Genomic DNA, 57,671 nt, shown 5'->3' on the forward strand with positions numbered 1-57,671 from the left:
TTAACATCGGCTCTACAATTTGAATATTTTAATGTCCTTGGACTTCATTGTCATATTGGCTCGCAAATTTTTGAAACCACGGGTTTCTTGCTGGCAGCTAAAAAAATTGTTGAAAGAATGGCCGATTGGAACAACAAGTTTTCCTTTAATGCAGAGGTTTTAAATTTAGGCGGAGGCTTTGGCATTCGATATACAAAAGAGGATGAACCAATTCCGCCATCGCAATATGTTAGTGAAATCATAAAAGAAGTAAAAAATTTGACTGCACAATACTCGCTAAAAATGCCGGAAATATGGATTGAGCCAGGACGCTCGCTAGTCGGAGATGCTGGTATAACTCTTTATAAAATTGGCTCTTCAAAAGAAGTTCCTGGGGTTAGAAAGTATTTAGCGGTGGATGGCGGAATGAGTGATAATATCCGACCAGCCCTTTATCATGCAAAATATGAGGCTGTTCTTGCAAATAAGCCCTTAGCACAGCCGAATGAAACAGTTTCGATAGCAGGAAAATGCTGCGAATCCGGAGATATGTTGATTTGGGATTTGCCTTTACCTGAAACGGACAATGAGGATATTCTTGCTGTATTTTGCACAGGTGCCTACGGCTATTCCATGTCAAACAACTATAACCGCATACCGCGGCCGGCTGTCGTTTTTGTTGAAAACGGGAAGGCCACTCTTGTAGTAAAAAGAGAGTCTTATGAGGATTTAATTAGACACGATCTACCACTAAAATAGAAAAAAGCTGCCGTATCTTCGGCAGCTTTTTCAACTTTATTATGAAAAAAGTGATTTAATGGCATCAATAAGCGAAATGAAAAATTGTTTTAATTTTTCTAAAAATCCTTGCCCTTCCTCCGATTGAAGGAATTTTGAAATGCGGTCTTTTGCTTTGTTTAGCTGATCTCCTACCTGATTCCAGTCAATGTCCAAACCTTTTAGCTTATTAAAGAGGTCAATCAAGCGTTTCATTTGTTCTTCAGTTAGAGTAATGTTTAATTCCTTGGCTGCCTGTTCAATAATGCTTCGCAATTCTGCATCATTTTTTGGTTTCTTCTTGGCGATTTCCTCTTTTACTTTTGCAATTAATGCTGCAGCATTTTTTTCACCGATGGAATCACCAAGCTTGGCTGTTTCGACCATTTCCTGGTTAGCAGCTTGTTTGACTTCCTCAGGAATTGTCTTATCAGCCGAGATTTCATATGCTTTAATAATTCCTGTTAAAGCTGCGGTTCCAGAAACAGAAATTGGAGCTGTAATGTAGATGTTAGCATCCTTGACCCCTGCTGTAATAAGGGCGTTAACAAACATTTCATCAGTAACCCAATTAATATTCTTTGTTTTAACCGTTATGCCGGCACCTTTAGGAGCTATGGTGATGGATGAGGAGGAAATCGCCTTAGTTCCAATGAGTGATTTAGCTACATATTTCCCTAAATATTGATGCTCCTCCTGATTCGATACGGTCACGATTTGAACATCCTTCGGAGCATTCATTTCTGCGAGTAGAGTATCCTTTTGTTCTGCCGATAAATTTTCTCCCAATGTTACAATCATGTCACCCTCTGCTAAATCCGCATAGCTTTGGATAGGGAAGGTGAACATAATTGCTGCCATTAGGAGAATTAGAAATTTTTTCATATTATCCTCCTTGAAAATTACCTTACCTTAATAATATATCCGATTTCATAAAATATAACGAAAAAAACCATTTAGAAGTTTCATAGAATTATTATTAATTTAGTAGATGAAATGGATTATTTTTGTCATATAGTGTAGAATGAAGGGCGAGCAAGAACTCTTTTGGAGGAACCTTATTCATGAAAAAAAGCAACTGGATATTGTTTGGTATTCTTATTGGTCTTTCTGTTATCTGGGGAATCATCTATTGGATGTTTATTGGACCCAAGCAATAGTAATTTTTGTCATTGATGATTGTACTAGAATTATGTATGATGGTTGTTAGTGAAACATTATTATTTTAACTACATATAATGAATAAATGTTTATTATTGATTTATTAGGAAAAAATATACTATTGTTAAACCAAAATTCTCATCGGTTTATTTAATATAATGAGGGATCTAAATGTTAATTCGATATAAGAAAGCATTCGAAAAAATTGCAATGGGTTTATTGTCTTTTATGCCAAATGAAAAGGACTTAAAGAAACTTCAGCAAACGATGAAGGAATATGAAACAGAAGAGAATTGGCAGCTGTTTTTATGGAAGGAAGAAGATATAATTGGGCTTCTTGGCGTTCTATATCATCGTGAGACAAATTCTCTTGAAATACAGCATATTTCCGTAAATCCCTCCCATCGCTTTCAAGGGGTTGGAAAAAGGATGGTTCAAGCACTAAGAGAAATGTATACAGATAGAGAAATTGTTGCAAATGAAGATACAGCTTCATTTATTGAAAAATGTAATTTTTGCTAGTTTCACAAAATAGAGCAGCGAATACCTTATTCGCTGCTCTTTCGCATCGTTAAAGAACGATATCTTTCCTCAATTACCTCTGTTCTGTCCCTTAATTTATGGCGGTCGACCAGGTCCACGTTGGTGATATCACTTACTTTTCCCCATATGAAGCCCTGCTCTTCACAAAATAATTCGCACCTCTCAATTAGGAATGGATCACTTAGCGGCAAATTGGTGCTTATATAATCTTCTTTCCCTTTGATGACTGATAGTTGCTTCATTAATAATTCATGGAGCAGCTGTTGATTAAGGCCAAGACTAGTTACTGAGACTGTATTTGATTCTAATATTTTTATTGCTTTTTCTAATGTTCTTGTCGCCCCATTATAATTTCCGCGGCGGTGATGGTAGCAAGATACTGCTAATTGTATAAGACCAACCCAAATGGACTCTTTGTTACCTGGGTCAGTTTTTTTCCAATATTCTTCAAGGATCTCATGACACTCAAAATAATCTCTGTCACCATGAAAGTGGGTTAAAAATTGAATATATTCTATTGGGTACAAAGTATCCCCCCTAAAAAAGAATTTATGTATAGTTTATCATAAACTATCTAAAAAGCCCGTCAACCATGACGGGCCTCTAGTTCTAATCAATCTTTCAAGGTTTGCGCCTTAGTAAATCCAGGAAGCACCTACGATAATTAATAAAATGAATAGAACTACAATTAAAGCAAATCCGCCACCATATCCGCCATCAGACATATAAAATACCTCCTAAAAATTTTTGTTCTTTTCCTTGACATCATATGTAGGGTATTTGTCCATTGATTGGGCAAACATCATGATTACGTAATAAAGCTGTTATGTTTTGATTTTTCTATTGGATAACCTAGATTGAATCCTCTATACTATTAATAGTCTAAGTAAAAAGAATTTTGGTGAGATACGATGCCATATCAGGTGAAAATTGATGCATTTGAAGGGCCGTTGGACTTGCTCCTTCATTTAATTAATCGGCTCGAAATTGATATTTATGATATTCCAGTTGCCCAAATTACGGAGCAATACTTGCTATATATTAAAACCATGAACGAATTAAAACTTGATGTAGCCAGTGAGTATTTAGTAATTGCGGCAACTTTACTGGAAATAAAGAGTAAAATGCTGCTGCCAAAGCATGAAGAAGAATTTAATGAGAATGACGATGAGTTTTCCTATGAGGAAGACCCAAGGGATGAACTTGTAGAACGTTTGATTGAGTACCGGAAATATAAAGAGGCTGCCCATGATTTAAAATCAATGGAAGAAGAACGGGGTCTTATGTACACAAAGCCGCCGAGTGATTTGTCTGATTATGTAAAAGATGTCCGACCAGAAAAGACAGAGTTAAATGTATCTTTATATGACATGTTAGCGGCTTTTCAAAAATTATTACGAAGGAAAAAGCTGCAGCGTCCGATGGCAACAAAAATTGCGCGGCAAGAGATATCAATTGAGAAAAGAATGACAGAAATACTAGATGAACTAAAACAGCTAAAAGGAAGGAAGAATTTTAACGAATTATTTCCTTACCCGGCAAAAGACCATATTGTCGTCACTTTTTTAGCCATATTAGAGCTGATTAAAAGAAAAGAAGTTGACGTCGAACAGCAAGAAAATTTCGGTGAAATTTTTATAGAAGCTGTAAAGAAAGGAGCAAATGTGGTTGGAAATTATTAATTGGAGCAGTATTCTTGAAAGCCTCTTATTTGCAGCCGGCGATGAAGGCCTTTCACTTAAACAATTAGCAGAAGTCTTAGAAATAGATGAAATAAAGGCAAATGAAATTATTGAGATTTTAAAGCGGGAATATGATGAGGATGAAAATAGAGGAATAATTATTGTTCAACTTGCTGGAACCTATCAGCTGGCAACGAAGAAGGAAAATGCCCCTTATTTAAAAAAGCTGGTGGATTCCCCTAATAATTCGACTCTTTCTCAAGCTGCACTAGAGACTCTGGCTATTATCGCATACAAACAGCCAATCACACGTGCTGAAATTGAAGAAATTCGCGGTGTGAAAACAGAAAGACCGCTGCATACACTTGTATCAAAAGCATTAATTAAAGAAGTAGGCCGCGCTGAAGGAACAGGAAGAGCTTATTTATATGGTACAACGAAAGAGTTTCTTGATTATTTTGGATTAAAAAGTGTTGATGAGCTACCCAAGCTTCCAGAAAAAGTGGAAGATGATTTTATTCAAGAAGAAGCAGATTTATTTTTTGAGAAATTCCAAGAAACAATTAACTCTTAAATACAATCAAATCAACAGAATTTATGCTAAAATAAATATAAGTTTTCTAAATTTTTTTAAATGGTTGTGCATTTCGATAAGGAGCGGGTTTAAGTTGCTAATTAAAGAGTGTAAAGGGTTCGAATTAGAAAAAGAAAAATCCAATACCTCAGAGGATTTTTTTAACAGAAGTGAAGTGACATTCATTGAAAATGGGGAAGAAAGGACGCTCCACGTTTTATATGTAAGATATTTTGATGAGTGTCTTCAAGAATTTTCACCGTACACAACGGACCCTATTATAACAGAACAAGGCTTTGAAGTGACTTTTAAAGATATCGTTGCCCTTGTATGTTTATTGAAAAATCCTGGCTTACGCGGGCGCAAACGTCTTTATCTTAGTTCAAAGTATGAATTTGCATCATATTTTCAAGATATTGATTTTAAAAAATTACCTGAAGTTTTTCAGTCCCTTAAGCAGAAAAATAGTTTTGAGATTCGTTCTCCGCTAGAGTTTATATTACAGCCAAAATAAATTCAAATTGAAAAATTCCAGGGGGTAAATAATGGGAAATTCATTAGTAAAATCTCAGCTTAATGATGTGAAAGGTTTTTTAACTAAGACCATTTTATCATTAGAGGATTTCTTAAATGAAACAACGATTAAAGGGTTCAATCTAGAAAATGAAGAAGATCAATCTTATATTAAATTAATTTTTTCAAATCTAAGAAAACTAGTTGTTTATAGCGAAGAGGGTTTGGAAGCTTGTTCTGTCATTTTGCAAAGTGAACCTTTTCAAAAAGCAGCAGCCGAAAAAACATTATATAAGATTTACCACAATTGTATCGAGGAGTTTTTTGCTCCTAAAAATGATGCGTGGTTCGAAAATAGCCGATCTGCATATACTGGCAGAAACGCCATTAAATACTATCGGAATGTGCCAGAAGCAGTAAGTCTGCTGATCAAAAGTCTTGAGGGTGAATTCCAGCGGATTAGAGAAGAACTTGAATATTATGAAACAGATTACCGGACAAAAATGATTCAATCTAAATAGAAAAATGAGAGCTGCCAATGGTTACGGTAATACCAATGGCAGCTTTTTTAGGTTCTTAATAGCCTAAAATTTTCATACTATTTATGTAGATTTACAGCATAAATAGGAGTGGATAACATGGAACGGTTTACCCGCTATGTGAATGAATTATTTGAATGGAATGAGCAGATGAAACAGTTTCTTCGTTCAGAATCAGTCGGTGATAACTCTGAATTATGGGAACAGCTTGATGCATTTACGGAATTAATAGAAGGGACGAATCGAGAGCTGTCCAATGAGGAGCTCCTTTCTCTACAAACGAAGGCAGAGAACATCCATGAACAAATGGAAACCTATTTTAAACGGAAGCAGGAAATCGGGCAGCTTTGGGTAGTAGAAAAGACAGTTCCGCCTGGGGGCCATACATTACCGGAGCTTTCTTATCCATATAACGCATTGGAGCCTTATATTTCAGAGGAAATAATGAGGCTTCATCACGATAAGCACCACCGTTCCTATGTCGAGGGGTTAAATAAGGCTGAGCTTAATCTTAAAAAGGCTAGAGAGACGAATGACTTTTCTCTTATTAAGCATTGGTCAAGGGAACTTGCCTTTCACGGGTCGGGCCATTACCTTCATACGATTTTTTGGAAAAATATGAGTCAAAATGGCGGCGGGAACCCCCATGGACCGCTAAAAGGGGAAATAGAAAATTATTTTGGCAGCTTCACAGCTTTTAAAAAACAGTTTTCTGAAGCAGCAAAGCAAGTTGAAGGGGTCGGCTGGGCGCTTTTGGTTTGGTCACCAAGAGCAAGGCATCTAGAGGTATTGCAATCCGAACGGCATATGCTTCTAACCCAGTGGGATACCATACCTCTCCTTGTATTAGATGTATGGGAGCATGCCTATTATCTACAATATAAAAACAAACGGGCAGACTATGTAGATAATTGGTGGAATGTTGTGAATTGGAACGATGTTGAAATGAGATTTGAAAAAGCAGCAGATATTAAATGGCCGGCTTTTTAAATATTTGGAAAGGCAATCTGTCTTTTGGCGGATTGCCTTTTTCTCTATTAATTGTCATATCAAGCCTTGTCCTGCATAAACTTTTATTAAATAAAAGAAGGGGACGAGGTAAATCTAATGAGAATGATTTCAAAGCTAGTCATTTTTTTCCTCTTGGTCTCAATACTCGTTGCTAACATTCCTCAAAAGGTGGATGCTTCCCTTGGAGTTAGTGCTGCAAGTGCTGTACTCATAGAGCAGAAGACTGGACGAGTCCTATATGAAAAAGATGCGCATACAAAAAGGAGAATTGCCAGTATTACGAAAATCATGACAGCGGTTTTGGCGATTGAATCGGGAAAAATGAATCAATATGTTAAAGTCAGTGAGAAGGCAACCCATGCCGAAGGGTCATCGGTTTATTTAAAACCGGGAGAAAAAATTAAGCTGAGTGACTTGGTTTATGGGTTGATGCTAAGGTCCGGAAATGATACTGCGGTAGCCATCGCCGAATATGTAGGTGGGAGTGTTGATGGCTTTGCCTATTTAATGAATCAAAAGGCCAGGGAAATCGGAATGTTTGATACTCATTTTTCCAACCCGCATGGACTTGATGATCATGAAAATCACTATTCCTCTGCCTATGATATGGCTATTTTAATGCGTTATGCGATGCATGATAAAACGTTCGCAAAAATCTCGGGTACAAAGGTACACCGTGCCCCTAACCCAACAGAAGCATGGGACCGTGTTTGGAAGAACAAAAACCGGCTGCTAACAAAATATAAATATGCCACTGGAGGAAAAACCGGCTATACAAAGCGGGCAAAAAGAACCCTTGTAACAACCGCAACAAAAGGAGATATGAGTTTAATAGCGGTTACCTTGAATGATTCCAATGATTGGGATGACCACATCTCCATGTATGAAGATGGCTTCAGAAACTATGATATGGCTGAAGTTGTAGAAAAGGGGATAATTAATATAAAGACCAATAAGGTATATAAAAATCATTTGTTTGTAAAAAAATCAATTGTGTACCCTGCTACGAGCGAGGAAATGGATTTATTTTCAGTGAAATATAAATTGAACAAGCCAGAGAAAAAATGGAGCAATGGAAAGAAAACCGAGCAAATAGTTGGTAAGGCTGCCGTTTATTTGGATGGCAGAGTTGTTACTGAAACTCCTATATACTATCAAAATGAAAAAGAAGAGAAGCAAGGGCTGCTTGATTATGTTAAAGAAATTTTCTTTTCCATTATAGGTGTGAACGCAAATGGTTAATTATATATGGGTTTTCATGACTATCGTTGGTATCGTTTTCGCGGCTTTTAACGGAACAATGGAGGCAGTAAACAAGGCGGTGTTTGACGGAGCAAAAGAGGCTGTGACCCTATGTATCGGGTTAATCAGTGTCCTTGTCTTTTGGCTTGGGATGATGCGGATTGCTGAGGAATCAGGTCTCCTTGAACGGCTGTCGAAGCTATTCCGTCCGCTGGTAAAGATACTTTTTCCGGAGGTACCGGCCAACCACCCTGCGATGGGATATATATTATCCAACATGATTTCTAATATGTTCGGTTTGGGAAATGCAGCTACACCACTTGGTATCAAAGCAATGGAAGAATTGAAAAAGATAAATGGAGGAAAAAATACAGCAAGCAGATCCATGGTCACCTTTTTAGCCATAAATACAGCAAGCATAACAATAATTCCAACCACTGTTATTGCTATCAGGATGAATTATAAATCCATTTCCCCAACAGAAATTGTTGTTCCTACCATAATCGCTACTATACTTTCAGCAATAGGTGCCATTCTCATAGATCGTTATTTTTATTATCGCAGAAGCCGAAAAGGGTGAAAAATATGGGGCTGATTTCAGGGCTATCGCTTACATTTATCCCATTGTTAATCGGATTTATTCTAATATATGGAACTTTTAAACAAGTTCCAACCTATGAAAGTTTTGTTGAAGGCGGCAAAGAGGGAATAAAAATTGCCGTAACCATCATTCCTTTCTTAGTTGGCATGCTCGTAGCCATCTCCATATTTCGGGCCTCCGGTGCATTAGATGCCTTAATGCATTGGATCCGTCCTTTTATGAAGACGATTGGAGTGCCCGCTGAAATCGTGCCATTATTGTTCATTAGACCCATATCCGGTACAGCTGCACTTGGAATGACAAGTGATTTAATTGCTGTTTACGGACCCGATTCCTTTATTGGCAGACTTGCTTCTGTGCTACAAGGAAGCACGGATACTACCTTTTACGTTTTAACCGTTTATTTTGGAGCAGTTGGGATTAAAAAAATGGGAGATGCACTTAAAGTAGGGCTGCTCGCGGATGTTGTCGGAATTATTGTTTCAATAGTTGTCGTAGGTCTAATATTTGGAACAAAATAGGTCAGAGTTTACAAAAAAGTAGGTTCACTATATTGAATCTACTTTTTTCATGTCCATTGATAAAACCCGCTACTTTGAAAAGTGAAGGATTTATGTCATAATTCATTAGGATAGAATGGATTAATTTTGAGGTGAAAAATTTGGAAAGATTGCAAAAAGTAATAGCTCGAGCTGGTGTTGCATCAAGAAGAAAAGCAGAGGAATTAATTAAAGAAGGCAGAGTTAAAGTAAATGGCAAGGTTGTTAAGGAACTCGGTGTCAAGGTAACTTCTTCCGATAGAGTAGAAGTGAATGAAATTCAAATCGAGAAAGAAGAACCTGTTTATTTTCTTTTATATAAACCAAGAGGAGTCATTTCAAGTGTCAGTGACGACAAAGGAAGAAAGGTTGTAACCGATTTCTTTTCTGAATTTAAAGAAAGAATATTTCCAGTTGGCCGACTTGATTATGATACATCTGGATTATTGTTACTAACAAACGATGGAGAATTTGCTAACATACTTATGCATCCAAGAAATGAAATTGAAAAACTGTATGTTGCCAAAATCAAAGGAATTCCGTTAAGAGAAAACATTAGAAAATTGGAAAAGGGAATTAAGCTTGAGGACGGTAAAACAGCACCTGCCAAAGTAAAGGTTCTTTCGGTAGATAAGAAAAAACAAACAGCCATTGTTGAGATCAGTATTCATGAGGGCCGCAACCGCCAAGTTAGAAGAATGTTTGAAGCTATAGGTCACGAAGTTATGAAATTAAAGCGGGAGCGATATGCTTTTTTAACCTTACATGGCCTGAAGGCCGGAGAGGCAAGAGAACTAACTCCGCACGAGGTAAAACAATTAAGAGCCCTTGCAAATGATGTTTCTAAGAAAAATTCATAGAACCGTCACAATTAACAGCGAGGGTTTACACTATGATAGGATTGAAAAATGATATAATTTAGACTACTTGTGTCAGGAGATTTAATGGAGGGTTGGGAATGAAAAAACGGCGATTAGTAATTCGAACAGTAATATTACTTGTTCTAGGAGCAGCCGTTATCTATACGCTGTATGCTAATTTTACAAAAGACAATAAATTAAAAGTGGCGGTAGGTGAAACGGCACCAGATTTTGTTTTAACCGATATGCAAGGCAACAAGCATCGCCTTTCAGACTACCGGGGACAAGGGGTATTTTTGAATTTTTGGGGAACATGGTGCCCGCCTTGTAAGAAGGAAATGCCTTATATCAATAATCAATATCAGCAATTTAAGGACAAAGGGGTTCAGGTTTTATCAGTCGATATCCAAGAATCTGAACTTGCTGTTAATCAATTTGCTGAACACTATAAACTTGATTTTCCGATTATGATTGATACTGACAAGGAAGTTATGACAGCCTATGGAATCGATCCATTGCCAGCTACATTCTTGATTGATAAAAACGGCAAGGTGGTTAAATACAGTACTGGAGAAATGTCTGAAAATACGGTCAGGGAATTTATGGAGCAAATAAAACCTTAGGTAACAGGGAGTTTTTTAAATGAAAGATGTTAAATGTGAATGCGGGCACGTTAATCCACATGGAACTGTGTTATGCGAAGCATGCGGAAAAGTCCTGGATGAAAATGAGAAAAAGAATCCATTGATTGATATGCGCTACGAAGGCAGTGCACGCCGCTCACAAACCTATAACAAAACAATTATAGATAAAATTTGGAACTTCTTTTCTTCAGTAAAGGTCGGAGTTTGGCTTATTATTATTACCCTAATTGCTTCTTCGCTTGGCACAATCCTGCCACAGGAAATGTATATTGACCAGCCTCCGGAAGTGTACTATGAAGAGGAATACGGCTGGTTTGGTAAATTATATTATCAATTAGGTTTTAATGATTTGTATGGTTCATGGTGGTATTTATTATTAATTGCCATGATAGGTATTTCTCTTGTTATTTGCAGCCTTGACAGGGTCGTCCCTTTATATAAGGCATTAAAAGCCCAACGAGTAACAAGACATGAAGGCTTCTTAAAGCGCCAGCGCGTGTTTGGAGTCAATTCACATATGGATAATGACGACTTTACGGTCATTAAGAAGCATCTAAAGGAAAAACGATACCAGGTTCGTGAGGAAAATGGAGATTTATTAGCTGAAAAGGGCCGTTTTTCAAGATGGGGCCCTTATGTTAACCATGTTGGGTTAATTATCTTCCTATTTGGCGGAATGCTTCGTTTTGTGCCTGGAGTGTACGTTAATGAGAACCTTTGGGTCAGAGAAGGCGAAACAGCCCTTGTGCCCGAGACTGGGGAAAAGCTTTATCTGAAAAATAATCAATTCATCCTGCAGCATTATGATAAAAACAAAGATAAAACTTTTAAAAAGGCGATTGAAGAAGCAGGTGAAGTAGTTAAGAATTACCAATCTAACGTTATTCTTTACAATCGTGTCGGTGAAAATATTCCCGGAGAAAAACCAAAGCTTGAAAAGATAAACGATTATAAGGTTCAAGTAAATCATCCTTTAACCTATGAAGGGTATTCTATTTTCCAGGCGTCGTTTAGAAGTGACCTTGAAGCTATGACATTTGCCTTGACCAATAAAAAGACAAGTCAATCCTTTGGTGAAATGAAAATCAACCTTAGGAATCCAAAGTCAGTTTATGAACTAGGTAATGGCTACTCAGTAAAAGTTCTTAGTTATTTTCCTGATTTTGAATTTGGAAAAAATGGAGAACCATCTACAAAGTCAAGAGTTCCAAATAACCCTGCCTTTGTTTTTCGGATGATATCACCTGAAAATCCAAAAGGAGAAACGAGTTTCGTTGCAATCAGACAAACAATTGAACCGTCAGGTAATAATACTTATAAAATGGCCTTTAAAGGCATTGAGACTAAAAATGTTTCCGGATTTATCGTCCGCAAGGATTCATCATTATGGGTCATCATATTAGGCGGTATTATCTTTATGATTGGTGTCATTCAAGGAGCTTATTGGAACCACCGCAGGATCTGGGTGCAAAACAAAAACGGTGAGGTTTGGATTGCGGCACACACGAATAAAAATTGGTATGGACTTAAGAGAGAAATAGAAACGGTTTTAATCGATACGAAGCTGAATATGCCGGATGATCAACTTCAAATGGAAAAACAGGATAAGGAGGTAGTTTAGTTGGTAACAATAAGTAGTAATTTATTGTTTATTGCTTTTATTCTTTATTTAGCTGCAACGCTTTTTTACGGCGGTTCCATTACCTCTAAAAAGGGGGAGACGGATAAGAAAGGAACTAATCGCTGGGGGAAAATTGCTGTCTTTTTAACAATTATTGGTTTTATATCACAGTTGGGCTATTTTATAACAAGATGGATTGCAGCCGGGCACGCACCGGTTAGTAATATGTTTGAGTTTACAACTTTCTTTGGAATGGCTTTAGTTGGTGCATTTATAGTTATATATTTTATTTATCGAACAACTTTACTCGGTTTGTTTACAATGCCTGTTGCGATTCTGGTTATTGCCTATGCAAGCATGTTTCCTAGAGAAATAACCCCATTAATACCGGCATTACAAAGCTACTGGCTTCATATCCATGTAACCACTGCAGCCATGGGCGAAGCAATTTTAGCCATTAGTTTTGCTGCTGGATTAATTTATCTGGTTAAGGCCATTGATCAATCGAGGTCATCTAAACGAACCTTTTGGCTTGAAGTGGTCATGTTTTCGCTTGTAACGGTACTGGGCTTTGTCGCTGTTTCCTCGGCATTTTCAGGGGCAGGTTATCATGAGAAATTTACCTGGATTGATAAACATGGAAATGAAGCAAATCTTGAATATACGATGCCCGCTATTACTGGCCCGCATGAAGGAAAACTGTTGACAAAAGAAGGGTTTAAACCACTGGTAGAAATGCCGGCTTTCATTAATGCAAAAAAATTAAATACGGTTATATGGTCATTGATGGCAGGACTTATCCTTTATGGATTAATTCGCGTTATTTTAAGAAAGCGGATTGCAGCTGCACTTAAGCCGCTAGTAAAAAATATTAAGCTCGATTTCGTTGATGAAATTAGCTATCGATCAGTACTAATTGGATTCCCCGTGTTTACACTTGGGGCACTAATCTTTGCGATGATTTGGGCACAAATGGCATGGTCGAGGTTCTGGGGATGGGATCCAAAAGAAGTATGGGCTTTAGTTACTTGGCTTTTTTATGCGGCATTTATGCATCTTCGCTTATCGAAGGGATGGCATGGAGAAAAATCAGCCTGGCTTGCCGTAATAGGCTTTGTCATTATTATGTTTAATTTAGTCGCTGTAAACCTAGTCATTGCCGGTCTGCATTCCTACGCAGGCAGTTAATTTAAAAAAACCTTCACTTTAAGTGAAGGTTTTTTTAAAAAGCTGTGTTAAAGGGAAATATTGATTTTTTAACACTGTTCATTGGAGCGGAAGGCACTAAGACTCCTGCGGGAGGACGGGGCAGGGGAGACCCCGCAGGCGCTTCAGCGCTGAGGAGGCTTCCCGGACCGCCCTAAGGTGCGCGAAGTGCCTGGAGTGGAAATGAACAGACTAAATTAATAAGTGTTAAAAAAAGCAATAGTAATTTTCAAAAAAATACCTTTGTCATAATATTGACACTTTTAATAGGAGTAATTCCCTGAAAATATAGCAAAAACCATTACCATTTTGTAAAATAAACCTCATGGGGGGATTAATAATGGAAAAAGACGTGAAAATCTTAGTAGTAGACGATGAAGAAAGAATTCGCCGCTTATTAAAAATGTATTTAGAGCGTGAAGACTATACAATTGATGAAGCTGAAGACGGTAATGAGGCGTTAATCAAAGCAATAGATAATGACTATGATGTCATACTCCTCGATTTAATGATGCCCGGCAAAGATGGTATTGAAGTTTGCCGTGAGCTTAGGGAGAAAAAGGCAACTCCCGTTATCATGTTAACGGCAAAAGGGGAAGAGGTTAATCGCGTTCAGGGATTTGAGGTAGGAACAGACGACTATATTGTGAAACCTTTCAGCCCAAGGGAAGTTGTCCTGCGTGTAAAAGCTCTTTTAAGAAGATCTTCACAAACTAGCTATCTGCAAACCGAAACAACTACTAAGGATGTAATTGTGTTTCCACATTTAACTATAGATAATGATGCCCATAGAGTAGCTGCTGAAGGCAAAGATGTAAGCTTGACACCTAAAGAGTATGAATTGCTATATTTTCTTGCCAAGGCACCAGATAAAGTATTTGATCGCGAGCAGCTATTAAAAGAAGTTTGGCATTATGAATTTTTTGGTGACTTGCGAACCGTTGATACGCATGTAAAGCGTCTCCGCGAAAAGTTAAACAAAGTGTCTGAACAGGCAGCAAGAATGATCGTTACAGTTTGGGGTGTAGGGTATAAATTTGAGGTAATTAATGAATGACCTTTTTAAGAAGTGTTGTAGGTAAACTTTGGTTTACCATCCTTTTATTAGTATCTTTTGTATTATTTATCCTAACAGTCATGCTTTTGGAATACACCCAAAACAATAACATCAAGGTAACAAAAAGTGATTTGACACACACAGCTGAAAAAATTTCCCGTGTTCTCGAAAACCATCCTAATGATAAATTTCCATTAGGATTAGAAATATCTTGGGAGATTCTTGATAATGATACCAAAGTGCTAATTGTTAAAAACAAACAAGATATCTATTACTCTCCGAATACGGAAAAGGGAAAGAAATTATCCATTTCAGATATAAAAATTGATCCAGAATTATCTAAAGTATTTAATAAAAACATTACTGTCGAAAAAATCTCAAACCTCTCATCAGAAAAGATAAGGAATAATGACGATGCCAATTATTCCATTATTGGTGTACCTCTTCACTTGACTGGTGAAGAAAATGGTGCTGTGTTTATTTATCAATCTTTGGAAGACATGCAGGAAACATCCCGCTCTACAACAAGATTTATTTTACTTGTCGCTGGTGTTGCGATTATTCTGACAACTATATTTGCCTTCTTTTTATCAACCAGAATAACGGCGCCATTACGGAAAATGAGAGAGGCAGCGTTTGAAGTGGCGAGAGGAAAGTTTGATACTAAGGTACCGATTCTAACACATGATGAAATCGGGGAACTGGCAACTGCCTTTAATCAAATGGGACGACAATTGAAATTCAATATGAATGCCCTTAGTCAGGAAAAGGAACAGCTCTCTAGCATATTAAGCAGTATGGCAGATGGAGTAATCACCTTTAATCGGGATGGAACAATATTGATCACCAATCCGCCTGCAGACCGCTTTCTTCAATACTGGTACTATGAAAACGGTGAATTTGGACCTAGTTCGGAGGCCATTCCATCGCAAGTCATGGAGCTTTTTCAGGAGGCAGTAGATACAGAGAAAGAACAGGTCGGGGAAATTTCTCTTCAGGGCCGCCATTGGGTAATCCTTGTCAGTCCTTTATACAGCAATCGCTTTATTCGTGGAGCCGTTGCGGTCTTAAGGGATATGACGAAGGAAAGGCAATTGGAAAAAATGAGAAAAGACTTTATTGCCAATGTTTCACATGAACTTAGAACTCCCATTTCGATGTTACAGGGATACAGTGAAGCAATTGTGGATGATATTGCTGAATCCCAAGAAGAGAAAAAAGAAATGGCAAAGGTTATCTATGATGAATCCCTTCGTATGGGAAGGCTGGTGAATGAACTTCTTGACTTAGCTCGAATGGAAGCGGGACATATCCAATTGACAATCGATGAAATAAATATTTCTTCATTTATAAATAGGATTATCCATAAGTTTCAAGGCCTTGCTAAAGATAATGAGATTCAATTACACGCTGATATAGATGACCAAATTTCCGTTGTTTTCTTTGACCCTGATCGGATTGAACAAGTTTTAACAAACTTAATTGACAATGCCATAAGACACACACCAAAAGGCGGTTCAGTCCGGTTAAATGTAACTTCAGAAGACAAGGGGATTAGAATAGAAGTTCAGGATTCAGGCTTAGGGATTCCTGAAGAAGATTTACCATTTGTTTTTGAACGCTTTTATAAGGCCGATAAAGCAAGGACCAGAGGAAGGGCAGGAACTGGACTGGGACTTGCTATAGCCAAAAATATTATTGATGCCCATCGGGGGCATATTTCTGTTCAAAGCAAGCAAGGACAAGGGACGACATTTTCCTTCCTGCTTCCTCGAAAATAGTAAAAAGAACAGGTATTTTGCCGATTGTTCTTGATTCACGAGGAACATTTTTAAAGCCTATCCAATTCGGATGGGCATTTTTTTGGGTTTCCGACTTCCAATAAATACCTTCCTTTTTACCTAAAAAAAGTCTATATTTATATGTGAAACCTTTTATACATAATTATCGACTAATATTTATGAACGGGGAGGGGAATTGATGGACTCCGTTTTCGATGAACTTTATCAAAAATATCATCATGACGTGTTTCAATTTCTATTTTATATGGTTAGAAACAAAGAACATGCCGAGGATCTTGTCCAGGAAGTTTATATAAGAGTTTTTAAGTCCTATAATCGTTTTGAGGGGAAAAGCAGTGAAAAGACCTGGCTTTTTTCTATTGCCCGAAATGTGGCTATTGACTTTTTTCGGAAGCAAAAGGGATGGAAGGAAAGAATTTTCGAAAAATTTGATTGGTCATCCAATCAAGTTAAGGATGACTATCCTATTCCAGAAGAGATAACTATCCAAAAGGAAGAGATTAAATGGATTTACAAATGCTTAGAATATTGCACGATGGATCAACGAGCGGTAATCATTTTAAGGTATTTACAAGATTTATCCATTGCTGAAACAGCAAAAACCTTAGGATGGACAGAAAGTAAAGTAAAAACAACACAGCATCGATCCTTAAAAGTCTTAAAGAAGCACATGGAAATGTTTTATGAAAAGGAGGGATTAAATAGTGAGAAAGTCAGAGTGGAGCGATAAGCACCTCGAGGAATTATTAAGGCAAATGCCCAAAATACAAGATCATCGCGATCCTCGTGACATTTACCAGAATCTTTCTATAAAAAAGCGCAAATTGCTACCATGGTTATTGCCAGGTATCGCAACTGCAGCGGCCATGCTTCTTTTTCTTATTTTAGTTCCTAACTTAATGGATCGAACAAATAATTCATTTGATCAAGCTCAAGAAAAAAGGTCCTTGGAGCAATCCGCAGCAAATAAAGATGCCGGAATTGCTATGAATAAGGGGGAATCAACCTCAAAGGAGGGGGTAAACTCCGGAACCAAAGAGGCAAAGCTTTTAAGTACTGAAGTCATGAAATCTGCGATTTATGATGATGAAGTGGGTAATGGTAAGGTGTTAACCTATTGGATACCTGACCAACAAGCCCAGATTCTTATTCCTGTTTCTACTATTGTTTCCGACGCAGGCAATAAATCCTGGCTGACTGTTTTTGCAGAAAATATGGCTTCTCTAAAAGAAGAAGAATGGGGATTAAGTGAATTCTACCCGATAAATGCGACTTTGGAGCTAGATAAAAATAATAATACTGTAAATGTTGACGTACCTTCAAACCACCTATACGGACAAGGTGCGACCAATGAAACAAATTTTATTAATGTATTACAAAAAGATATAGCATCAAATAGTAACCTTAGAAAGATAAAGTTCTCAACAAATGGAGAACCAGGTATAGAATTAGGTAATTACGGAAGCAAGCAAGAACAGAATATTGTAAGCGACAAAAAACATGCTTTTTTGTTTTATTATCCTGTGGGCAGTAAATTACCCTACTTAACTCCAACCAAAACTACCTATAAAGATTTTGTAACTGCCTTAGAGGCAATGAGGACGGACCAACCTGAAAATGGTTTGAAAAGGTCGCTTGAGCCATCATTTCAGATTTATGATGTGACCATTACGGACAAAACTTTATCTTTTTCTATTAAGGAGGATTCTACGTTAAAAGATAATCAACTGACATTATATTCATTTGAGGCTCTGATGTTAACCGCTAAGGATTTTGAGGTTGAGAAAATTGTTGTTAAGAATTCCCCGTTAACACATATAGGCCCCTTTGATTTATCAAAGGAAAATAAAGTGCCAATTGCTCCAAATTTGCGCAATATCCAATAAATGTAAATCAACCTATAATGGGTTGATTTTTTTAATTTATGCATAAAATAGTTGATGTCTCCAAATTATAACAAGTATGCTCAGGGTCCATCACCTATTTAGTTTAAGTTCTAAACTAGAAACTGGAAACATATGGTGGATGTGAGTAGAAGATTTAAGGAGGAAAAGGATTAGAATGCGTGACTACATAAAGAGGTTTTTGATTGCCATTATTATGGCACTTTGTGTCAGTTTATTGTTTTTAGGAGGGAAACATTCACAAGCTGCAAGTTTGGAAAAAATGAAGGAATTACAGGAACATTGGATTTGGCCCGCAGATGGAGTCATTTCTGATACATATGGAACAAGGCAGGGAAAACATAAAGGGATAGATATTGCTGGGAAAATCGATACGCCGGTTCTGGCGGTTGATGACGGAATTGTCATCAAATCGTATTTTTCCAATACATACGGAAATGTCGTGTTTATTAAACACCCAAGTAAGGTTGTTACTGTTTATGCACATTTAACTCGACGTAACGTTTATGTTGGCCAAAGCATAAAACAAGGTGACGTCGTTGGAAAAATGGGGAGAACTGGACAAGCCACAGGAACCCATCTTCATTTTGAAACACATGAATTAGAATGGAGATATGATAAGAAATATGCAATCGACCCTCAAAGGCTTTTAGGAAAAGCGGATGTAGGTGAGTTTGTACAAGGCGGAGTTGCTTCTAGCGGATATGTTGTCCTTGAAGCTAGCACACATATTAAAAGCTCAACTAAAGGCCGTACAATTCACACAAAAGCTAATAAATATGTCGTTCAACAAGGTGATACCCTATACTCGATTTCTAAAAAAAGTAATATTTCCGTCGAGAGATTAAAGGATATTAATCATTTGTATACTGATGTGATTAAACCGCAACAAATATTATTTGTCGAATAAAGGAGTACGTGACCCGTGAATGATATTGTTTACGGGTTTAATTATTTTTACTTAACAAAATACCATTTCTCAAGTATAATAATTTTATAATTTCATATCGATCTATCTTCGGGGCAGGGTGAAATTCCCGATCGGCGGTATTAGAGTATACTCTTAAGCCCGCGAGCCTTTTAGGCAGGATTTGGTGCGATTCCAAAGCCGACAGTATAGTCTGGATGGGAGAAGATGGAGGTTCTGCAAGCGTTCAAAAAATAATGATTTTGAGAACGTTTATTAAGCGTGCCTTTGTACTCCCTCAAGTATTTTTTACTTGGGGGTTTATTATTTACAGGGCATCAGTATGCTGAACCTCTCTTCCTAAGGTGATGGATCAAAAAAGGAGAGAGGAAGATGAAAGAAATGAAGAAAACAAATGTAAAGGCCATGGTTTCAATTGCAATGCTCAGCAGTATTGCCTATCTACTAATGCTATTAAACTTTCCGCTGCCGTTTTTTCAAAATTTCTTATTAGTTGATTTCAGTGACATCCCAGCGTTAATTGCAGCATTAATTTTTGGGCCAATTGCAGGAATTGTAGTCGAATTTATCAAAGTTGTACTCAATTATTTAGCGACCGGTAGTCCAACTGGAATACCTGTTGGCCATATTGCTAATTTTCTCGCGGGAATCTCATTTATTTTGCCAACCTATTATTTATATACTAAAATGAAAACACGTAAGGGAATGACCATTGCATTGGTTCTTGGGACAATTACGATGGCCGTGATCATGAGTATTGCCAATTACTTTGTCATTCTTCCAGCATATACAGCCCTTTTGAAATATCCTGACATGCGTAACATAGTTGTGCCTGCAATCCTTCCGTTTAATATTATTAAAGGTGTGATTATGTCATCTATCTTTATGTTATTATTCATTCGACTGCAAACGTGGATAAATAAATTATCCGTAATAAAAAGTGTATAATAAGAAAAAGGCAGCCAAATAATGTGGTTGCCTTTTTCTTATTGCAAAATGAAAAACCCTCTTCAAATTCAGAAGAGGGTTAGCAGCTTAACAATATTTTTTTGACAAAATATTATTCGAATTTAGTTGCATTGCCATCGAATGGCTCGTCAGCAACCTTAATGGAATCTGTTGGGCAGCCTTCAAATGCATCCATCATGTCATCAACTAAAACATCAGGAATTTCAACGATTCCTTCATTATCGTCAAGAGTTACGAATGCAATGCCTTCATCATCGTAATCGTAGATATCTGGTGCTGCTGCTCCGCATGCGCCACATGCGATGCAAGTTTCCTTGTCAACAATTGTGTACTTTGCCATGAAAAAAACCTCCCAGTAATATAACAAAATTCATCCATATTATATGGAAATGCATTACTCATATCTATTGTAAAACTGTACGAGTAACTTTTCAATAGAAAGTTGCTTTTATATAACCCGGTTTGTTGATTTGTTTATGTTACTTTAGCATAATTTTGAGCAACAAGAACTGTCATTTCATGTTAAAATAAGAGAGAAAAAATGGGTAATTTGTCGATACCATCAGAAAAGTGTGGGGCGCTTGATGAAACAAATTGAATCGATTCTTCTAAATTGTTTAAAGAAATTAAATAGGGAAAGGACGATTTATTCCATCTATCACCTTTTAAATGGGAAAAAATCATCACAAACGATTCAAGATGCACATTTATTTTCACTGAAACATTTATTTGGGATATATGATACTCTAACTCGAGAATCCTTCGAAGATATCATTCGCAATATGGTTAAAAAAAAGTGGATCCACAATTGTGGGGAGCAGCGATACATCCTTACTCCAGATGGAGAGGTAAATTTAAATGACAATAAGATGCCCAGCTTTCTGAATGGTTGGGATTATCACCCATTTACAATGAATTTTTGGGAAAGATTATCTTTGTTAGTCCAAGTAGCTTCAAATTTTGTGTATCATGAGACCCAATATATCCCTATACAAAAAAATAAAGATGTTCATTTTTGGTTGAAAACAATAATAAAAGAAGTCCAAGTACCCAGGCAGAAAATGGGAAGCATGCTTTATTCAGAGCTGGTAGATAGTTTTAAAGAAGCCAACAATACTGATCCTTCTGTTTTAATCTTCCGATTGACAGGGTATCAACAAATTGGGTTAACTTCTGAGCAGACAGCTAAGAGGCTGAATATGGATATTCACGATTATAATATTGAATTTATCAATATTATCCATTACTTGCTGCAAAAGATTAATCGAGAACCAAAGTACTTTCCATTATTATCGTTGCTTATGAGGGATTTAAAACAAAATAATGAATTAACAATTTCATCCAGAAAAACATGGAGTCTATTAAATCAAGGATATTCCCTTGAGATGATTGCAGACAAAAGGCATTTAAAGTTAAGTACAATTGAGGACCACTTTGTAGAATTTGCCTTACATAAAAATGATTTTTCAATTGATGACTATGTAGAAAAAAATCTGCAGGACACAATTCTGGAAATTTCACGGCAAACTAAATCACGGCAGCTTAAGTTAATCAGGGACAAAGTGAAAACGGCCAGCTACTTTCAAATAAGATTAGTATTGGCGAAGTATGGTGAGCGATAATGGAGTTAGAGATTCTATTAAAAAAACATTTTGGCTATGACTCATTCAAGATAGGACAAAAGGAAGTAATCACTTCTATTTTAGAAGGAACGCATACTTTCGCCATGCTTCCAACTGGGACAGGAAAGTCCTTATGTTACCAGCTTCCTGGGCTTATTCTAAAGGGCCACATATTAATTATTTCTCCTCTCCTTTCCCTAATGCAGGATCAAGTAGAGCAATTTAAGCGCTTTGGTGAAAAAAGAGTGGTTGCATTGAATTCATTTCTTACACAAGAGGAAAAAAATAGTGTCCTGCGCCAGTTAAACAAATATAAATTTATCTTTATTTCACCGGAAATGTTAAGTGTTCCTTTTATTTTACGAAAGCTTGGTGAGCTGTCCCTTTCCTTGTTTGTCGTAGATGAAGCCCATTGTATTTCACAATGGGGATATGATTTTCGACCTGATTATTCGAAACTGGGCGATATTCGCCAACATTTGGGAAATCCTTTGACACTTGCTCTCACTGCAACAGCAACAAAGAAAGTTCGGAAGGATATAATTCAATCACTTTGTATTGAAAATTGTAAAAAAATGGAATCAACCATAGATCGTCCCAATATTGCTTTTAAAGTGGAGAAAATAGCGGATTACAATGATAAACAAGATCGGGTAGTTGAGTTGGTTTCTAAACTGCAGAAACCCGGAATTATTTATTTTTCCAGTAAAAAATCAGCTGAGCAAATGGCTTCTTTATTAGCAGAAAAGGGAATTTGCCGAACCATGGCCTATCACGGGGGACAGGATCCTGATACTAGGGTATTAATCCAACAGCAATTTATTCACGGGCAGTTGGATGTCATCTGTGCTACTAGTGCATTTGGAATGGGTGTAAATAAAGAAAATATCCGATTTATCATCCACTATCATATGCCTATGCAATTAGAATCCTATCTTCAGGAAATTGGGAGAGCAGGCCGTGATGGAAAACTTAGCATCTCCATTTTATTGTACTCTCCGGGGGACGAGTACCTTCCGATTCAATTGGCAGAGGGGGAACTTCCATCAGAGCAGCAAATTGATTGGCTGTTTTCTAAATTAGAGCAGGAAGAAGAGTATATGGATGGGAAGCTCCAATTGAATAATCATTTAAGAGAGCTAGGCGGTTTTAATGAAATTCAATGGCGTATCCTTGAGGATTTGATTAATGATGCACCACAAGACAGCCAAAAAGAACTTCAGAAAACCATTCAATTATTTTTGAAGAAAAGGTTAACCGCGAAAATGAACAATATATATCAAATGAAAACATGGGTGGAATCAAATGTATGTAGAAGGGAATTTATTTTGGATTACTTTGATGATGCATTCACCAATAAGGTGATTCCATGCTGCGATCAATGCGGGCTTCAGCTGAAAGATTATCATTCTTCTATCGACCAGACGAAAATGACAACAAATGAACTATCATGGATGGAGTATCTTGGAAAAATATTAAAGAAGAATGAGTTGAGCGAATGAAAAAGAAGTATAATGAATTGATAAAAAACTTAACTGACAAAGAGTTACTTCTTCACCTCTATATGACGCAAATCATCCTTTTAGTCATTTCATTCATATTAGGGTTTATTTTCTTTGATCATTTCGCTTATATGAATAATTTGCACTTTAAGGACTTTAATATAGTTCTAATAGGGATCCCATCAGGAGTAGCTGTTGTGATGATCGATATAATCTTAATGAACTGTCTTCCATCCTCCTATTATGATGATGGTGGTTTAAATGAAAGAATTTTTAAACATAGAAATGTTCTTCATATCTTCATCATTGCGGCAATTGTCGCTTTTAGTGAGGAATTGTTATTTCGTGGGATCATCCAAACAAAAGTAGGTCTCATACTGGCCAGTATTATTTTTGCCATTATCCATTATCGCTATCTTTTTAATTGGTTTTTATTTTTAAATATAGTCGTCCTTAGTTTTTTTATCGGTCTGATATATGAGTGGACAGATAATTTAGCCGTTACGATTGTCATGCATTTTATCATCGATTTCCTATTAGGTGTATATATAAAATTTAGACGTTCACCAGGTAATGACGACGAGAAAGGAGTTTCTACGTGAATAAAGAGGAGCCGTATCGAGATCAAGCTGAAAGGTTAAAACAGCGGATACAAAAAATTAATGAAAAAATTGATGAATCAGGTGATTTGCCGCCAAGAGAGCAGCTGCACCGGCAAAAAAAGAAGAAAACAAAATGGAAGTTTAAATACCCGGTTATTCGTCTGTTGGTTCTATTCTTTATCCTTTTACCTGTCATTATTTTCAGCGTGATATCGTATCTAGATGGTAAGAAAATAAACAGTACCGTTAAGACCTCTGGGGATTCTGTAGGCTATGAAACTATTAATCTAGAAAAAACAGAAATTGAAGAGAAAAATAAACAGGTCGATGAGCAGCAAATAGAAAGTAACGAAGTAAAAACTGAAGCAACTGAAGCAGCTAATACTGAAGAGAATAGTACAAAAGAAATTTCCACAGCTCCGAGTCCAGTCAACATCGATGCAAATAAGTCAGGAGACAAAAATAGTCAGCCGATACAAGAAACAAAGAAGAGCCAACCACCTGTACCCAAAAAGAAAAGTAAAATTGTTTACCACACGGTTCAGCCAAAAGAAACCTTATATCATATCGCGATGGAGTACTATAAGTCTCAATCAGGCATGGACATTATCAGAAAGGCCAACCATATTCAAGGTAATAATATCGATGCAGGCCAAGTACTTAAAATACCATTGAATAACTAACCGATCTATCTTTAGATCGGTTTTTTTATATATAAATCATAATAAAGCGGACAAGTTCATATTTATATACGGAGAAATGGAGGCTGATAAAATGGATTCTCCAATCCAATTACTTGAAAATACGGATCAAGCCACAAAGCAGGCACTTGAAAATGTTAGAAAAAGAAAAGAAAAGTTTGACAAATTTAAAAACTGGCATAAATTATCAATCTGGGGAACAATCATATTGGCTGCATTATTCTTCCTTTATTTATATATTACCGTTGCCAGTGTTTATTCTTATTCGTTTGCTGCAATGTTTTCTGCTTTTGTCAATGATTCTAAAAACTTTACCTTCTTAGTTTTTTCTGTTGGGATGTATGGAGCCATGAATTTACTGAAAGAGAAGAAGGATAAAGCAGAAAAGGAATATCATGAACTAAGATGTGAAATTGTTGACCGCAGTAAGGACTACTGGAAAAAAGAAGAGGAATGGAAAAACCGTCATTTAGTATTTGAGATTATGAAAAAAAATTATGATATAAACCTTTATCATGAAAAGAAATAGAAGCAGAGCCATCTGCTTCTTTTATCAATTAGAAAATCTTCTGTTTTCCACGTTCCTCTTTTAAAATTTCCACTGCTTCACGGAAGCGCTGTGAATGGATAATCTCACGTTCACGTAAAAAGCGAAGACTATCATTAATATCTGGGTCATCACTAATGTTAATCAACCATTGGTACGTTGCCCTGGCTTTTTCTTCTGCTGCTATATCTTCATATAAATCAGCAATAGGGTCACCTTTCGCAGTAATATAGGTAGCAGTAAAAGGTGAGCCTGCAGCATTATGGTAATATAGTGCACTGTCATGGTCAGCATAATGAGCCCCTAATCCTGCTGCCTTCAATTGCTCAGGGGTAGCATCTTTTGTTAATTTATACACCATTGTGGCAATCATTTCGAGATGGGCAAACTCTTCGGTACCGATATCTGTCAAAAGTCCAATTACTTTATCAGGTATGGTGTACCTCTGATTTAAATATCGTAATGCTGCGGCAAGCTCTCCATCAGCACCTCCATATTGCTCAATTAAGTATTTTGCTAAAGTCGGATTACAGGTACTTACTCGAACGGGATATTGGAGCTTCTTTTCGTAAATCCACATTTAATGTAATCCCTCCCTCTAAATTAAACCTGCCATGGCCATGGACTATCGTCCCAGTTCCAAGGAAATCCGGAGTAACTGTTGCCAAACTGCTGCAAAGGGCCAAAATGACTTTCAAATGCTTTTTTGAGCCTTTTTCTTTCCCTCACATAATGATTAAATTGGTTAATTGCTTCAAAATCATCGTTATGAGTATCTAAGTATAGGGTAAGTTCAACCAAGACGAAGTCAACAGCTTGAAGCTGTTCCATCATTTGATAATATTCGGCAGGAACTTGTTTCACGTCGTCAGTCCCCCTCCCGCTTTCTCAAAAGCATTGTAATACGGGTCATAAAAATCCTTCCAAAGTGTGCCTGCTCTCAAAGCCTCAAGCGGGGAAAATTGCGGAAGATTTGGCGGCTGAAATCCAATATATAAATGAGGTGGAGTGGAAAAGGTTTTTTCAAGTATCGGCTTGCAGGGATCAAATGGACTCGCATACGGATGATAGACCTTTTGATGAGTGTGCATTGTGGCCCTCCCTATTTTTCAATATCATTTAAATATATGAAAGTTTTATCCCAACATGACATAAAACTTTAATATATGAAAGGGTTTTTCATTGTCTTGTAGAAGTATAATAAAGATGCAGGATTATAACTTTGAGGTGATGGAAATTGTTCGTGAAAAATATTATGATACCAAAGCATGAATGCTTTACTGTACAAGCAGATGTAACCCTTAAACAGGCTTTGGAAAGTCTTGAAAAACATCAAATAGATGGGTTACCGGTATTACAAGGTGAGCAATATGCAGGTGTAGTCACAAGATACAGCATCTATGAAAATTATTTCCTATCGAATAAACCAAAGGATGAATATTTAAATTTAACGGTAGTAAAAGATATAGCCACTCACCAAGAAAAGTTTTTAGAGGGCTCTGAATTATTTGAAAAGACACTCCTTGATTTAAAGGATTTTCCATTATTAGCAGTTGTTGATTCAAATCATCAATTTCTCGGGGTTGTTACACGGTCCGATGTATTAAGTTCATTCGAAAGCGCATTTGGTGTAAACCGCCCGGGTGTTAGAATTGCTTTTACATCGGTTGAAACTGAGGGACGGATTGCCCGCCTCTCTGAAATTGCTCACCAATTTCACGAGCATATCATATCACTTGTTACGTTTGATGAAACAGATAGACTTGTTCGTAGAATTGTGATGAAGGTTGAAAAGAAAAACAATATTGACCGCTTTACAAAGAAACTAGAAGAGCATGGCTTCCGAATTCTAAGTATTCAAGAGGATGATTAATAACGAATAGGAAAAAAATAGCCTTCTTCTCATATATTTTTATGGGAGGGGGTTTTTATGTTTATGAGGTTAGTTCACTTTGCTTTTGTTTTTTTATGTGGATATTTAGTGATTAAATGGATTTCAATACCGCATCCTTATGTACTTACTGACTTTTTTGTCGGAATTGTCATAAATCCATTACAATTCTTCGCTGCTGCAATTGCTTTATTCATTGGCATTTTAATCAATGGAGGGGTAATAAAAGGGATTATCAATAAGACGATAAAAGCATGGAGGAAGCAAATGTCATGGAGTAACCTAATGTTATTGGAATATTGTGGTTTTGGAATCGTGTTATTGCTTCTTTTTTATATTGGCTGGGAAGAAACACTCATTTTTTTTAGTTTGAGTCTTCTTTATGGTATGATTTCCATAGAAAATTAAGCCTTGATAAGGGGAACAAAGAGAATGATTATTATATTAGTTATATTGATTATTATAGGCGGCATACTTTTGCTTTTATATATGCTAAATCAAGCTTTTCAAAATAAAGTGAATGAACAGGATATTTATTTTCCGGACTTTCCGGCCACATTTGGAGAGGTAAAGATCTTTTTTATTTCAGATATACATAGAAGAACAATCTCGGAAACCATCATTAATATTGTTAAAGGGAAGGCTGATATTGTCATCATAGGGGGAGATTTAACAGAAAAGGGGGTCCCCATTGAGAGAGTGAAAACCAATTTAAACACATTAAAACGAATTGGACCCGTTTACTTTGTTTGGGGAAACAATGACTATGAGATTGACTATCGTGAATTAGATGCTATCTTTATGGACCATGGTATTAAAGTGTTAGACAATACTTCCGTTACCTTTGAATCAAATCAGGGAGAAAAATTATGTTTGCTTGGAGTGGATGACTTAAACCAAAATCGTGACCGCCTTGAGTTAGCGCTGTTAGATTCAGAGGAAAACAGTTTTAAAATTTTGGCAAGCCATTATCCTAATATAACAAACAAAATCCTTCCGGAGCATGAAATACGTTTAGTATTAAGCGGACATACCCATGGAGGGCAGATTCATATTTTCGGTTATAGTCCCTATAAAAGAGGAAGGCTGACTAAACTTCAAAATACAACCCTTTTAATTAGTAATGGATATGGAACAACCACGCTGCCCTTAAGGTTAGGTGCCCCTGCAGAATGCCATCTCATTACCCTTAGAAATGGCCCTGCACCTGATAAGGTGATGTAGACAATTCACCAACAAAACCCTGAGGCATACACTACAAACAAGAGTGATGTCACAGCAGGGGGCAAAATCATGCGCTTAGAACGCTTAACAGCCAATAAAATTAAAATTTTTTTAACCTCTGATGATTTAATTGATAGGGGACTTTCCAAGGAAGATATTTGGAAGGATTCAAGCAAATGGAATCAGCTTTTTCATGATATGCTTGAGGAAGCGAGTGAGGAATTTGATGTAGATATACAGGGGTCTGTGGCAGTGGAAATATTCTCCCTTCAGGCACAGGGGATGATTATGATCATTACTGTAAACGAAGCAGAGGAAGATGAAGAGATATTATTCGATGGATTTATTGAAATGCAAGTCAGGGTCGGAGGATTTGATGACCTAATATATGAGTTTGAGGAATTTGAAGACATAATTAGTCTTACCCAGAGATTATCTAACATGAATATATTTGGCGGCAGCCTATATTTTATGAACAACCACTATTACTTTTTAATGGAAAAATTAGAACCTACAAAAAACGAACAAGTGGCTTGTATTTTTTCTGAATTTGGCAATGCTTCAATCATTAGTCCATTTGTACTTATGGAATATGGAAAAAGGATTATCGAAAATAAAGCGGTGGAGACTATTCTTCATTTTTTTAAAATATAAAAAATGGATGAAGTAAACCTATTGGACAAATGCTATCCATAAATCATTATATTAATCATGGATGGCAGCGTTTACATAATATCGAATTAATCATGAAAACTATGTTTTTTTTCTTGCATAAATCATTTAAAGGTGTATACTTGTGTCTGAAAGCGGACAACATTCGTAAAAGCAATTTCTAGGAGGATTACAAATGGTAGCCGAAAATGCAAATGAAAAGACTAATCAAGAGGAAAAACATGATGTGTTAAAATCAACACAGACTGTGATTCATAAGGCCCTTGAAAAGTTAGGTTATCCTGAAGAGGTATACGAGCTCTTGAAAGAGCCGTTACGTATGATGACAGTAAAAATTCCAATTAGAATGGATGACGGTTCAATAAAAATATTTACTGGCTACCGTGCACAGCATAATGATGCAGTTGGGCCAACTAAGGGAGGAATACGCTTCCACCCAGGAGTAACAGAGACAGAAGTGAAAGCCCTTTCAATTTGGATGAGTTTAAAATGTGGAATTGTCGACCTTCCATACGGAGGGGGAAAAGGTGGTATCATCTGCGATCCTCGTGATATGTCTTTTAGAGAGCTTGAAAGACTTAGCCGTGGATACGTACGAGCTATCAGTCAAATTGTAGGACCTACAAAGGATATTCCTGCTCCGGACGTATTTACCAATTCGCAAATTATGGCTTGGATGATGGATGAATACAGCCGAATCGATGAATTTAACTCTCCAGGCTTTATCACTGGTAAGCCACTTGTTCTCGGCGGATCACATGGACGTGAATCTGCAACTGCAAAGGGTGTAACCATCTGTATTCGTGAAGCAGCCCAAAAGAAAGGAATTCAAATCGAGGGTGCAAGAGTAGTCGTCCAAGGTTTTGGAAATGCCGGAAGCTATTTATCAAAATTCATGCATGACGCAGGGGCGAAGGTTGTAGGGATTTCGGATGCTTACGGTGCATTATACGATCCAAATGGTCTAGATATTGATTATCTTTTAGATAGAAGAGACAGCTTTGGGACAGTAACAAAATTATTTAATAACACAATTACCAATAAAGAATTACTAGAACTTGAGTGCGACATTCTTGTCCCTGCAGCGATTGAAAATCAAATTACTGCTGAGAACGCTCATAATATTCGTGCAAGTATCGTTGTAGAGGCGGCAAACGGCCCAACTACTTTAGAGGCTACAGAAATTTTAACAGAACGTGGTGTTCTTCTTGTTCCGGACGTGTTAGCATCTGCTGGCGGGGTTACGGTATCTTATTTCGAATGGGTACAAAATAACCAAGGCTACTACTGGTCAGAAGAAGAAGTGGAAGAAAAGCTTGAAAAAGTAATGGTTAAATCCTTTAAAAATATTTATGATACTGCCCAAACCCGACGTGTAGACATGCGCCTGGCTGCTTATATGGTTGGGGTTAGAAAGATGGCTGAAGCAAGCCGTTTCAGAGGCTGGATTTAAAGGCTAAACATTGAAATTAAATGAAAAAACTCCTATCATTAAACGGTAGGAGTTTTTTTAGTTTCGGTTATGTTAAAGGATATAACTGATTTTGAAACCAAGTTTAACACAGTTTATGTATTTATTAAGGAGTGTACCTAAAGTGCAAATAGAAGACATAATCATTGTTGGCGGCGGACCTTGCGGGCTGGCAGCAGCTATTTCTCTTCAAGAGATCGGAAAAAAGCCATTAATTATAGAAAAAGGGAATGTAGTTAATTCCATTTATCATTATCCGACCCATCAAACCTTTTTTAGTACTAGTGAAAAATTAGAAATTGGTGATGTACCTTTTTTTACAGATACATACAAACCTAAACGAAATCAGGCACTTGTCTATTATCGGGAAGTCGCAAGACGGAAGGAGCTCCGGATAAATTCATTCGAGAAGGTAAATAAAGTATCAAAGCAAGATGATTTATTTCATGTCAATACGGATAAAAATAATTACTGTGCCCAATATGTAATTATTGCAACAGGCTATTATGATCATCCCAATTATATGAATGTCCCTGGAGAAGATTTATCCAAAGTTAAACATTATTTTAAAGAAGCACATCCGTATTTTGACAAAGATGTATGTGTAATCGGCGGGAAAAATTCAAGCGTGGATGCTGCACTGGAATTGGTGAAGGCAGGGGCGAGGGTAACCGTACTCTATCGAGGAAAAGAATATTCTCCCAGCATTAAGCCATGGATTCTCCCGGAATTTGAAGCATTGGTTCGTACAGGGACTATATTAATGGAATTTAATGCAAATGTTAAAGCTATAGCCGAAGAGCAAGTTATATATAATAAAGACGGAGTTGAAAAAACAATTAGTAACGATTTTGTTTTTGCGATGACCGGTTATCATCCCGATCATCAATTTTTAAAAACGATGGGTGTGAAAATTGATCCAGAATCAGGCAGACCGCTATTTAATCCTGAAACCATGGAGACTAATGTGGAGGGGATCTATATAGCGGGGGTAATTGCTGCCGGAAATAATGCGAATGAAATATTTATCGAGAATGGCAGGTTCCATGGCGGACAAATTGCACACTCCATTATAGAAAAAGAAGCTGAAGGGTGATTGAGATGATGAAAAAGGTTGTTTTATTAACAACTGGAGGAACAATCGCTAGTAAACCAAATAAGGATTCTGGAAAACTTGCTTCAGGTGCCCTTACCGGGGAAGAACTTGCTGCGATGTGTAATTTACCAAAAGACATTGAAGTCATAGTAGAATCTGTTTTTCAAAAAGCGAGCATTCATATTACATTTGAAGATCTAACTACATTAAAAAACAAAATAGTGGACTATTTTAAAGATGAGACAGTTGCCGGTGTTGTAGTGACACACGGAACAGATACGATGGAAGAGACCGCTTATTTCCTTGATTTAACGATAAAAGACCATCGTCCTGTGGTGGTTACAGGCTCTCAACGTTCTCCTGAAGATTTAGGGAGCGATGTGTATATTAATTTACGACATGCCATTTACTCTGCCTGTTCAACTGACCTTCATGAAGCTGGGGCAGTTGTTGTCTTTAATGAAAGGATATTCGCTGCCCGCTATGTAAAAAAAGAACACGCTTCTAATATTCAAGGATTTAATGCCTTTGGTTTTGGGTATCTTGGCATTATTGACAATGATCAAGTCCATGTCTTTCAAAAACCGATTAAAAGAGAATATTATGAGATTCAGACTGCAATCCCTCAAGTTGAATTGATTAAATGCTATATTGGTGCAGACGGGAAATTTATTAAAGCCGCACGTGATGCAGGGGTAAAAGGAATTGTGCTTGAAGGTGTCGGCCGAGGCCAGGTGTCTCCTCAAATGATGGATGAAATTGAAAAGGCAATTAAGCAGGGAATTAAATTGGTGATTACAACCAGTGCAGAAGAGGGTTCTGTTTACACAACCTATGATTACGAAGGCAGTGCCTATGATCTCTCTAAAAAAGGGGTAATTTTAGGAAGTGACAATGATTCTAAAAAGGCAAGAATCAAATTGGCTGTTGCCCTTGCAAGCGGCCTAGAAAATATAAACTTTTAAATGATTTAGACCATCTTTCTACATGAAGTGGAAGGAAACTATCATTTTCTTTATTTTGTTTCCGTGATACCATTAAGAAAACGGATGGAAAAGAGAGGTTCAACATGCTGGGGATATTATCTGCCGGGATTGCCCCCGGACTGGCCTTACTTAGTTATTTTTATTTAAAAGATGAATATGAGCCAGAGCCAATTTCCTTTGTACTTCGGACATTTTTGTACGGAGCTTTATTGGTGTTTCCGATTATGTTTATTCAGCATGTTCTTGAAACTGAAAACCTGCTTCAATCCCATCTATTCGATGCATTTCTAAACACCGGCCTGCTGGAGGAATTTTTTAAGTGGTTTATCCTTTTTTATGCTATCTACCAGCATGTTGAGTTTGATGAGCCATTCGATGGAATCGTATATGCCGTTTCCGTTTCTCTTGGTTTTGCGACAGTGGAAAATATTTTTTATCTAATCGCGAATGGGATTGAACATGCGATGACCAGAGCATTATTGCCAGTATCAAGTCATGCATTATTCGGGGTTATTATGGGCTTTTATCTTGGTAAGGCGAAGTTTACGGATGGGAACAAAGCAAAGTGGATTTTCCTTTCGCTTCTACTGCCTTTCATTCTCCATGGATTCTATGATTTTATTTTAATTTCACAAGAACATTGGTTGTTGATTATTTTTCCGTTTATGATTTTTCTTTGGTGGTTCGGCTTAAGAAAAGTGAAAAAAGCTAAGATATTGAGTGCCAAACATTTGAAAAAGCAGTATCCAGTTCAAAAAACTCTTCATTCCTGATGAAGGGTTTTTTTATTTTTGGAATAAAAACACCAATTAGACAAAAAATAGGGTTACTGCAAAATGATTTACAACGGGGGTTATTATTCCATGCATATGAAAAACATCCTAATAAAGTCTTTTATTTTAATTTCTGTTTTCATTATGCCGCTGTCATTGATCAAAACTGATGAGGCAAATGCATTTACTAGGCAAGTAATCCAACAAGGAGCTGTTGGAGAAGATGTTATTGAACTTCAGGCAAGGCTCCAGTATTTAGGGTTTTATAATGGTCAAATTGACGGAGTTTTTGGATGGAGTACCTATTGGGCCTTACGAAATTTCCAATATGAATTCGGTTTGCCAATTGATGGTTTGGCAGGGACAACAACTAAGAATAAACTGGCAAAAGCATCCAAGTATAATGAGTATTTTGTTAAAACCAATTTAAAGAAGGGAAAAAAATTTACTCATTATGGCGGAGTAGACCAAAGCAAACAAGTTGCCCCAAGTAAAATGAAACCAGCAAATAAAGCCCCGGCAAACAAGCAACCAGCAGGAAAGGCACCGGCAAATAAGGCTCCAACAAACAATACAGCTGTAAAAAAGGCAGCTCCAAAGGCAACGAAACCAAAAGCTGCGCCAGTTAAAAAAGCACCCAAAAAACCAACTGCAGCAAATACACCTAATGGATTTTCGCAAAATGATATTAGATTAATGGCAAATGCTGTTCATGGTGAGTCGCGAGGAGAGCCATATATTGGTCAAGTAGCCGTTGCTTCGGTTATTTTAAACAGGGTTAATAGTCCGAATTTCCCAAACACGGTTTCAGGTGTTATTTTTGAACCTGGTGCTTTTACAGCGGTGGCTGACGGCCAAATTTGGCTTACTCCAAACGAAAGTTCCAAGAAAGCGGTAATTGATGCGATAAATGGCTGGGATCCAACAGGAGAAGCATTATATTATTTTAACCCTGCCACAGCCACAAGCGGCTGGATTTGGGGAAGACCACAAATAAAAAGAATCGGGAAACATATATTTTGCCATTAAAGAGGTGAATAGAATTGATCAGAGGTATATTAATAGGGGTACTCGCAATAGGTGTTGCCGGAACAGCCTATTGGGGCTATCAAGAACACCAAGAGAAAAATGCAATTCTGTTGAATGCAGAAAACAATTACCAACGAGCTTTTCACGATCTTTCTTATCAAATGGATTTATTGCATGATAAAATTGGAACCACTCTTGCGATGAACTCAAGATATTCATTGTCTCCATCTTTAACAGAAGTGTGGAGAATCACTTCAGAGGCGCATACAGATGTAGGTCAGCTTCCTTTGACATTACTTCCATTTAATAAGACTGAAGACTTTCTAGCCAAAATAGGAAATTTTAGCTATAAAACTGCCGTGAGAGATTTAGACAAAGAACCTTTATCAAAAGATGAATACGAATCATTAAAAGTCCTGTATAAACAGTCTAGTGATATACAGAATGAGCTTAGAACAGTCCAGCATATGGTCCTAAAAAACAATTTGCGCTGGATGGATGTGGAACTCGCCTTGGCGTCTGGCAAAGAACAAACCGATAATACCATCATTGATGGAATAAAAAAGGTTGAAAAGACTGTTTCTGGATTTGATGAAACGGACCTTGGGGTTACATTTACTAATGGTCAAAAAAAGGATGAAAATTTTAAAAAAATCAAAGGAAAAACAATCACCAAAAAAGATGCTATCCAAATAGCAAAAAAGTATATGAATTTTGATGGAAATGCCGAAGTTAAAGTAACCGAAAATGGTAAAGGGTCAGACTACGGTTTTTACAGTGTTTCAATAAAAAACAAGAAAACTGGTCAGGAAGCAAGTATGGATATTACGAAAAAGGCTGGACATCCAATTTGGTTTATCAATCAACGTGATGTCAAAAAACAGGTCATAAGTTTAAATGATGCAAATAATAAAGCAGCTGCATTTTTAAAAGAAAATGGATTTAAAGATTTAGAGCTATTTGAAAGCACACAATATGATAATATTGGCGTTTTCAATTTTGTAACTAATAGTAATGGTGTTAGAATTTATCCTGAAGCGATAAAGGTCAAGGTTGCACTCGATAATGGTGATATAATGGGCGTTTCTGCGGAAGAGTATTTAAAATCCTTCCAAATCAGAACTATAGAGAAACCAAGTATAACAATGGAGCAAGCACGTTCAAAAGTAAATCCTAATTTGAAAGTTATGGAAGATAGACAAGCTGTTATTACCAACGATTTAGGTGAAGAAGTATTATGTTATGAATTTCTAGGTACAATTGGCAATGATACCTATCGGATTTTTATTAATGCAAAAAATAGCAGGGAAGAAAAAGTTGAAAAACTGAAAAATGCAGAAGCTGTATATAAGGATGTTCTTTAAAAGGGAAAGCATTTGCTTTCCTTTATTTTTTTAAGCAGGCATAAAGAATAAAAAAATTCATCTACCCCAATAATAGGAATAAGTTAATGGTTGGAGGGGGATAGAATGAAAAATGTGGAAAGAGTTTTAATTAAAATAGTCATTATTCAGTTTATATTTCTTTTTTTATCACAGTTTATTTTTCATCACTTAGATTTCTTGCCCCAACTGAAGCAATTAACAAAATACGAAGGAGTAAATGAAAATACCTTCACAGAAATTCTCCAAACCTTTCAGGGGAATTAAATTACGGTCAATCGACAATTTAGTTCTATATATTGTCTTGTTTAATAATACGCTTAAAACGATTTCACTGGTTGCATAATAAAGTTAATGTTGAACAAATATATACCTATTAATTATAAAATGGTTAGGAGGTTAGTCTTTGAAGAGAAGGGTTATCTTCAAGATACAACTCATTCTAGTTATTCTTTTTGTAATATTTATATTTAATAGCGATCAGGACATAGAGGTAGGCGCATTCACTAATCAAGTCATTCAAATGGGTGCTGCGGGTGAAGACGTCATTGAACTGCAAACACGTCTTGCATATAACGGATTTTATACTAGTAAGATAGATGGTGTATTTGGATGGAATACATACTGGGCAGTTCGGAATTTTCAAGATAAATTTGGTCTTCCTGTTGATGGAATTGTAGGAGCAAGCACTAAGGCCATGCTTATCAAAGCTACAAAGTATGAAAAAACGGGTACACAAAACAGTTCAAATAACTCAACCAACGTGCCAAGCGGCTATTCTCAAAATGATATCCAATTGATGTCAAACGCAGTATATGGGGAATCTCGAGGAGAGATATACGAAGGTCAAGTCGCCGTTGCAGCAGTTATTTTGAACCGTGTCACTAATGCTTCTTTTCCTAATACGGTAGCAGGTGTAATTTATCAACCCGGAGCATTTACTGCTGTTGCAGATGGACAGATTAATTTAACACCCAATGATACTGCAAAGAAAGCTGTAATAGATGCTATTAACGGATGGGATCCAAGCGGAGGGGCCATTTATTATTTTAATCCTGATACTGCTACAAGCAGTTGGATATGGAGTCGACCGCAAATCAAAAAAATTGGTAAACATATATTTTGTAAATAATATTATTTTTTTTATTAAGCAGGAAAAAAGTTAAAACTTTACCTGCTTTTCTTTATGTATGATAATGCCTTGGATGCAAATGTAATTACAATTAAGAAACGCAGTTTTTTTAGTGATTAAAGTGTTAAAATTAAGAAGCATTTCTATATCTTATGGTAAAATAAAAAGAAGACAGCTTATGAGAAATCATGATTGCATTTAGGAGGATTTATGAACAAGAAACTATCTATCGCAATTGACGGCCCTGCTGCAGCTGGAAAGAGTACTGTAGCTAAAATTGTCGCTGAAAAATTAGGTTATATATATATCGATACAGGTGCAATGTACAGGGCATTAACATATAAGGCAATTGCAAACAATCTTAATCTTGAAGAAGAGGATTCTTTATTAAGAATGCTTATGTCGACGAGTATCGAGCTTTTTCCTTCAGAGCGCGGACAATTAGTATATTTGGACAAACAGGATGTAACTGATGCGATTCGTTCTTCAGAAGTAACAAATTCCGTTTCCATCGTTGCAAAACATCAACTAGTTCGTGAAGAAATGGTAAAAAGGCAGCAAGCCTTTGCAATCGGTGGCGGCGTTGTCATGGATGGTCGTGACATCGGTACCCATGTTCTTCCAAATGCTGAAGTAAAAGTGTTCTTGCTTGCTAGTGTAGACGAAAGAGCTGAAAGGCGTCATCAAGAAAACCTTCAAAAGGGTTTTCCATCAAATTTAGATCAATTAAAAGTAGAAATAGCACGAAGAGATAAAATCGACTCAGAAAGAGCAATTGCACCTTTGAAAAAAGCCGATGATGCTGTTGAAATCGACACAACCTCTTTGGCGATTCCTGAAGTTGTAGAAAAAATTATGGCTCTGGTGCACGAAAGGGTTGGAAAAGTGTGACGTTTTATACTTTTGCAAAATCAGTTGCATATGGGATCTTTAAACCTTGGTACAGGGTAGAGGCCATAGGAAAAGAAAATATCCCAAAGGAAGGCGGGGTCCTTCTTTGCTGCAATCATATTAATAATTTTGATCCAATTGTATTGGGAATCATGGCACCTCGTCCTGTCCACTATATGGCGAAGGAAGAGTTATTTAAAGTCCCTGTGCTAGGTGAAGTTGTTCGAAGATGTAATGCCTTTCCAGTAAAAAGAGGAATGAGCGATCGAGAAGCTTTAAGAAAAGGATTAGGTGTTTTAAAGGATGGACATGTTTTAGGTCTTTTTCCAGAAGGAACTAGAAGTAAGACTGGTGAATTAGGGAAGGGTTTAGCCGGAGCCGGATTTTTTGCCCTAAAGACTGATGCAGCCGTTGTTCCTTGTGCAATTATTGGTCCGTATAAAAGCTTACGAAAGCTAAGGGTCGTTTATGGACAACCGATTGCAATGGACGAAGCCAGAAATACAAAAGCTTCTGCTGAACAGGTTACTGAATTAATTATGTCAGAAATTCATAAACTGATAAAAGAGCATCAATAGGTATTGCTTGACAAAAAAGACTATTTGTAAGAAGTTTATAAAAAGAGATTTTTTTTGAAAATTCATATGGTTTATTATATGTGGTGTATACTGTGTGGTATCCACCGAATCATATATAGATTTTGCAGTTAATGGATTAAGGAGGAATACATATGTCGGAAGAATTAAATCAATTAGAAGTGAAAAGCTTTGAAGTTGGGGACAAAGTAACAGGACAAGTCACTAAAGTTGAAGAAAAGCAGGTTTATGTCGACATTCAAGATAGTAAACTTGATGGGATAATCCCAATTAGTGAGCTTTCCAGCCTTCATATTGAAAAAGCATCTGATGCTGTCCAAGAAGGTAACACTCTTGAATTAGAGGTATTAAAGGTGGAAGAGGAAGCATTAATTCTTTCCAAAAAGAAAGTTGATGCTTTAAAAGCATGGGATAGCTTAGAAAAGCAATTCCAAAATGGCGAAGTAATAGAAACAGAAGTTAAGGATGTTGTAAAAGGCGGTCTTGTTGTCGACCTTGGTGTCCGCGGTTTTGTACCTGCATCCTTAGTTGAAGCTTATTTTGTAGAAGATTTCACTGATTATAAGGGGCGCAACCTAACGTTTAAAATTGTGGAACTTGATAAGGAAAAGAACCGTTTGATTCTTTCCCACCGTGCAGTTGTGGAAGAAGAAAAAGGTAAACAAAAACAAAATCGTTTAGGATCCCTTCAGGTTGGCCAAATTATTGACGGCACAGTGCAAAGAATTACCGATTTTGGTGCTTTTGTCGACATTGGCGGAATTGATGGTCTTGTTCATATTTCCCAATTATCCTATGAACATGTTGGTAAACCAACAGATGTTGTTCATGAAGGTCAAAAAGTCCAAGTTAAGGTACTTAGCGTTGATCGTGATAATGAAAGAATTTCATTGTCTATTAAAGAAACTCTTCCTGGACCTTGGTCAAATATTAATGAAAAAGCACCTAAAGGTAGTGTTTTAACTGGCACAGTCAAAAGATTAGTTTCTTATGGTGCCTTTGTAGAAGTATTTCCAGGTGTAGAAGGCCTTGTTCATATCTCCCAAATCGCGCATAAGCACATTGGCACACCTCACGAAGTACTAAAAGAAGGGCAAGAAGTGAAGGTTAAAGTTCTTGATACAAATGAACAGGACCAACGTCTATCTTTAAGTATTAAAGACCTTCTCGAAAAGGAAGTTGAGGAAAACCTTGATTATGAACTTCCTGAAGAGTCAAAAGGATTTCAGCTTGGTGAAGTCATTGGCGATAAATTAAAGAATCTAAGAAAATAATGGTGATAAGAAGTGTCTAGATCTGAACGTAAATGGGATCACATTCGCTTTGCCCTCGAAAATGGGCAAGACCGTTCATCCGCTTTTGAAAATATTAAGTTTATTCATCAAAGCTTACCGAATATAAATGTGCTCGATGTTCGATTAGACCACAAAATTGGCGAACTTTATTTAAGTTCGCCAATTTTTATCAATGCAATGACAGGCGGCGGCGGTGAAAAAACCTATCGAATAAATAAAGAGCTCGCAATGGTTGCGAAGGAAAAAGGGCTTGCCATGGCTGTTGGCTCCCAGATGGCAGCGTTAAAGGATAAAACGCAAAAGTATACATATGAAGTAGTTCGAAAAGAAAATCCTGACGGTGTTCTCCTTGCTAATTTGGGAAGTGAAGCGACACCAGATGAAGCGAAATCCGCCATTGATATGATTGAAGCAAATGCTATCCAAATTCACCTAAATGTGATTCAAGAACTTACGATGCCTGAGGGTGACCGTGACTTTACGGGTGCTTTAAAAAGAATTGAAGCGATTGTAAAGAGTGTGCAAGTTCCGGTTGTAGTAAAAGAGGTAGGATTTGGAATGTCGATGGAAACAGTAAAATCTCTAAAATCTATAGGTGTGGCTGTGGTCGATGTGGGCGGCTTTGGTGGAACAAATTTTGCAGAAATAGAAAATAAGCGCAGGGAAAAATCACTTTCTTTCTTTAAGGAATGGGGGATTCCTACCCCGATCTCTATCATTGAAGCATCAACAGTATCGAATGATATTTCCATCATTGGTTCTGGGGGATTTAGTAACGGGATTGAGATGGTAAAGGGCTTAGCAATTGGAGCCGATGCGATTGGAATTGCAGGCTATTTCTTGAGAATTCTTGTTGACCAAGGGGTAGATTCCTTAATGAATGAAATTGAAAATCTTCATAAAGAAATGATAATGATAATGACTGCCCTAGGGGCAAGGACGATTTCAGATTTAAAAAGAATTCCCCTAATTATCTCTGGTGAAACCTGCCATTGGTTAAATCAAAGAGGAATTGATACAAGAACATTTAGCCAAAGGTCCATTTGAAAAGCTCTCGCACCTGCGAGAGCTTTTTAGTTTAAAAGAGGGTATTAATTTCGACTCGAGAATTGTCTAACTCCAGTGCCTAGTCCCTCGAGGTTTCTTGTCAGGGCTGACCAAGGCGCTTCCGCTTTTCTTATTTATCTTTTACCATCATTCAAACCCCGTGCTTCCTCAGGGCCTGATAATTTTGTTGAACCAGGATAGTGCAAAGCCTGATCACGATCTGATTCAACCCTTCTGCTTGCCTTCAGCTTTTTTTCTTGGCGGTCTTTTCCCATATCCACACCTCCTCTTTATAAGATGAATCACGACCGAAAATATTATGCGAACAAGTATGAAAGTACATAAGTATTACCAATAATGAAAATAATAGGAGGTGTGTGTAGTGGAAGGGAATATGTTTTATTGGATATATTGGACGTTTTGGGTATATTTAACCTTTATGATGGAAAAGCAAAACCCATATCGTTTGAAACTCTCTGCAATTGTTCTCATTGTTATTATCTTTTCAAATTATCATTTCTTCATTGGCAGCATGGAAATCTATAGTAGTGGTTTAATATTATTAATTTTCTCCTACTTATTTTTAGGGCAAGAAAAACTCGGCGCACTACTCTATCTGTTTGTTGGATCATTAATCGTTTCAATTGCTTATGTGACCTTCCATTTATTTGAGATTTTTGATCCAGTTTGGATTATTTTCAAAAAGGAATGGATGATGGGGATTGTGATTGGCTATTTAGCCATTCTTTTGCAAAAGAATTTAAAAGGGCGGTTATTAATAGTCATCTGTGGGACAATGCAGGGAGAATTTTTATATGCATTTATTTTAAGTAAATACGATTTTCCTTATCCTATTGGTGCATTTGCTTATTTAGATGCATGTTCTTTAATTTCTGCATTGCTGGCCAGCTGGAGTATTCTTGAAAATTCAGGAACTTTTTTCCAAAATCACTTTCAATTTTTTGAAAAAGCAAAACAAAAATCATCATGAAATCGAAACTTGTTAAGCTTTTCATTGCGGGAAAGCTCTAACATTTGCTAAACTATTGAAGTTAGACCCTTCTAAACAAAGAAGGGTTTATTTCTTCGTATTAGTCAATTCATTTGTTATAAGGATAAATGAACAGTTTAGATTCTTAATATAAGGAAAGAAAGGATGGCGATCATAATGGTGAAACCTGTCATTGCCATTGTTGGACGACCCAACGTTGGAAAGTCTACGATTTTTAATCGAATAGTCGGGGAACGAGTTTCCATCGTTGAGGATATTCCCGGAGTAACACGTGATCGGATTTATAGTTCTGGAGAATGGTTAACACATGAATTTAATGTAATCGATACTGGAGGTATCGATATTGGCGATGAGCCATTTTTAGAGCAAATCCGCCAGCAAGCTGAAGTAGCAATCGATGAAGCTGATGTAATTATCTTCTTAGCTAATGGAAGAGAAGGAGTAACTGCTGCTGATGAAGAGGTTGCAAAAATTTTATACAAATCAAAAAAACCGATTGTACTAGGAGTTAATAAAATCGATAATCCAGAAATGCGCGAACAAATTTATGATTTCTATGCGCTTGGTTTTGGTGAACCTATTCCGGTTTCAGGTTCTCATGGCTTAGGACTTGGAGATCTATTGGATGAGGCAGCAAAACACTTTCCAAAAAATAAGCAAATGGAATACGATGAAGATACGGTTAAGTTTTCCTTAATCGGCCGACCGAACGTTGGGAAATCTTCCTTAGTAAATGCTATTCTGGGTGAAGAGCGAGTAATCGTCAGCAACATTGCTGGGACAACCCGTGATGCCGTCGATTCTCCATATACGTACAATGGTCAAAAATATGTCATAATAGATACAGCAGGGATTCGAAAAAAAGGAAAAGTGTATGAGAGTACTGAAAAATATAGTGTACTCCGTGCACTAAGAGCAATTGAAAGATCAGATGTTGTTCTTGTGGTCATTAATGCCGAAGAAGGAATTATCGAACAGGATAAGAAGATTGCCGGTTATGCCCATGAAGCAGGACGAGCAGTTGTCATTGTCGTAAATAAGTGGGATGCTATTGAAAAAGATGAGAAGACCATGAATGAGCTTGAGCAAAAAATTAGGGATCATTTCTTATTCCTTAGCTATGCTCCGATTGTTTTTTTATCGGCAAAAACGAAAAAACGAATCCATACTCTTCTTCCAATGATTAATACGGCGAGTGAAAACCATGCACTGAGGGTTGAAACGAGTGTATTAAATGACATTATAATGGATGCGGTTGCTATGAATCCTACTCCAACTGATAAAGGTAGACGTTTGAAAATTTATTATACTACCCAAGTAGCCGTAAAACCTCCAACCTTTGTTGTATTTGTGAATGAACCTGAATTACTGCATTTTTCTTATGAGCGCTTTTTAGAAAATAGGATAAGAGATGCTTTTGGGTTTGAAGGAACACCTATCAAAATTTATGCAAGAGAAAGAAAATAATGATGAGGTGGTGTGATGGCCATGCAAGAAAAAAAAGAAGCTATAGCTGTGTTAGGGGCAGGGAGCTGGGGAACAGCACTTGCAATGGTATTAGCCGACAATTCTCATGAAGTCCGTCTTTGGAGCCATAATGAAGACCAGGTAAAGGAAGTAAATGAAAAGCATACAAATAAAAAGTATTTGCCTGGAATTGACTTGCCTGAACGAATTGTTGGGTATGCTTCTTTGAGTGATGCCCTGATTGGAATAGAAACTGTCATTTTGGCGGTTCCAACTAAAGCTATTCGAGAGGTTCTAGGGAAAGTCCGTGCTGTATTAACAGGCCCTATTTCGATTGCGCATGTCAGCAAAGGAATTGAACCGGATTCTTTATTGCGCATTACTGAAATGATTAAAGAAGAAATGCCTGATGAGCTTTTAAATGACGTCGTTGTTCTTTCAGGACCTAGTCATGCTGAAGAAGTAAGCCTGCGCCATCCTACAACAGTTACAGTTGCATCGGAAAATATGGATGCTGCAGAAAAAATCCAGGATCTATTTATTAATCACAATTTCCGTGTTTATACAAATTCTGATGTAATTGGTGTTGAAATTGGCGGTGCCCTAAAGAATATCATTGCACTTGCTGCAGGTATTACCGACGGACTTGGATATGGGGATAATGCCAAAGCTGCTCTTATGACAAGAGGCTTAGCTGAAATTGCACGTCTAGGTACAAAAATGGGAGCAAATCCCCTCACATTTTCCGGATTAGCAGGAATCGGCGATTTAATTGTTACCTGTACAAGTGTGCATTCCAGAAACTGGAGAGCCGGAAATTTGTTAGGTAAAGGAAAAACGCTGGAAGAGGTACTTGACAGTATGGGGATGGTTGTGGAAGGTGTCAGGACGACCAAAGCGGCATATCAGCTGGCCCTAAAATATGAGGTCAAAATGCCAATTACAACTGCCCTTTATGATGTTCTTTTTAATGGGAAAGAGGCAAAAGATGCAGTTGATGTTTTAATGGCACGTGGAAGAACTCATGAAATGGAAGATTTAGTTAATGTTTTAGATGAAAGAAACGTAGAAAACTAAAAATGTGCTTTTTCAAAAAGAAAATAGGCTTTAGATGATACGCTTTTTACCTTCTTTGCATACAATGCAACGAAGTAACTTGGTAGTATGACGCCTGGAGTAAGGGTTATTTAGTCCTGTAGACTGAAGTAAAGAAATCGCCCCTCTTTACTTCAGTTTTTTTATTTGGCTCTGTTAAGCTTAGTTGTTGATTTGCGCTCCAGGCGCTTTGCTTTCCGCGGGCGTGCCGGGGAGCCTCCTCGGCGCTTTGGCGCCTGTGGGGTCTCCCTTGCCCCGTACTCCCGCAGGAGTCTTCGCGCCTTCCGCTCAAATCAACAGTGTTAAAAATCAACACGGCTCTTTAACATAGCCTTTTATTTTTCATGTATTGGCCAAGCTATGGTATAATAACTTTCGAAAAAAGGGGGAATTATGTTTGTCACCAGGAATGTTAAAAATGTGGATTTCAATTGCGGGCATGGCTCTGATGTTCCTTTCCATTATCACGATATATTTCAGCAGATATAAGTTTAAGGGCATATTTCGGGTCTTTTCAGCCATTCTTGCGTATATATTTATGATTATTGCTGGACTTACGCTTCTTATCGTTTTCTTCACATAATTGATCAAATACATAGTATAAAGGTGATTGTCATGAAATGGAAAGTCCATGGTTTATTTTTTGTCCTAATTGTTTTTTTATTATCTGGTTGTATGTATCCCAAAGAAGAATTAGCAAAGAATCAAATCCCATACAAAGACCAAATCCAAGCGGTTCAAACCGCTGTAAATGATTTTAAAAAAGATAATGGCGGCATTCTTCCAATCAAAACAAAGGAAGCCGAAACTCCCATATATCAGAAATATCCAATTGATTTCAAAAAAATTACACCAAAATATCTTTCGGAGCCTCCTGGAAATGCTTATGAGAGCGGCGGGATTTTCCAATACGTACTTGTGGATGTAGAAACCAATCCAACTGTTAAGTTATTGGATTTAAGGATAACAGAAACAATCCGTGATATTAATTTAAGAATCAAAGCCAAGGGCTACCCGCCATATAAAGATCAAATTGCTAAAAATGTGTTTTCTTTGGATTATAAAAAGCTAGGGTATGAGAAGGCCCCTTACGCTGTTAGTCCATTTACAAATCAAAATCTCTCCTTTGTCATAAACGGCAATGCTGAAGTGTTTGTGGATTACCGGCCCGACCTTTTTCAGGCCCTTCAAAAGACTGACAAACAGCCAAATCCAGGAGAGGATATCCGCTCAATCCTGGTAAAAGATTCGATGTTTGTTCCTGCCTATTCCTTGCCGTATACCGTTGATGAAAAAACAAAGGAGCCTGTTTTCTTAGAAAAATAAGATTAACTAGCTCCAGCGCCCAGGAAAAAATGAACTGCTTTTTTTCTCGAGTCAAGTCGCTTCCGCTTTTAAAAATTGTCATAACCCTTTTCCTATGAAATATATTTTAGGAGAAGGGTTTTTTTGCATAAAAAATTACGATATGGCATTTAGCACATATCCGTGACTATAGATAGAAACCCTCCATAAATTCAAACGTTCAGACACTACAGATAGTTAATTAAATTGTGGAATTTATAAGAAGGGGGTAAAAATTTTTTGAAAAGAGTCATAACAGGATAGGACAACGTCATAAACATATACTGTCCAAAAATACCTAAATGGATGAAATTATCCCACTTTACTCAATGATCGGGAGGGGATCACTTGGAAAAGGTCGACTTATTTAAAGATATTGCCGAAAGAACAGGCGGCGATATTTATTTAGGAGTAGTAGGAGCAGTACGAACAGGAAAATCTACGTTTATAAAAAAATTTATGGAGCTTGTTGTTTTACCGAATATACACAGTGAAGCAGAAAGGTCCCGGGCACTCGATGAACTTCCGCAAAGCGCTGCTGGAAAAACCATCATGACTACAGAACCGAAATTTGTACCAAATCAGGCGGCTACTGTTCATGTTGATGAGGGCTTAAATGTGAATATTAGGCTTGTGGACTGCGTCGGTTATACGGTACCAGGTGCAAAGGGTTATGAAGATGAAAATGGGCCAAGAATGATTAATACTCCATGGTATGAAGAGCCAATCCCATTCCATGAAGCAGCAGAAATTGGTACAAGAAAAGTAATCCAAGAGCATTCCACTATCGGGGTTGTTGTTACAACCGATGGGTCTATTGGTGAAATCCCTAGAAGCAATTACATTGAGGCAGAGGAAAGAGTCATCGAAGAGCTGAAGGAAGTAGGAAAACCATTTATTATGGTGGTAAACAGTGCACAGCCTTACCACCCAAGTACAGAAACATTAAGATCAAGTTTATCTGAAAAGTACGATATTCCTGTCATCGCGATGAGTGTTGAAAGCATGCGGGAAAGTGATGTTCTCAATGTCCTTCGCGAAGCACTCTATGAATTCCCGGTTCTTGAGGTGAATGTAAATCTTCCAAGCTGGGTCATGGTGTTAAGAGAAAATCATTGGCTTCGTGAAAGTTATCAAGAAGCAGTAAAGGAAACGGTAAAAGATATCAAGAGATTAAGAGATGTGGATCGTGTGGTGCAGCAATTCAGTGAGTTTGAATATATTGAAAGAGCTGGGCTCGCCGGGGTTGAAATGGGTTCAGGTATTGCTGAAATCGATTTAATCGCACCAGATGAATTATATGATGATATTTTAAAAGAAATCGTCGGAGTTGAAATTAGAGGTAAAGATCATCTCCTGGAGCTTATGCAGGATTTCGCTCATGCAAAAGGAGAGTACGATCACATTGCCGACGCCTTAAAGATGGTGAAACAGACTGGGTACGGAATTGCCTCTCCTACACTTTCTGATATGAGCCTTGAGGAGCCTGAAATCATTCGCCAGGGTGCCCGCTTTGGAGTGAGATTAAAGGCAGTAGCACCTTCGATTCATATGATAAAAGTCGATGTTGAATCGGAGTTTGCCCCAATTATTGGCACAGAGAAGCAAAGCGAGGAGCTTGTCCGCTACTTAATGCAGGACTTTGAGGATGACCCGCTGTCCATTTGGAACTCAGATATTTTTGGCCGTTCCTTAAGCTCGATTGTCCGCGAAGGAATTCATGCAAAGCTTTCCTTAATGCCGGAAAACGCCAGATATAAATTAAAAGAAACATTAGAAAGAATAATAAACGAAGGATCTGGCGGTCTAATTGCCATCATCCTTTAAGCTGTGGACTCCCAATCTGGAGTCTTTTTTTTGTATTTGTCTTTGTTAAAGGCAAAAAGTTGATTTGATAACACTATTGATTGGAGCGTAAATCAACAACTAAGTATATTAGGGTCTCAATTTTTCACTAAAAATATGGAATATTAGCCCAGTAAAGTAGAATTTTGTAGAACGAAAGAAAAGATTACCATAATTTCATGAAATGTTCTTGCTATGCGGTTTTGATTATGATAATCTTTTAACAGAATTACGTTATAGTGCTTGAAACCCTTTATTTCATAAGGTTTTTTATTAAAAAAATAGATTTAAGCCACAAAAAGAGGCTGATTTGTAAAACTTTAGTAAGAAAACCTTGCTATGACGTATAGAAATTAGAAAAATTGTTTAGAAATGTAGATAAGTAATCTTATTTACGAATCTTGATAATTTCTTTGGGAGGAGGTGAATGGCATGAACAAGACAGAACTTATTAATGCAGTAGCTGAAGCTAGCGAGCTTTCTAAGAAGGACGCTACAAAAGCAGTTGATGCTGTTTTTGATGCGATTTTAGATGCTTTAAAAAATGGTGATAAAGTCCAATTAATCGGTTTTGGTAACTTTGAAGTACGTGAGCGCGCAGCGCGTAAGGGTCGTAACCCACAAACAGGTGATGAGATCGAAATCGCTGCTAGCAAAGTACCAGCTTTCAAACCAGGTAAAGCGCTTAAAGACGCAGTAAAATAATTACATAAATTTATTGCTTTAAGCGAACGCTTAAGAGCTAAGGTCATGGTGAAATTCCATGGCCTTTTTCTATTTTTTGCTTGAAGTTTACTGATTATGCTAATATGTATTTGTCATTTTATTTTTGGCGGACATAGGAGGAATTCAGTATGACAGAAGTGAACCGTGCCCAAATTGAAGAGGCGGTACGTTTGATATTAGAAGCTATTGGTGAAGACCCAAATCGAGAAGGACTGCTTGATACACCTAAACGTGTGGCAAAAATGTATGAAGAAGTATTCAGTGGATTAAACGAGGATCCCAAAGTTCATTTTGAGACTATCTTCAGTGAGGATCACGAAGAGTTAGTTTTGGTGAAGGATATTCCGTTTTATTCGATGTGTGAACACCATTTAGTCCCCTTCTTTGGTAAAGCCCATGTGGCGTATATTCCGAAAAATGGGCGTGTTACAGGCTTAAGTAAATTAGCTAGAGCTGTAGAGGCAGTAGCGAAAAGACCACAGCTCCAAGAAAGAATTACAGCCACGATAGCGGATAGCATAATGGAGAAATTAGAACCGCATGGCGTTATGGTTGTAGTGGAAGCAGAGCATATGTGTATGACGATGCGCGGCGTGAAAAAGCCTGGTTCAAAAACAGTTACAACCGCCGTACGTGGTAATCTTGCCGATGATTCCATTGCCCGTTCAGAAGTACTTTCGTTAATAAAATATTAAGTAGTCAAAATTAGGGGTGTTAATGTGGAAAAGCGCAATTCACAAAATAGTGAGTATGTGGTTATTAAGGCGCTTGATGATGGTGTCAGCGTAATCGGTTTAACGCGGGGGTCTGATACAAGATTTCATCATTCAGAGAAGCTTGATAAAGGTGAGGTTTTAATCGCCCAATTTACCGAGCATACCTCCGCAATAAAAATAAGGGGACATGCAACAATCCTTACCCAATATGGCCAGGTAGAAAGCGAAATGAAGAAATAACAAGACTATTTCCTATTAATTTGTGAATTCCTGCTCAGCACTCGTCTTTTGTGTTATAATCATGATTGGCTTGTTTTTATAAACAAAAAGATTCTTTTTCATATTTTGGGACATGAATTTTACTTTGCGGATAGGAAATAAGAATACATATAGATATATTACTTCGGGGAAGCAAGGGTGATTAGAATGCAAGATATTCAACAAAAATTTACAGTTATTCGAGAGAAGGTTGAAAAAAATGTTTTTGATGCATTCTTGCTCAAATATATTAATATTCCGGTGATTGACGAGGATAAGCTGCTTATCCTTATATCTATCATGGACCGTCTGGACCTCTCTTTCAGTGAATTAGAAAACTATGCATTGTCCACCATGTTAATTCAAATCGCCCTTGATACCCATGAACATATTATAAATTCACCTGAGGCCGATAAAAGCCGTCAGCTCACTGTTTTAGCTGGAGATTATTTTAGCGGTTTATATTATAAGCTTCTCGCGGATTCAGAGGATATTTTGATGATCAAAGCCCTTTCCAAAGGAATTAAAGAAGTAAATGAACATAAGATAGCTGTCTATCATCATGAATCTGAGGGAATTGAAAAAGTAATGGCAAGTATTAAGGTGGTAGAAAGTGCATTACTTGCAAAACTATCTGAATATTTTAAGGTCGATTTGTGGAATGATTTCATTGCTAATCTTTTCTTTTTTAAACGGCTTCTTAAGGAAAAAAGGCATTTTGAACAAAAAGAAGGCTCAGTCTTATTCGATGCTTTGAAACGAATAATTTTTCCAATGAATGAATTTAAAATTAAAGAGTTATCAAATGAGCAGCAAAGGCAGTTATTGAAAATTGTTGATCATTATCTTGAACTTTCAAAAAAAGTCATCGAAAAAGGGCTTCTGCAGCTTCCTTACTTAAATGGTTTACTTGAAAAAAGAATTAACATTTTGTTGAATCAGCACAAGCCATATGCCAAAACTTTTGTGGAAGAAGGTTAAATATATGCAGCAATCGAAAGAACAACGAGTTCATAATGTATTTGAAAAAATATCTGACAGCTATGATAAAATGAACTCAGTAATCAGTTTTCAGCAGCACATCAAATGGCGAATGGACACAATGAAGAAAATGAATGTTCAGCCTGGTTCAAAGGCGCTTGATGTTTGCTGCGGCACTGCTGATTGGACGATTGCCTTAGCAGAAGCTGTTGGACCATCTGGAGAAGTTAGTGGCTTGGATTTTAGTCAAAATATGTTGAATGTAGGGATTGAAAAAGTTAAACAACTTAAGCTAAATCAGGTAAAACTTATTCATGGGAATGCGATGGAACTTCCCTTCGAGGATAATAGCTTTGATTATGTGACAATCGGATTTGGCCTAAGAAACGTTCCTGATTACCTTCAGGTTTTAAAAGAAATGTACCGGGTAGTAAAACCAGGGGGAATTGCCGTATGTTTGGAAACATCGCAGCCAACTTTAATCGGGTATCGGCAGCTTTTTTATTTTTACTTTCGCTTTATTATGCCGATATTTGGTAAGTTATTTGCGAAAAGCTACAAAGAATATTCATGGCTCCAAGAGTCAGCACGCGATTTTCCAGGGATGAAAGAGCTTGCACGTATGTTTGAACAGGCAGGCTTTAATGAAGTCATTTATAAATCTTACAGCGGCGGTGCAGCTGCAGTTCATATTGGCAAAAAGAAGTAATTTAATTGTACGAAAGACAGGATGAAAAGCTGGGTGAATACAAATGAAATTAAAAATGATGTATTCATTTTTGAATTCGGATATTAACATAATTGAAAAAACGCTGGAAGAGACTATCCAATCAGAGTCTATTCTTTTAAGACAAGCTTCTATGCATACATTACAAGCCGGAGGAAAAAGAATTCGTCCTGTTTTTGTTTTGCTTGCTGGTAAATTTGGTCAATACAATATAGAATTAATGAAAAATGTGGCCGTCGCTCTAGAATTAATTCATATGGCATCACTTGTTCACGATGATGTCATTGATGACGCTGATATTCGCCGAGGAAAGCCAACTGTTAAATCAAAATGGGATAACAAGACTGCTATGTATACGGGTGACTTTGTGTTTGCACTCGCCCTTGAATTAATGACCAATATTGAAAGACCGTTAGCGCATAAAATATTAGCAGAAACTATTGTTGAAGTCACAGTAGGTGAAATTCAACAAATTAAAGATAAATACCGCTATAATCAGAATCTCCGGGATTACCTCCGAAGAATAAAGCGAAAAACAGCCCTGTTAATCGCTTCAAGCTGCCAACTGGGTGCCATCGCAGCAGATGTTGAAGAATCCATCCATCAAATTCTATATCGATTTGGCTATTATGTAGGCATGTCCTTTCAGATTACTGATGACATATTGGATTTTACGGCAACTGAAAAGGAATTAGGAAAGCCTGCGGGCAGTGACCTATTACAAGGGAATATTACAGCGCCTGCCCTGTATGCGATGGAAAATCACAAGCTTCGCAGTGAAATAGAAAAGGTTAATGAACATACACGACCTTCAGATATTGCCCCAATTATTAATTTGATCAAAAAGTCTGGTGCAATAGAAAAATCTATTGTCTTAAGTGATCATTATTTAGATAAGGCATTAGCTATATTAGAAGAGCTGCCAGAAAATAAAGCTAAAAAAACGCTTCGTGATATTGCCAAATTCATTGGAAGGCGGAAATTCTAGCTAGCATCAGCTTGCCAAATATTCGAAACAATGTTAATATTTTCGTGGATTGTTTTAAGTAACAATCATGATACATAACGAACTAGGAGTGGAATTCATGGAAAAAACATTTTTAATGGTTAAACCAGACGGCGTACAGCGTAATTTAATCGGTGAAATCGTTGCGCGTTTTGAAAAAAAGGGTTTCCAATTAGTTGGAGCAAAATTAATGAATATCCCAAACGAACTAGCTGAAGAACATTACGGTGAACACAAAGAACGTCCATTCTTTGGTGAATTAGTTGATTTCATTACATCTGGTCCTGTTTTTGCAATGGTATGGCAGGGTGAAAACGTAATTGCAACTGCACGCCAAATGATGGGTTCTACAAATCCAAAGGATGCAGCAACTGGTACCATCCGCGGTGATTTTGGACTGACTGTTGGTAAAAATATTATTCATGGCTCTGATTCACCTGCAAGCGCAGAGCGTGAAATCGGTTTATTCTTCAAAGAAGCTGGAGTAGTTGAGTATACAAAATTAGTAAACGAATGGATTTATTAATTTAAATTTGACGGGGCACTTGTATAATTAATACAAGTGCTTTTTTGTATCCGCATACAAAAAATTTTATCTCTATTTTCGGAATAGTTCCACTATGTTTATTTCGCTGTATATGTTATATTGATACATAAATCTTTAATGAGTTGAAGGGGGAAAGAGAATGGGAATGAGGTATTTAACAGCTGGAGAATCCCATGGACCGCAATTAACGACAATTTTAGAAGGACTTCCTGCTGGGATGCCGTTATTATCCGAAGACATTAATGAGGAGCTTGCGAGAAGACAAAAGGGGTATGGGCGCGGAAGAAGAATGCAAATCGAGAAAGATACCGCCGAAATCGTCTCAGGAGTTCGGCATGGAGAAACGCTAGGATCACCTATTGCTTTAGTCGTTAAAAACAATGACTGGAAGCATTGGACGAATATAATGGGAGCCGAGCCATTAGAAGAAGGTCAGGAAGACGAAATTAAACGAAAAGTAACTAGGGCCCGTCCTGGTCATGCGGATTTAAATGGTGCAATTAAATACGGACATCGTGACATGAGGAATGTGCTGGAACGCTCATCTGCGCGCGAAACAACCGTAAGAGTTGCTGCTGGTGCTGTTGCCAAAAAACTACTGTCTTTAGTTGGTGTAAATATCGTTGGACATGTAGTTGAAATTGGCGGAGTTAAAGCCCAAGCTGATGAATCCTTATCAATAGAGACGTTGAAGGAGCGGACTGAAAATTCACCTGTTCGGGTTGCAGACACAAATGTGGAGCAAAAAATGATGAATGCAATTGATGAGGCCAAAAAAAATGGCGACTCAATAGGCGGGGTAGTAGAGGTTATCGTAACAGGCATGCCTGCCGGGGTTGGCAGTTATGTTCATTATGATCGAAAATTGGATGCCAAACTAGCTGGTGCAATCGTAAGTATAAATGCTTTTAAAGGTGTCGAATTCGGTATTGGATTCGAAGCTGCCAGGAAGCCAGGAAGCGAAGTTCATGATGAGATTGGGTGGGACCCTGAACATGGGTATTACCGGAAAACAAACCGCCTTGGTGGCTTTGAAGGTGGGATGACAACTGGAATGCCAATTGTTGTCCGCGGAGTAATGAAGCCAATTCCAACACTTTACAAACCGCTTATGAGCGTTGACATCGAAACGAAAGAGCCGTTTGCTGCCAGCATTGAACGATCTGACAGCTGTGCTGTTCCTGCTGCTGCAGTTGTCGCTGAGAGTGTTGTTGCATGGGAGCTGGCAAATGCTCTTATTGAACAATTTTACAGTGATAGATTTGAAACCTTTGCCGATGAAATCAAAAGGCAACGTGAGTATGCGAGGGAATTTTAATGGAAAAGATACACATCCAAACAGAGTCTAAAAAATATAATGTCTTTGTTGGAGAAGGTGTTAGAAAAGACCTGGAATCATTCATAACTAATCATTTTCCAAAATTAACAAGAATATTAATTATGACAGATGAAACTGTGGCCAAGCTTCATCTTGACAAGTTACTCACTATTCTAGATTCGTGGGATCCTATCGTTTTTACAGCACCCAGTGGTGAAAAAGCAAAAACATTTGAAGTTTATTATAATGCATTATCAGCTGCCCTTGAAAACCGCCTTGACCGAAAATCACTTATTTTGTCTCTTGGCGGCGGCGCAGTGGGGGATTTGTCAGGATTTGTGGCTGCATCATTTATGAGGGGAGTCCCTTTCATACAAATTCCGACAACTATTTTAGCTCATGATAGTGCAGTGGGCGGAAAAGTTGCTATCAATCATCCTCTCGGGAAAAATATGATTGGGGCCTTTCATCAGCCTGAGGCTGTATTTTATGATTTAGATTTTCTTAAAACATTACCAGCACAGGAAATTCGCTCTGGGTTTGCTGAGGTTATTAAACATGCTCTCATTTTTGATGCGGAATTTTATGATTGGCTTCAAAAAAATGTTCAAGACTTAAACACACTATCGATTGAACAGCTGTCTGAATGTTTAATAAAAGGGATTAAAATTAAAAATGAATTTGTCAGTCAGGACGAACGTGAAACCGGCGTTCGTGCTTATTTGAATCTAGGCCACACCCTGGGACATGCAATTGAGTCTGAAATGGGTTATGGGAATTTTACTCATGGGGAATCCGTAATGATTGGGATGATTTTTGCTATCAAATTGAGCCAACAGCTGCTCGGACTATCATTCAATCTAGAGGAATTTGTAAATTGGGTAGAAAAGCTTGGGTATGAAACTAAAATCCCTAGTCATTTATTGTACGATAATTTAATAAATAAGATGAAGCAGGATAAAAAATCTGTCGGCGAAACAATTCGTTTTGTTTTGCTCGAGCATTTGGGGACACCGATACTTCGTGAAATTTCAGATAAATTATTATTAGAGGAGCTTAAAAGCTTTTAAACAGGGAGGGTTTTTCATGTTCAGAGGAGTGAGAGGAGCGACGACGGTTACAGCTAATACTGAAGAAGCAATTGTTACAGCTACTGAAGAACTTTTGGCTAAAATCATTGAGGTTAATCAAATTCAACCTGATACCGTCGCATCCGTATTTATTTCTACAACAGAGGACGTTACAGCAGCATTTCCTGCAAAGGCCATGAGAAAATTTGAGGGGTGGACCTACGTACCTGTAATGTGTATGAGGGAAATCCCTGTTCCAAACTCATTAAAAATGTGCATCCGTGTCATGATGCATGTCAATACAAATCAAAATCAGAAAGATATTTTCCATGTTTATTTAAATGAAGCAAAGGTTCTAAGACCTGATCTCGATAATAGTTTGGCATTATAAAAGAAATAACCAAATGGGGTGGATAAATATGAGATGGAAAGAGCAACTACTTACCCTGACTCCTTATCAGCCTGGAAGACCAATAGAGTCAGTCAAGAAACAGTATAATTTAGATAAAATTGTAAAGCTTGCTTCAAATGAAAATCCGTTTGGATGCTCTAAAAAGGTGCTTCCGGCGCTACAATCGATATCTAACAATTTGGCCATATATCCGGATGGTTATGCAGCAAATTTAAGAGAAGAACTAGCTGCATTTTTAGAAGTAGGTGAGAATGAGCTGATTTTTGGAAATGGTTCAGATAATATCATTCAAATGATTTCAAGGGCCCTCCTGCATCCAAATGCCAGCACAATAATGGCCACTCCGACTTTTTCACAATATAAGCATAATGCAATTATTGAAGGAGCCATTATCAAAGAGATTCCTCTAAAAGATGGTGACCATGATTTAGAAGCAATGATCTCTGCAATTGATGAACAAACAAACGTCATTTGGTTATGTAGTCCTAATAATCCAACAGGTACATACATTCCTGAAAATAAACTACTCTCGTTTTTAGAAAGAGTGCCAAAGCATATTTTAGTGGTTGTTGATGAAGCTTATTATGAATATGTTGCGGCTGATGACTATTATGATTCCATAAGTTTAACAAGCAGGTACCAAAACGTTATCGTGCTCCGAACTTTTTCAAAAATTTACGGACTTGCTGCCTTAAGGGTTGGATATGGTGTTGCACATTCATCCATAATTAAAGCACTAGAACCTGCAAGAGAGCCGTTTAATGTTAACTCTTTAGGCCAGCTGGCAGCAGTTGCTGCTATCAAAGATCAGGAATTTGTTGAGGAATGTAAAGAAAAAAATAGACAGGGCCTTGCACAATTTTATGCATTTTGTGATGAAAACAAATTGAGTTATTATCCATCACAAACCAACTTTATACTAATTGATTTTAAAGTGGATGGGGACAAGGTTTTTCAATATTTACTAGAAAGAGGATTTATTACTCGTTCAGGTAAAGCGTTAGGGTTTCCAACCTCAGTAAGAATTACGGTTGGCCTTCCTGAACAAAATGAAGGGGTACTAAAAGCACTGAGTAATTTTCTTGCTGAGAATTAACGCTGAACGGCTTTTGGTATATGGGGAGGAATTATTTTTGAATGGCCGTGTATTCGTCATTGGCTTAGGCCTAATTGGGGGTTCCTTGGCTCTTTGTATAAAAAAAGAGCATCCAGAAGCAACCATTATAGGCTTAGACATTAATAGTGAACAAGCAAGACTTGCCAAAATGCTCGGAGTAATAGATGAAATTGCTGCCGACATGGAGGATGGGGCCCATGGCGCTAGTTTGATTATTATTGCAGCCCCAGTAAATGATACTAAAAACATTATTCAATCACTATCAAAGCTTTCATTAAACCCGGATGTGATTGTAACGGATACAGGAAGCACGAAAAGGAAAATTGTCGAAAATGCCATCAGCTTAAACAAACAAGGAATTACTTTTATTGGCGGACATCCAATGGCTGGTTCACATAAAAGTGGTGTGTCGGCAGCTAAAGAAATTTTATTTGAAAATGCCTTTTATCTATTAACACCTGGGGAATATGTTGAAAAATCAAAGGTAATGTTACTTAAAGAGTGGTTAAAGGGAACAAATGCCAAGTTTTTAACGATAACGCCGCAAAATCACGATTACCTTACAGGGATTGTCAGTCATTTTCCCCATATCATTGCTGCCTCAATCGTCCGCCAAACTGAAAAATTGTCGGAAGCAGATAGTCTAATCCCCCGCCTCGCAGCAGGGGGATTTAGAGATATCACCCGCATTGCTTCAAGTAGTCCAGAGATGTGGAAGGACATCCTTTTACACAATCGTGAAAATTTAATTGAGCTGTTAAATCAGTGGCAAGATGAGATGGAATGGGTTAAAACGCTATTAGAAAAAGAAAATAGCGCTGCCATTTATGATTATTTTTACCAAGCAAAGCAATTCCGTGATGGACTACCGATAAAAGAAAAGGGTGCAATTCCGGCATTTTATGATTTATATGTAGACGTACCGGACTATCCAGGTATCATTTCCGAAATAACAGGATTTTTAGCAAAAGAAAAGATTAGTATTACAAACATTCGAATCCTTGAAACACGTGAAGATATAAATGGGGTTCTGGTGATTAGTTTTCAAACGGAAGAGGATCGGCAAAGAGCTGAACGCTGTATACGAGCATATTCAGACTACGCCACATCCATCGGTTCCTAATTTATATTAATTAAAAAGGTGATTTCATGAAATCTATAACACTCAATATGAAATTAAATCGGTTAATTGGTGAAATAACTATCCCCGGAGATAAATCCATCTCCCACCGTTCAGTTATGTTTGGTTCGATTGCACACGGTGAGACAAAGATTACTAATTTCCTTCCTGGTGAGGATTGTTTAAGTACGATTTCTTGTTTTCGGAAGCTCGGGGTAACCATTGAGGAAGAAGACAACCAGATTCGCATAAGCGGGAATGGATTTGAGGGGCTTACAGAGCCATTAGATGTCTTAGAC

68 protein-coding genes and 1 riboswitch (1 of these 69 cut by a window edge) are annotated in these 57,671 nt (G+C 37.4%); of the genes, 60 read left to right on the forward strand and 8 right to left on the reverse strand.

Features of this window, described 5'->3' with window-relative positions; translation table 11 throughout:
* A partial coding sequence (locus AC59HZ_RS02795) for a diaminopimelate decarboxylase family protein (RefSeq protein ID WP_496544364.1) occupies positions 1-738 on the forward strand: 738 nt, incomplete at its 5' end.
* Positions 739-777: 39 nt separating this feature from the next.
* Here AC59HZ_RS02795 and AC59HZ_RS02800 read toward each other — a convergent pair.
* A complete protein-coding gene (locus tag AC59HZ_RS02800; protein WP_496544365.1) occupies positions 778-1,641 on the reverse strand; it encodes a DUF1002 domain-containing protein in 864 nt (287 codons plus the stop codon).
* A 447-nt stretch (positions 1,642-2,088) separates the two neighbouring features.
* On the opposite strand from AC59HZ_RS02800, the gene AC59HZ_RS02805 reads away from it, so the two are divergent.
* Positions 2,089-2,439, forward strand: a complete 351-nt coding sequence (locus tag AC59HZ_RS02805; RefSeq protein WP_496544366.1) for a GNAT family N-acetyltransferase — start codon at positions 2,089-2,091, stop codon at positions 2,437-2,439.
* 26 nt (positions 2,440-2,465) lie between these two features.
* On the opposite strand, the gene AC59HZ_RS02810 is transcribed toward AC59HZ_RS02805, so the two are convergent.
* Positions 2,466-2,987 carry a DUF309 domain-containing protein gene (locus AC59HZ_RS02810; RefSeq protein ID WP_496544367.1) on the reverse strand — a complete coding sequence of 174 codons (522 nt, stop codon included), beginning with the start codon at positions 2,985-2,987 and terminating at the stop codon, positions 2,466-2,468.
* Positions 2,988-3,095: 108 nt separating this feature from the next.
* The gene (locus AC59HZ_RS02815; protein ID WP_496544368.1) at positions 3,096-3,185 is read right to left on the reverse strand and encodes a YjcZ family sporulation protein; all 90 of its coding nucleotides are present in this window, start codon (positions 3,183-3,185) and stop codon (positions 3,096-3,098) included.
* 186 nt (positions 3,186-3,371) lie between these two features.
* On the opposite strand from AC59HZ_RS02815, the gene AC59HZ_RS02820 reads away from it, so the two are divergent.
* The 18 genes from AC59HZ_RS02820 (at position 3,372) to AC59HZ_RS02905 (ending at position 20,131) form a co-directional block, all read left to right on the forward strand.
* Entirely contained in the window at positions 3,372-4,142 is a 771-nt protein-coding gene (locus tag AC59HZ_RS02820) for a segregation/condensation protein A (protein ID WP_496544369.1), read from the forward strand.
* The gene (scpB, locus tag AC59HZ_RS02825) at positions 4,129-4,716 is read left to right on the forward strand and encodes an SMC-Scp complex subunit ScpB (RefSeq protein ID WP_496544370.1); all 588 of its coding nucleotides are present in this window, start codon (positions 4,129-4,131) and stop codon (positions 4,714-4,716) included. The genes AC59HZ_RS02820 and scpB overlap by 14 nt, the downstream gene beginning before the upstream one ends.
* Positions 4,717-4,810: 94 nt before the next feature.
* Positions 4,811-5,230: a hypothetical protein gene (locus AC59HZ_RS02830; protein ID WP_496544371.1), complete on the forward strand. Its 420-nt coding sequence runs from the start codon at positions 4,811-4,813 to the stop codon at positions 5,228-5,230.
* Between the two features lie 31 nt (positions 5,231-5,261).
* Positions 5,262-5,750, forward strand: a complete 489-nt coding sequence (locus AC59HZ_RS02835; protein ID WP_496544372.1) for a DUF3907 family protein — start codon at positions 5,262-5,264, stop codon at positions 5,748-5,750.
* A gap of 117 nt (positions 5,751-5,867) precedes the next feature.
* Positions 5,868-6,758 carry a superoxide dismutase gene (locus AC59HZ_RS02840; protein WP_496544373.1) on the forward strand — a complete coding sequence of 297 codons (891 nt, stop codon included), beginning with the start codon at positions 5,868-5,870 and terminating at the stop codon, positions 6,756-6,758.
* A 117-nt stretch (positions 6,759-6,875) separates the two neighbouring features.
* Entirely contained in the window at positions 6,876-8,021 is a 1,146-nt protein-coding gene (locus AC59HZ_RS02845; RefSeq protein ID WP_496544374.1) for a D-alanyl-D-alanine carboxypeptidase family protein, read from the forward strand.
* Positions 8,014-8,601 (forward strand): nucleoside recognition domain-containing protein, encoded by a 588-nt coding sequence (locus AC59HZ_RS02850; protein WP_430062456.1) that lies wholly within the window; start codon positions 8,014-8,016, stop codon positions 8,599-8,601. The genes AC59HZ_RS02845 and AC59HZ_RS02850 overlap by 8 nt, the downstream gene beginning before the upstream one ends.
* Positions 8,602-8,606: 5 nt before the next feature.
* A complete protein-coding gene (locus tag AC59HZ_RS02855; protein WP_496544375.1) occupies positions 8,607-9,143 on the forward strand; it encodes a spore maturation protein in 537 nt (178 codons plus the stop codon).
* A gap of 140 nt (positions 9,144-9,283) precedes the next feature.
* Positions 9,284-10,021: a 23S rRNA pseudouridine(2605) synthase RluB gene (rluB, locus tag AC59HZ_RS02860; RefSeq protein WP_496544376.1), complete on the forward strand. Its 738-nt coding sequence runs from the start codon at positions 9,284-9,286 to the stop codon at positions 10,019-10,021.
* A 98-nt stretch (positions 10,022-10,119) separates the two neighbouring features.
* Positions 10,120-10,644: a thiol-disulfide oxidoreductase ResA gene (gene resA / locus AC59HZ_RS02865; protein WP_496544377.1), complete on the forward strand. Its 525-nt coding sequence runs from the start codon at positions 10,120-10,122 to the stop codon at positions 10,642-10,644.
* 19 nt (positions 10,645-10,663) lie between these two features.
* A complete protein-coding gene (resB, locus tag AC59HZ_RS02870) occupies positions 10,664-12,286 on the forward strand; it encodes a cytochrome c biogenesis protein ResB (protein WP_496544378.1) in 1,623 nt (540 codons plus the stop codon).
* Positions 12,287-13,474 carry a c-type cytochrome biogenesis protein CcsB gene (gene ccsB / locus AC59HZ_RS02875; protein ID WP_496544379.1) on the forward strand — a complete coding sequence of 396 codons (1,188 nt, stop codon included), beginning with the start codon at positions 12,287-12,289 and terminating at the stop codon, positions 13,472-13,474.
* A gap of 358 nt (positions 13,475-13,832) precedes the next feature.
* Positions 13,833-14,549 carry a response regulator gene (locus tag AC59HZ_RS02880; protein ID WP_496544380.1) on the forward strand — a complete coding sequence of 239 codons (717 nt, stop codon included), beginning with the start codon at positions 13,833-13,835 and terminating at the stop codon, positions 14,547-14,549.
* Positions 14,546-16,330 (forward strand): ATP-binding protein, encoded by a 1,785-nt coding sequence (locus AC59HZ_RS02885; RefSeq protein WP_496544381.1) that lies wholly within the window; start codon positions 14,546-14,548, stop codon positions 16,328-16,330. The genes AC59HZ_RS02880 and AC59HZ_RS02885 overlap by 4 nt, the downstream gene beginning before the upstream one ends.
* Before the next feature lie 199 nt (positions 16,331-16,529).
* On the forward strand, positions 16,530-17,081 hold the full coding sequence (gene sigX, locus AC59HZ_RS02890) for an RNA polymerase sigma factor SigX (RefSeq protein ID WP_496544382.1): 552 nt from the start codon (positions 16,530-16,532) through the stop codon (positions 17,079-17,081).
* Positions 17,056-18,237, forward strand: coding sequence for an RsiX family anti-sigma factor (locus AC59HZ_RS02895; RefSeq protein ID WP_496544383.1), 1,182 nt, complete (start codon positions 17,056-17,058; stop codon positions 18,235-18,237). Before sigX ends, AC59HZ_RS02895 begins: the two co-directional genes overlap by 26 nt.
* A gap of 175 nt (positions 18,238-18,412) precedes the next feature.
* A complete protein-coding gene (locus AC59HZ_RS02900; protein WP_496544384.1) occupies positions 18,413-19,165 on the forward strand; it encodes a peptidoglycan DD-metalloendopeptidase family protein in 753 nt (250 codons plus the stop codon).
* A 100-nt stretch (positions 19,166-19,265) separates the two neighbouring features.
* Positions 19,266-19,396: riboswitch (FMN riboswitch) on the forward strand.
* 168 nt (positions 19,397-19,564) lie between these two features.
* A complete protein-coding gene (locus AC59HZ_RS02905; protein ID WP_430062765.1) occupies positions 19,565-20,131 on the forward strand; it encodes an ECF transporter S component in 567 nt (188 codons plus the stop codon).
* A gap of 112 nt (positions 20,132-20,243) precedes the next feature.
* On the opposite strand, the gene AC59HZ_RS02910 is transcribed toward AC59HZ_RS02905, so the two are convergent.
* Positions 20,244-20,492 carry a ferredoxin gene (locus AC59HZ_RS02910; protein ID WP_308177113.1) on the reverse strand — a complete coding sequence of 83 codons (249 nt, stop codon included), beginning with the start codon at positions 20,490-20,492 and terminating at the stop codon, positions 20,244-20,246.
* Positions 20,493-20,736: 244 nt separating this feature from the next.
* Here AC59HZ_RS02910 and AC59HZ_RS02915 point away from each other — a divergent pair, with 244 nt between their 5' ends.
* From AC59HZ_RS02915 to AC59HZ_RS02935, 5 genes are all read left to right on the forward strand, one after another.
* Positions 20,737-21,774 (forward strand): YpbB family protein, encoded by a 1,038-nt coding sequence (locus AC59HZ_RS02915; RefSeq protein ID WP_496544385.1) that lies wholly within the window; start codon positions 20,737-20,739, stop codon positions 21,772-21,774.
* Positions 21,774-23,276 carry a RecQ family ATP-dependent DNA helicase gene (locus AC59HZ_RS02920; RefSeq protein WP_496544386.1) on the forward strand — a complete coding sequence of 501 codons (1,503 nt, stop codon included), beginning with the start codon at positions 21,774-21,776 and terminating at the stop codon, positions 23,274-23,276. The genes AC59HZ_RS02915 and AC59HZ_RS02920 overlap by 1 nt, the downstream gene beginning before the upstream one ends.
* Entirely contained in the window at positions 23,273-23,878 is a 606-nt protein-coding gene (locus tag AC59HZ_RS02925) for a CPBP family intramembrane glutamic endopeptidase (protein WP_496544387.1), read from the forward strand. Before AC59HZ_RS02920 ends, AC59HZ_RS02925 begins: the two co-directional genes overlap by 4 nt.
* Entirely contained in the window at positions 23,875-24,561 is a 687-nt protein-coding gene (locus AC59HZ_RS02930; protein ID WP_496544388.1) for a LysM peptidoglycan-binding domain-containing protein, read from the forward strand. Before AC59HZ_RS02925 ends, AC59HZ_RS02930 begins: the two co-directional genes overlap by 4 nt.
* Before the next feature lie 91 nt (positions 24,562-24,652).
* Positions 24,653-25,108, forward strand: a complete 456-nt coding sequence (locus tag AC59HZ_RS02935) for a YpbF family protein (RefSeq protein ID WP_496544389.1) — start codon at positions 24,653-24,655, stop codon at positions 25,106-25,108.
* Positions 25,109-25,136: 28 nt separating this feature from the next.
* Here AC59HZ_RS02935 and cotJC read toward each other — a convergent pair whose 3' ends face one another.
* The 3 genes from cotJC to AC59HZ_RS02950 are packed head-to-tail and all read right to left on the reverse strand — an operon-like array spanning position 25,137 to position 26,217.
* A complete protein-coding gene (cotJC, locus tag AC59HZ_RS02940; protein WP_496544390.1) occupies positions 25,137-25,706 on the reverse strand; it encodes a spore coat protein CotJC in 570 nt (189 codons plus the stop codon).
* A 23-nt stretch (positions 25,707-25,729) separates the two neighbouring features.
* Positions 25,730-25,990: a spore coat protein CotJB gene (locus AC59HZ_RS02945; RefSeq protein ID WP_496544391.1), complete on the reverse strand. Its 261-nt coding sequence runs from the start codon at positions 25,988-25,990 to the stop codon at positions 25,730-25,732.
* Positions 25,987-26,217, reverse strand: a complete 231-nt coding sequence (locus AC59HZ_RS02950) for a spore coat associated protein CotJA (RefSeq protein WP_496544392.1) — start codon at positions 26,215-26,217, stop codon at positions 25,987-25,989. Before AC59HZ_RS02950 ends, AC59HZ_RS02945 begins: the two co-directional genes overlap by 4 nt.
* Positions 26,218-26,363: 146 nt before the next feature.
* Here AC59HZ_RS02950 and AC59HZ_RS02955 point away from each other — a divergent pair, with 146 nt between their 5' ends.
* From AC59HZ_RS02955 to fni, 16 genes are all read left to right on the forward strand, one after another.
* Positions 26,364-26,999 carry a CBS domain-containing protein gene (locus tag AC59HZ_RS02955; RefSeq protein WP_496544393.1) on the forward strand — a complete coding sequence of 212 codons (636 nt, stop codon included), beginning with the start codon at positions 26,364-26,366 and terminating at the stop codon, positions 26,997-26,999.
* A 57-nt stretch (positions 27,000-27,056) separates the two neighbouring features.
* Positions 27,057-27,425: a hypothetical protein gene (locus AC59HZ_RS02960; RefSeq protein ID WP_496544394.1), complete on the forward strand. Its 369-nt coding sequence runs from the start codon at positions 27,057-27,059 to the stop codon at positions 27,423-27,425.
* Between the two features lie 24 nt (positions 27,426-27,449).
* The gene (locus tag AC59HZ_RS02965; protein WP_496544395.1) at positions 27,450-28,241 is read left to right on the forward strand and encodes a metallophosphoesterase; all 792 of its coding nucleotides are present in this window, start codon (positions 27,450-27,452) and stop codon (positions 28,239-28,241) included.
* A gap of 69 nt (positions 28,242-28,310) precedes the next feature.
* Positions 28,311-28,895, forward strand: coding sequence for a genetic competence negative regulator (locus tag AC59HZ_RS02970; protein WP_496544396.1), 585 nt, complete (start codon positions 28,311-28,313; stop codon positions 28,893-28,895).
* A gap of 193 nt (positions 28,896-29,088) precedes the next feature.
* On the forward strand, positions 29,089-30,366 hold the full coding sequence (locus AC59HZ_RS02975; protein ID WP_496544397.1) for a Glu/Leu/Phe/Val family dehydrogenase: 1,278 nt from the start codon (positions 29,089-29,091) through the stop codon (positions 30,364-30,366).
* A gap of 142 nt (positions 30,367-30,508) precedes the next feature.
* Positions 30,509-31,480: a YpdA family putative bacillithiol disulfide reductase gene (locus AC59HZ_RS02980; protein WP_496544398.1), complete on the forward strand. Its 972-nt coding sequence runs from the start codon at positions 30,509-30,511 to the stop codon at positions 31,478-31,480.
* Positions 31,481-31,488: 8 nt separating this feature from the next.
* Positions 31,489-32,445 (forward strand): asparaginase, encoded by a 957-nt coding sequence (locus AC59HZ_RS02985; protein WP_496544647.1) that lies wholly within the window; start codon positions 31,489-31,491, stop codon positions 32,443-32,445.
* A gap of 104 nt (positions 32,446-32,549) precedes the next feature.
* A complete protein-coding gene (gene prsW / locus AC59HZ_RS02990) occupies positions 32,550-33,239 on the forward strand; it encodes a glutamic-type intramembrane protease PrsW (protein WP_496544399.1) in 690 nt (229 codons plus the stop codon).
* 90 nt (positions 33,240-33,329) lie between these two features.
* The gene (sleB, locus tag AC59HZ_RS02995; RefSeq protein ID WP_496544400.1) at positions 33,330-34,268 is read left to right on the forward strand and encodes a spore cortex-lytic enzyme; all 939 of its coding nucleotides are present in this window, start codon (positions 33,330-33,332) and stop codon (positions 34,266-34,268) included.
* Positions 34,269-34,282: 14 nt separating this feature from the next.
* Positions 34,283-35,632 (forward strand): germination protein YpeB, encoded by a 1,350-nt coding sequence (gene ypeB, locus AC59HZ_RS03000; RefSeq protein ID WP_496544401.1) that lies wholly within the window; start codon positions 34,283-34,285, stop codon positions 35,630-35,632.
* Between the two features lie 105 nt (positions 35,633-35,737).
* Entirely contained in the window at positions 35,738-35,917 is a 180-nt protein-coding gene (locus AC59HZ_RS03005; protein WP_496544402.1) for a YpfB family protein, read from the forward strand.
* 139 nt (positions 35,918-36,056) lie between these two features.
* Positions 36,057-36,782 carry a spore cortex-lytic enzyme gene (sleB, locus tag AC59HZ_RS03010; RefSeq protein ID WP_496544403.1) on the forward strand — a complete coding sequence of 242 codons (726 nt, stop codon included), beginning with the start codon at positions 36,057-36,059 and terminating at the stop codon, positions 36,780-36,782.
* A 210-nt stretch (positions 36,783-36,992) separates the two neighbouring features.
* The gene (gene cmk, locus AC59HZ_RS03015) at positions 36,993-37,673 is read left to right on the forward strand and encodes a (d)CMP kinase (protein WP_496544404.1); all 681 of its coding nucleotides are present in this window, start codon (positions 36,993-36,995) and stop codon (positions 37,671-37,673) included.
* Positions 37,670-38,251 carry a lysophospholipid acyltransferase family protein gene (locus AC59HZ_RS03020; protein ID WP_496544405.1) on the forward strand — a complete coding sequence of 194 codons (582 nt, stop codon included), beginning with the start codon at positions 37,670-37,672 and terminating at the stop codon, positions 38,249-38,251. The genes cmk and AC59HZ_RS03020 overlap by 4 nt, the downstream gene beginning before the upstream one ends.
* 152 nt (positions 38,252-38,403) lie before the next feature.
* Positions 38,404-39,543, forward strand: coding sequence for a 30S ribosomal protein S1 (gene rpsA / locus AC59HZ_RS03025; RefSeq protein WP_496544406.1), 1,140 nt, complete (start codon positions 38,404-38,406; stop codon positions 39,541-39,543).
* Between the two features lie 12 nt (positions 39,544-39,555).
* Positions 39,556-40,611 (forward strand): type 2 isopentenyl-diphosphate Delta-isomerase, encoded by a 1,056-nt coding sequence (gene fni / locus AC59HZ_RS03030; protein ID WP_496544407.1) that lies wholly within the window; start codon positions 39,556-39,558, stop codon positions 40,609-40,611.
* 134 nt (positions 40,612-40,745) lie between these two features.
* Here the strand turns inward: fni and AC59HZ_RS03035 are convergent, their stop codons facing one another.
* Entirely contained in the window at positions 40,746-40,886 is a 141-nt protein-coding gene (locus AC59HZ_RS03035; RefSeq protein WP_496544408.1) for a YpzI family protein, read from the reverse strand.
* A 107-nt stretch (positions 40,887-40,993) separates the two neighbouring features.
* On the opposite strand from AC59HZ_RS03035, the gene AC59HZ_RS03040 reads away from it, so the two are divergent.
* The 19 genes from AC59HZ_RS03040 to aroA all read left to right on the forward strand — a co-directional run.
* A complete protein-coding gene (locus AC59HZ_RS03040; RefSeq protein ID WP_496544409.1) occupies positions 40,994-41,602 on the forward strand; it encodes a YphA family membrane protein in 609 nt (202 codons plus the stop codon).
* Positions 41,603-41,779: 177 nt separating this feature from the next.
* Positions 41,780-43,090, forward strand: coding sequence for a ribosome biogenesis GTPase Der (gene der, locus AC59HZ_RS03045; protein ID WP_496544648.1), 1,311 nt, complete (start codon positions 41,780-41,782; stop codon positions 43,088-43,090).
* Positions 43,091-43,111: 21 nt separating this feature from the next.
* Positions 43,112-44,167 carry an NAD(P)H-dependent glycerol-3-phosphate dehydrogenase gene (locus AC59HZ_RS03050; RefSeq protein ID WP_496544410.1) on the forward strand — a complete coding sequence of 352 codons (1,056 nt, stop codon included), beginning with the start codon at positions 43,112-43,114 and terminating at the stop codon, positions 44,165-44,167.
* Positions 44,168-44,582: 415 nt separating this feature from the next.
* A complete protein-coding gene (locus tag AC59HZ_RS03055; protein WP_496544411.1) occupies positions 44,583-44,768 on the forward strand; it encodes a DUF2768 domain-containing protein in 186 nt (61 codons plus the stop codon).
* Between the two features lie 32 nt (positions 44,769-44,800).
* Positions 44,801-45,511: a YphF family lipoprotein gene (locus AC59HZ_RS03060; RefSeq protein ID WP_496544412.1), complete on the forward strand. Its 711-nt coding sequence runs from the start codon at positions 44,801-44,803 to the stop codon at positions 45,509-45,511.
* A gap of 366 nt (positions 45,512-45,877) precedes the next feature.
* Positions 45,878-47,356, forward strand: a complete 1,479-nt coding sequence (spoIVA, locus tag AC59HZ_RS03065; RefSeq protein WP_496544413.1) for a stage IV sporulation protein A — start codon at positions 45,878-45,880, stop codon at positions 47,354-47,356.
* Between the two features lie 450 nt (positions 47,357-47,806).
* Positions 47,807-48,079 (forward strand): HU family DNA-binding protein, encoded by a 273-nt coding sequence (locus tag AC59HZ_RS03070; RefSeq protein WP_007084878.1) that lies wholly within the window; start codon positions 47,807-47,809, stop codon positions 48,077-48,079.
* 149 nt (positions 48,080-48,228) lie between these two features.
* Complete coding sequence (gene folE / locus AC59HZ_RS03075) at positions 48,229-48,795, forward strand: GTP cyclohydrolase I FolE (protein WP_223593495.1); 567 nt, start codon at positions 48,229-48,231, stop codon at positions 48,793-48,795.
* 24 nt (positions 48,796-48,819) lie between these two features.
* Entirely contained in the window at positions 48,820-49,056 is a 237-nt protein-coding gene (gene mtrB / locus AC59HZ_RS03080; protein ID WP_496544414.1) for a trp RNA-binding attenuation protein MtrB, read from the forward strand.
* A gap of 186 nt (positions 49,057-49,242) precedes the next feature.
* Positions 49,243-50,055: a heptaprenyl diphosphate synthase component 1 gene (locus tag AC59HZ_RS03085; RefSeq protein ID WP_496544415.1), complete on the forward strand. Its 813-nt coding sequence runs from the start codon at positions 49,243-49,245 to the stop codon at positions 50,053-50,055.
* Positions 50,056-50,059: 4 nt separating this feature from the next.
* Entirely contained in the window at positions 50,060-50,764 is a 705-nt protein-coding gene (locus tag AC59HZ_RS03090) for a demethylmenaquinone methyltransferase (RefSeq protein ID WP_496544416.1), read from the forward strand.
* Positions 50,765-50,807: 43 nt separating this feature from the next.
* Entirely contained in the window at positions 50,808-51,770 is a 963-nt protein-coding gene (gene hepT / locus AC59HZ_RS03095) for a heptaprenyl diphosphate synthase component II (RefSeq protein ID WP_496544417.1), read from the forward strand.
* A gap of 97 nt (positions 51,771-51,867) precedes the next feature.
* On the forward strand, positions 51,868-52,314 hold the full coding sequence (ndk, locus tag AC59HZ_RS03100) for a nucleoside-diphosphate kinase (RefSeq protein WP_496544418.1): 447 nt from the start codon (positions 51,868-51,870) through the stop codon (positions 52,312-52,314).
* A gap of 166 nt (positions 52,315-52,480) precedes the next feature.
* On the forward strand, positions 52,481-53,653 hold the full coding sequence (gene aroC / locus AC59HZ_RS03105; protein ID WP_496544649.1) for a chorismate synthase: 1,173 nt from the start codon (positions 52,481-52,483) through the stop codon (positions 53,651-53,653).
* Positions 53,653-54,723, forward strand: coding sequence for a 3-dehydroquinate synthase (aroB, locus tag AC59HZ_RS03110; RefSeq protein ID WP_496544419.1), 1,071 nt, complete (start codon positions 53,653-53,655; stop codon positions 54,721-54,723). The genes aroC and aroB overlap by 1 nt, the downstream gene beginning before the upstream one ends.
* Positions 54,724-54,739: 16 nt before the next feature.
* Positions 54,740-55,114 (forward strand): chorismate mutase, encoded by a 375-nt coding sequence (aroH, locus tag AC59HZ_RS03115; RefSeq protein WP_430062580.1) that lies wholly within the window; start codon positions 54,740-54,742, stop codon positions 55,112-55,114.
* A gap of 28 nt (positions 55,115-55,142) precedes the next feature.
* Entirely contained in the window at positions 55,143-56,231 is a 1,089-nt protein-coding gene (hisC, locus tag AC59HZ_RS03120) for a histidinol-phosphate transaminase (protein ID WP_496544420.1), read from the forward strand.
* Between the two features lie 37 nt (positions 56,232-56,268).
* Positions 56,269-57,375, forward strand: a complete 1,107-nt coding sequence (locus tag AC59HZ_RS03125) for a prephenate dehydrogenase (protein WP_496544421.1) — start codon at positions 56,269-56,271, stop codon at positions 57,373-57,375.
* A gap of 26 nt (positions 57,376-57,401) precedes the next feature.
* Positions 57,402-57,671, forward strand: the 5' end (the start) of a protein-coding gene (gene aroA, locus AC59HZ_RS03130; protein WP_496544422.1) for a 3-phosphoshikimate 1-carboxyvinyltransferase. Its footprint extends 1,020 nt past the window's final position; 270 of the gene's 1,290 nt are visible here — the first part of the coding sequence; it begins with the start codon at positions 57,402-57,404; the stop codon falls past the right edge of the window.

The organism is Neobacillus sp. DZ-9, from assembly GCF_059587065.1.

Excerpts from the sequence above, each read along its gene's own strand:
- AC59HZ_RS02920 (WP_496544386.1), top strand. The coding sequence starts at position 21,774 with ATGGAGTTAGAGATTCTATTAAAAAAACATTTTGGCTATGACTCATTC.
- AC59HZ_RS02845 (WP_496544374.1), top strand. The coding sequence starts at position 6,876 with ATGAGAATGATTTCAAAGCTAGTCATTTTTTTCCTCTTGGTCTCAATA.
- AC59HZ_RS02855 (WP_496544375.1), top strand. The coding sequence starts at position 8,607 with ATGGGGCTGATTTCAGGGCTATCGCTTACATTTATCCCATTGTTAATC.
- hepT (WP_496544417.1), top strand. The coding sequence starts at position 50,808 with ATGAAATTAAAAATGATGTATTCATTTTTGAATTCGGATATTAACATA.
- AC59HZ_RS03050 (WP_496544410.1), top strand. The coding sequence starts at position 43,112 with ATGCAAGAAAAAAAAGAAGCTATAGCTGTGTTAGGGGCAGGGAGCTGG.
- rpsA (WP_496544406.1), top strand. The coding sequence starts at position 38,404 with ATGTCGGAAGAATTAAATCAATTAGAAGTGAAAAGCTTTGAAGTTGGG.
- sleB (WP_496544400.1), top strand. The coding sequence starts at position 33,330 with ATGCATATGAAAAACATCCTAATAAAGTCTTTTATTTTAATTTCTGTT.
- folE (WP_223593495.1), top strand. The coding sequence starts at position 48,229 with ATGACAGAAGTGAACCGTGCCCAAATTGAAGAGGCGGTACGTTTGATA.
- aroC (WP_496544649.1), top strand. The coding sequence starts at position 52,481 with ATGAGGTATTTAACAGCTGGAGAATCCCATGGACCGCAATTAACGACA.
- prsW (WP_496544399.1), top strand. The coding sequence starts at position 32,550 with ATGCTGGGGATATTATCTGCCGGGATTGCCCCCGGACTGGCCTTACTT.
- AC59HZ_RS02815 (WP_496544368.1), bottom strand. The coding sequence starts at position 3,185 with ATGTCTGATGGCGGATATGGTGGCGGATTTGCTTTAATTGTAGTTCTA.
- AC59HZ_RS02950 (WP_496544392.1), bottom strand. The coding sequence starts at position 26,217 with ATGCACACTCATCAAAAGGTCTATCATCCGTATGCGAGTCCATTTGAT.
- AC59HZ_RS02850 (WP_430062456.1), top strand. The coding sequence starts at position 8,014 with ATGGTTAATTATATATGGGTTTTCATGACTATCGTTGGTATCGTTTTC.
- AC59HZ_RS02800 (WP_496544365.1), bottom strand. The coding sequence starts at position 1,641 with ATGAAAAAATTTCTAATTCTCCTAATGGCAGCAATTATGTTCACCTTC.
- AC59HZ_RS02835 (WP_496544372.1), top strand. The coding sequence starts at position 5,262 with ATGGGAAATTCATTAGTAAAATCTCAGCTTAATGATGTGAAAGGTTTT.
- AC59HZ_RS02925 (WP_496544387.1), top strand. The coding sequence starts at position 23,273 with ATGAAAAAGAAGTATAATGAATTGATAAAAAACTTAACTGACAAAGAG.
- AC59HZ_RS03060 (WP_496544412.1), top strand. The coding sequence starts at position 44,801 with ATGAAATGGAAAGTCCATGGTTTATTTTTTGTCCTAATTGTTTTTTTA.
- cmk (WP_496544404.1), top strand. The coding sequence starts at position 36,993 with ATGAACAAGAAACTATCTATCGCAATTGACGGCCCTGCTGCAGCTGGA.
- AC59HZ_RS02900 (WP_496544384.1), top strand. The coding sequence starts at position 18,413 with ATGCGTGACTACATAAAGAGGTTTTTGATTGCCATTATTATGGCACTT.
- aroB (WP_496544419.1), top strand. The coding sequence starts at position 53,653 with ATGGAAAAGATACACATCCAAACAGAGTCTAAAAAATATAATGTCTTT.
- AC59HZ_RS02965 (WP_496544395.1), top strand. The coding sequence starts at position 27,450 with ATGATTATTATATTAGTTATATTGATTATTATAGGCGGCATACTTTTG.
- AC59HZ_RS02970 (WP_496544396.1), top strand. The coding sequence starts at position 28,311 with ATGCGCTTAGAACGCTTAACAGCCAATAAAATTAAAATTTTTTTAACC.
- AC59HZ_RS02975 (WP_496544397.1), top strand. The coding sequence starts at position 29,089 with ATGGTAGCCGAAAATGCAAATGAAAAGACTAATCAAGAGGAAAAACAT.
- AC59HZ_RS02985 (WP_496544647.1), top strand. The coding sequence starts at position 31,489 with ATGAAAAAGGTTGTTTTATTAACAACTGGAGGAACAATCGCTAGTAAA.
- AC59HZ_RS02935 (WP_496544389.1), top strand. The coding sequence starts at position 24,653 with ATGGATTCTCCAATCCAATTACTTGAAAATACGGATCAAGCCACAAAG.
- sigX (WP_496544382.1), top strand. The coding sequence starts at position 16,530 with ATGGACTCCGTTTTCGATGAACTTTATCAAAAATATCATCATGACGTG.
- AC59HZ_RS03035 (WP_496544408.1), bottom strand. The coding sequence starts at position 40,886 with ATGGGAAAAGACCGCCAAGAAAAAAAGCTGAAGGCAAGCAGAAGGGTT.
- AC59HZ_RS03070 (WP_007084878.1), top strand. The coding sequence starts at position 47,807 with ATGAACAAGACAGAACTTATTAATGCAGTAGCTGAAGCTAGCGAGCTT.
- AC59HZ_RS02910 (WP_308177113.1), bottom strand. The coding sequence starts at position 20,492 with ATGGCAAAGTACACAATTGTTGACAAGGAAACTTGCATCGCATGTGGC.
- cotJC (WP_496544390.1), bottom strand. The coding sequence starts at position 25,706 with ATGTGGATTTACGAAAAGAAGCTCCAATATCCCGTTCGAGTAAGTACC.
- AC59HZ_RS02915 (WP_496544385.1), top strand. The coding sequence starts at position 20,737 with ATGAAACAAATTGAATCGATTCTTCTAAATTGTTTAAAGAAATTAAAT.
- AC59HZ_RS03085 (WP_496544415.1), top strand. The coding sequence starts at position 49,243 with ATGCAAGATATTCAACAAAAATTTACAGTTATTCGAGAGAAGGTTGAA.
- resB (WP_496544378.1), top strand. The coding sequence starts at position 10,664 with ATGAAAGATGTTAAATGTGAATGCGGGCACGTTAATCCACATGGAACT.
- resA (WP_496544377.1), top strand. The coding sequence starts at position 10,120 with ATGAAAAAACGGCGATTAGTAATTCGAACAGTAATATTACTTGTTCTA.
- hisC (WP_496544420.1), top strand. The coding sequence starts at position 55,143 with ATGAGATGGAAAGAGCAACTACTTACCCTGACTCCTTATCAGCCTGGA.
- AC59HZ_RS02880 (WP_496544380.1), top strand. The coding sequence starts at position 13,833 with ATGGAAAAAGACGTGAAAATCTTAGTAGTAGACGATGAAGAAAGAATT.
- ndk (WP_496544418.1), top strand. The coding sequence starts at position 51,868 with ATGGAAAAAACATTTTTAATGGTTAAACCAGACGGCGTACAGCGTAAT.
- AC59HZ_RS02960 (WP_496544394.1), top strand. The coding sequence starts at position 27,057 with ATGTTTATGAGGTTAGTTCACTTTGCTTTTGTTTTTTTATGTGGATAT.
- der (WP_496544648.1), top strand. The coding sequence starts at position 41,780 with ATGGTGAAACCTGTCATTGCCATTGTTGGACGACCCAACGTTGGAAAG.
- AC59HZ_RS03005 (WP_496544402.1), top strand. The coding sequence starts at position 35,738 with ATGAAAAATGTGGAAAGAGTTTTAATTAAAATAGTCATTATTCAGTTT.
- AC59HZ_RS02905 (WP_430062765.1), top strand. The coding sequence starts at position 19,565 with ATGAAGAAAACAAATGTAAAGGCCATGGTTTCAATTGCAATGCTCAGC.
- AC59HZ_RS02805 (WP_496544366.1), top strand. The coding sequence starts at position 2,089 with ATGTTAATTCGATATAAGAAAGCATTCGAAAAAATTGCAATGGGTTTA.
- AC59HZ_RS03090 (WP_496544416.1), top strand. The coding sequence starts at position 50,060 with ATGCAGCAATCGAAAGAACAACGAGTTCATAATGTATTTGAAAAAATA.
- AC59HZ_RS02885 (WP_496544381.1), top strand. The coding sequence starts at position 14,546 with ATGACCTTTTTAAGAAGTGTTGTAGGTAAACTTTGGTTTACCATCCTT.
- aroH (WP_430062580.1), top strand. The coding sequence starts at position 54,740 with ATGTTCAGAGGAGTGAGAGGAGCGACGACGGTTACAGCTAATACTGAA.
- AC59HZ_RS02840 (WP_496544373.1), top strand. The coding sequence starts at position 5,868 with ATGGAACGGTTTACCCGCTATGTGAATGAATTATTTGAATGGAATGAG.
- AC59HZ_RS02820 (WP_496544369.1), top strand. The coding sequence starts at position 3,372 with ATGCCATATCAGGTGAAAATTGATGCATTTGAAGGGCCGTTGGACTTG.